41 protein-coding genes, 1 tRNA gene and 2 pseudogenes are annotated in these 41,968 nt (G+C 44.3%); 26 read left to right on the top strand and 18 right to left on the bottom strand.

What is annotated here, in order from left to right; translation table 11 throughout:
- Positions 1–304: 304 nt before the first annotated feature.
- The 3 genes from ACOCD9_RS02580 to ACOCD9_RS02590 form a co-directional block, all read right to left on the bottom strand.
- Complete coding sequence (locus ACOCD9_RS02580) at positions 305–979, bottom strand: response regulator transcription factor (protein WP_419546299.1); 675 nt, start codon at positions 977–979, stop codon at positions 305–307.
- Between the two features lie 98 nt (positions 980–1,077).
- Positions 1,078–1,533 (bottom strand): (2Fe-2S) ferredoxin domain-containing protein, encoded by a 456-nt coding sequence (locus ACOCD9_RS02585; protein ID WP_419546300.1) that lies wholly within the window; start codon positions 1,531–1,533, stop codon positions 1,078–1,080.
- 55 nt (positions 1,534–1,588) lie between these two features.
- Positions 1,589–1,891 (bottom strand): hypothetical protein, encoded by a 303-nt coding sequence (locus tag ACOCD9_RS02590; protein WP_079205566.1) that lies wholly within the window; start codon positions 1,889–1,891, stop codon positions 1,589–1,591.
- Between the two features lie 115 nt (positions 1,892–2,006).
- Between ACOCD9_RS02590 and ACOCD9_RS02595 the strand changes: the two genes are divergently transcribed.
- The 3 genes from ACOCD9_RS02595 to ACOCD9_RS02605 all read left to right on the top strand — a co-directional run bounded on the left by ACOCD9_RS02595 (position 2,007) and on the right by ACOCD9_RS02605 (position 4,318).
- Positions 2,007–2,408, top strand: a complete 402-nt coding sequence (locus tag ACOCD9_RS02595) for an Npun_F0494 family protein (protein ID WP_419546301.1) — start codon at positions 2,007–2,009, stop codon at positions 2,406–2,408.
- Positions 2,409–2,593: 185 nt separating this feature from the next.
- Positions 2,594–4,069: a cobyric acid synthase CobQ gene (cobQ, locus tag ACOCD9_RS02600; RefSeq protein ID WP_287701690.1), complete on the top strand. Its 1,476-nt coding sequence runs from the start codon at positions 2,594–2,596 to the stop codon at positions 4,067–4,069.
- 9 nt (positions 4,070–4,078) lie between these two features.
- Positions 4,079–4,318 carry a 2Fe-2S iron-sulfur cluster-binding protein gene (locus ACOCD9_RS02605; RefSeq protein ID WP_002775208.1) on the top strand — a complete coding sequence of 80 codons (240 nt, stop codon included), beginning with the start codon at positions 4,079–4,081 and terminating at the stop codon, positions 4,316–4,318.
- A gap of 14 nt (positions 4,319–4,332) precedes the next feature.
- Here the strand turns inward: ACOCD9_RS02605 and ACOCD9_RS02610 are convergent, their stop codons facing one another.
- On the bottom strand, positions 4,333–5,037 hold the full coding sequence (locus tag ACOCD9_RS02610) for a cytochrome b/b6 domain-containing protein (RefSeq protein WP_419546302.1): 705 nt from the start codon (positions 5,035–5,037) through the stop codon (positions 4,333–4,335).
- 44 nt (positions 5,038–5,081) lie between these two features.
- Here ACOCD9_RS02610 and ACOCD9_RS02615 point away from each other — a divergent pair, with 44 nt between their 5' ends.
- Entirely contained in the window at positions 5,082–5,822 is a 741-nt protein-coding gene (locus tag ACOCD9_RS02615) for a TIGR00297 family protein (RefSeq protein WP_287701686.1), read from the top strand.
- 24 nt (positions 5,823–5,846) lie between these two features.
- Positions 5,847–6,902 (top strand): amino acid ABC transporter substrate-binding protein, encoded by a 1,056-nt coding sequence (locus ACOCD9_RS02620; protein ID WP_287701684.1) that lies wholly within the window; start codon positions 5,847–5,849, stop codon positions 6,900–6,902.
- Between the two features lie 2 nt (positions 6,903–6,904).
- Here the strand turns inward: ACOCD9_RS02620 and ACOCD9_RS02625 are convergent, their stop codons facing one another.
- From ACOCD9_RS02625 to ACOCD9_RS02640, 4 genes are all read right to left on the bottom strand, one after another.
- Positions 6,905–7,792, bottom strand: coding sequence for a lipid kinase (locus ACOCD9_RS02625; RefSeq protein ID WP_287701682.1), 888 nt, complete (start codon positions 7,790–7,792; stop codon positions 6,905–6,907).
- Positions 7,793–8,128: 336 nt separating this feature from the next.
- A tRNA-Thr gene (locus tag ACOCD9_RS02630) sits at positions 8,129–8,200 on the bottom strand.
- A 149-nt stretch (positions 8,201–8,349) separates the two neighbouring features.
- Complete coding sequence (locus ACOCD9_RS02635; protein ID WP_419546303.1) at positions 8,350–10,248, bottom strand: NAD(P)H-quinone oxidoreductase subunit F; 1,899 nt, start codon at positions 10,246–10,248, stop codon at positions 8,350–8,352.
- A gap of 208 nt (positions 10,249–10,456) precedes the next feature.
- Complete coding sequence (locus ACOCD9_RS02640) at positions 10,457–11,140, bottom strand: PHP domain-containing protein (protein WP_419546304.1); 684 nt, start codon at positions 11,138–11,140, stop codon at positions 10,457–10,459.
- 463 nt (positions 11,141–11,603) lie between these two features.
- On the opposite strand from ACOCD9_RS02640, the gene queD reads away from it, so the two are divergent.
- The 5 genes from queD (at position 11,604) to ACOCD9_RS02665 (ending at position 18,669) form a co-directional block, all read left to right on the top strand.
- Entirely contained in the window at positions 11,604–11,978 is a 375-nt protein-coding gene (gene queD, locus ACOCD9_RS02645) for a 6-carboxytetrahydropterin synthase QueD (RefSeq protein ID WP_287701694.1), read from the top strand.
- A 411-nt stretch (positions 11,979–12,389) separates the two neighbouring features.
- Positions 12,390–12,884 (top strand): tetratricopeptide repeat protein, encoded by a 495-nt coding sequence (locus ACOCD9_RS02650; protein ID WP_419546305.1) that lies wholly within the window; start codon positions 12,390–12,392, stop codon positions 12,882–12,884.
- Between the two features lie 143 nt (positions 12,885–13,027).
- Entirely contained in the window at positions 13,028–14,128 is a 1,101-nt protein-coding gene (locus ACOCD9_RS02655; protein WP_419546306.1) for a S1C family serine protease, read from the top strand.
- 59 nt (positions 14,129–14,187) lie between these two features.
- A complete protein-coding gene (locus ACOCD9_RS02660) occupies positions 14,188–14,796 on the top strand; it encodes a COP23 domain-containing protein (protein ID WP_041803654.1) in 609 nt (202 codons plus the stop codon).
- Positions 14,797–14,835: 39 nt separating this feature from the next.
- The gene (locus tag ACOCD9_RS02665) at positions 14,836–18,669 is read left to right on the top strand and encodes a tetratricopeptide repeat protein (protein WP_419546307.1); all 3,834 of its coding nucleotides are present in this window, start codon (positions 14,836–14,838) and stop codon (positions 18,667–18,669) included.
- Between the two features lie 124 nt (positions 18,670–18,793).
- On the opposite strand, the gene ACOCD9_RS02670 is transcribed toward ACOCD9_RS02665, so the two are convergent.
- Together ACOCD9_RS02670 and ACOCD9_RS02675 are read right to left on the bottom strand one after the other, a co-directional pair.
- Positions 18,794–19,165: a hypothetical protein gene (locus ACOCD9_RS02670; protein ID WP_419546308.1), complete on the bottom strand. Its 372-nt coding sequence runs from the start codon at positions 19,163–19,165 to the stop codon at positions 18,794–18,796.
- 43 nt (positions 19,166–19,208) lie between these two features.
- Positions 19,209–21,536, bottom strand: a complete 2,328-nt coding sequence (locus ACOCD9_RS02675) for a tetratricopeptide repeat protein (RefSeq protein ID WP_419546309.1) — start codon at positions 21,534–21,536, stop codon at positions 19,209–19,211.
- Between the two features lie 492 nt (positions 21,537–22,028).
- On the opposite strand from ACOCD9_RS02675, the gene ACOCD9_RS02680 reads away from it, so the two are divergent.
- Entirely contained in the window at positions 22,029–23,090 is a 1,062-nt protein-coding gene (locus ACOCD9_RS02680) for a CIA30 family protein (protein ID WP_419546310.1), read from the top strand.
- An 86-nt stretch (positions 23,091–23,176) separates the two neighbouring features.
- Complete coding sequence (locus ACOCD9_RS02685) at positions 23,177–23,797, top strand: CPP1-like family protein (protein WP_287726763.1); 621 nt, start codon at positions 23,177–23,179, stop codon at positions 23,795–23,797.
- Here ACOCD9_RS02685 and ACOCD9_RS02690 read toward each other — a convergent pair.
- A complete protein-coding gene (locus tag ACOCD9_RS02690) occupies positions 23,794–24,489 on the bottom strand; it encodes an HAD family hydrolase (RefSeq protein WP_190380565.1) in 696 nt (231 codons plus the stop codon). The genes ACOCD9_RS02685 and ACOCD9_RS02690 overlap by 4 nt on opposite strands.
- 285 nt (positions 24,490–24,774) lie before the next feature.
- On the opposite strand from ACOCD9_RS02690, the gene sds reads away from it, so the two are divergent.
- Positions 24,775–25,746: a solanesyl diphosphate synthase gene (sds, locus tag ACOCD9_RS02695; RefSeq protein ID WP_419546311.1), complete on the top strand. Its 972-nt coding sequence runs from the start codon at positions 24,775–24,777 to the stop codon at positions 25,744–25,746.
- On the opposite strand, the gene ACOCD9_RS02700 is transcribed toward sds, so the two are convergent.
- Together ACOCD9_RS02700 and ACOCD9_RS02705 are read right to left on the bottom strand one after the other, a co-directional pair.
- Positions 25,743–26,288 carry a hypothetical protein gene (locus ACOCD9_RS02700; protein ID WP_419546312.1) on the bottom strand — a complete coding sequence of 182 codons (546 nt, stop codon included), beginning with the start codon at positions 26,286–26,288 and terminating at the stop codon, positions 25,743–25,745. The genes sds and ACOCD9_RS02700 overlap by 4 nt on opposite strands.
- A 139-nt stretch (positions 26,289–26,427) precedes the next feature.
- Positions 26,428–26,760, bottom strand: coding sequence for a 2Fe-2S iron-sulfur cluster-binding protein (locus ACOCD9_RS02705; RefSeq protein ID WP_287701664.1), 333 nt, complete (start codon positions 26,758–26,760; stop codon positions 26,428–26,430).
- Positions 26,761–26,822: 62 nt separating this feature from the next.
- Between ACOCD9_RS02705 and cimA the strand changes: the two genes are divergently transcribed.
- Positions 26,823–28,463 (top strand): citramalate synthase, encoded by a 1,641-nt coding sequence (gene cimA / locus ACOCD9_RS02710; RefSeq protein WP_287701663.1) that lies wholly within the window; start codon positions 26,823–26,825, stop codon positions 28,461–28,463.
- A gap of 137 nt (positions 28,464–28,600) precedes the next feature.
- Here cimA and ACOCD9_RS02715 read toward each other — a convergent pair whose 3' ends face one another.
- From ACOCD9_RS02715 to pilM, 4 genes are all read right to left on the bottom strand, one after another.
- Complete coding sequence (locus ACOCD9_RS02715; RefSeq protein ID WP_287701661.1) at positions 28,601–29,095, bottom strand: hypothetical protein; 495 nt, start codon at positions 29,093–29,095, stop codon at positions 28,601–28,603.
- 64 nt (positions 29,096–29,159) lie between these two features.
- Complete coding sequence (locus ACOCD9_RS02720; protein WP_287701659.1) at positions 29,160–29,624, bottom strand: hypothetical protein; 465 nt, start codon at positions 29,622–29,624, stop codon at positions 29,160–29,162.
- 52 nt (positions 29,625–29,676) lie between these two features.
- Positions 29,677–30,456 carry an ABC transporter permease gene (locus tag ACOCD9_RS02725; RefSeq protein WP_287701657.1) on the bottom strand — a complete coding sequence of 260 codons (780 nt, stop codon included), beginning with the start codon at positions 30,454–30,456 and terminating at the stop codon, positions 29,677–29,679.
- Between the two features lie 502 nt (positions 30,457–30,958).
- Positions 30,959–32,086, bottom strand: a complete 1,128-nt coding sequence (pilM, locus tag ACOCD9_RS02730; RefSeq protein WP_287701655.1) for a type IV pilus assembly protein PilM — start codon at positions 32,084–32,086, stop codon at positions 30,959–30,961.
- A 141-nt stretch (positions 32,087–32,227) separates the two neighbouring features.
- Between pilM and ACOCD9_RS02735 the strand changes: the two genes are divergently transcribed.
- Together ACOCD9_RS02735 and ilvC are read left to right on the top strand one after the other, a co-directional pair.
- Positions 32,228–32,440 (top strand): hypothetical protein, encoded by a 213-nt coding sequence (locus ACOCD9_RS02735; RefSeq protein WP_287701653.1) that lies wholly within the window; start codon positions 32,228–32,230, stop codon positions 32,438–32,440.
- 156 nt (positions 32,441–32,596) lie between these two features.
- Positions 32,597–33,589 (top strand): ketol-acid reductoisomerase, encoded by a 993-nt coding sequence (gene ilvC, locus ACOCD9_RS02740; protein WP_045361115.1) that lies wholly within the window; start codon positions 32,597–32,599, stop codon positions 33,587–33,589.
- A 96-nt stretch (positions 33,590–33,685) separates the two neighbouring features.
- On the opposite strand, the gene ACOCD9_RS02745 is transcribed toward ilvC, so the two are convergent.
- Complete coding sequence (locus ACOCD9_RS02745) at positions 33,686–34,474, bottom strand: ECF transporter S component (RefSeq protein WP_419546313.1); 789 nt, start codon at positions 34,472–34,474, stop codon at positions 33,686–33,688.
- A gap of 303 nt (positions 34,475–34,777) precedes the next feature.
- On the opposite strand from ACOCD9_RS02745, the gene ACOCD9_RS02750 reads away from it, so the two are divergent.
- The 10 genes and pseudogenes from ACOCD9_RS02750 to ACOCD9_RS02795 form a co-directional block, all read left to right on the top strand.
- A complete protein-coding gene (locus ACOCD9_RS02750; protein ID WP_287657470.1) occupies positions 34,778–35,062 on the top strand; it encodes a hypothetical protein in 285 nt (94 codons plus the stop codon).
- Positions 35,063–35,125: 63 nt separating this feature from the next.
- On the top strand, positions 35,126–35,902 hold the full coding sequence (locus tag ACOCD9_RS02755) for a M48 family metallopeptidase (RefSeq protein WP_287657471.1): 777 nt from the start codon (positions 35,126–35,128) through the stop codon (positions 35,900–35,902).
- 379 nt (positions 35,903–36,281) lie between these two features.
- A pseudogene (locus ACOCD9_RS02760) lies at positions 36,282–36,614 on the top strand (hypothetical protein); the annotation flags it as partial.
- 173 nt (positions 36,615–36,787) lie between these two features.
- A complete protein-coding gene (locus ACOCD9_RS02765; protein WP_419546314.1) occupies positions 36,788–38,899 on the top strand; it encodes a TIGR00300 family protein in 2,112 nt (703 codons plus the stop codon).
- Between the two features lie 147 nt (positions 38,900–39,046).
- A complete protein-coding gene (locus ACOCD9_RS02770) occupies positions 39,047–39,433 on the top strand; it encodes a Pepco domain-containing protein (RefSeq protein WP_419546315.1) in 387 nt (128 codons plus the stop codon).
- Entirely contained in the window at positions 39,433–40,923 is a 1,491-nt protein-coding gene (locus ACOCD9_RS02775) for a GUN4 domain-containing protein (RefSeq protein ID WP_419546316.1), read from the top strand. Before ACOCD9_RS02770 ends, ACOCD9_RS02775 begins: the two co-directional genes overlap by 1 nt.
- Positions 40,924–40,981: 58 nt before the next feature.
- Positions 40,982–41,194 (top strand): hypothetical protein, encoded by a 213-nt coding sequence (locus ACOCD9_RS02780; RefSeq protein WP_159293156.1) that lies wholly within the window; start codon positions 40,982–40,984, stop codon positions 41,192–41,194.
- A gap of 34 nt (positions 41,195–41,228) precedes the next feature.
- Positions 41,229–41,453 (top strand): type II toxin-antitoxin system RelE family toxin, encoded by a 225-nt coding sequence (locus tag ACOCD9_RS02785; RefSeq protein ID WP_190722195.1) that lies wholly within the window; start codon positions 41,229–41,231, stop codon positions 41,451–41,453.
- An 81-nt stretch (positions 41,454–41,534) separates the two neighbouring features.
- Complete coding sequence (locus ACOCD9_RS02790) at positions 41,535–41,744, top strand: DUF6887 family protein (RefSeq protein WP_419546317.1); 210 nt, start codon at positions 41,535–41,537, stop codon at positions 41,742–41,744.
- A gap of 5 nt (positions 41,745–41,749) precedes the next feature.
- Positions 41,750–41,830, top strand: a pseudogene (locus ACOCD9_RS02795) (type II toxin-antitoxin system HicB family antitoxin); the annotation flags it as partial.
- Positions 41,831–41,968: the final 138 nt, after the last annotated feature.

The following is a 41,968-nucleotide window of genomic DNA, read 5'->3' on the forward strand; positions in this document are numbered from 1 at the left end:
CGCTTTGATAATGTACCTTTTGGGCGAACGCAGTTCGCCCCTACATTGTGGACAAAATCCGTTACTGTAGGGGCGCAAAGCTTGCGCCCTCCGATCGATCAGGTTTGCTGATCACCCTAAGTAGGGCGAGAGCCTTCGAGAGCCCCGGCAGCTAAGGGACTTGCGCTTTGATAATGTGCCATCCGGCTGGTCTGATTCTTCTACAGAGCGATTTTCTGGCTGGGATATTATTCCCACGCAAGTCCCTAACCCCTGATAAGCTGTTGACTATTGAGGGTATGCTAAAAAACTTTTTCAGCAAGTTCTAGATAGTCAACAGCTTATTACTTTTGATCGCCCATTGGGTCAATTCCGTGCGATTATGAAGACCGGTTTTATGGAGCATATTCGACACATGACTTTCGATTGTCCGTTGACTAACATTGAGTTTTGCGGCGATTTCCCGATTAGCCAGTCCTTGTGCGACCAATTGTACTACTTTTAACTCCGTTGGGGTTAATTCCACATTACCCGGGACTTGAACAGGGGTGACATCCGGGGAATGGATGCGGGTGCTGCGTTTCGGCAATCGGCCCGCTTGTGTGAGGGAAGACTCCACCAGGGCCACTAATTCTTCCGGTTCAAAGGGTTTGACCATATAGACATCGGCGGTTACACCTGTTACCTTGTCCTGACTTTGATCCTTAGGGGAGAGAAAAATCACGGGAAGACCACTAAAACGACTGTCCTGACGAATTGTTTCGAGGAAGGCATAACCATCCATTTCCGGCATGATCAGATCACAGATAATTATATCGGGCATTTCCGCTGCTTTGGCCGCATTTGCCCCGCGTTCGAGGATTTCTAGGGCTTCCCGACCGTTTTCTGCGGTTGTCACCCTATAACCACGAAACTCTAGATAATCCTTCACCAAAAGTATTAAATTTGGGTCATCGTCGATTAATAAAAGTTGTTTATTGTCTTTGTTGGTCTCTTTCATCGCTATTTTCTGGGCTACAGGGTTGGGGGAATGGAGACGGACAAAGGATCGACAGGCAAGAGGCAACAGGTAGTTAGATATGTGTAGTTAATTGTGTTTCAGCTAGTTTTAACCCTGTTTTCCTCTATTGTTTCGGGTTCTTCTTCTGGACAGTTCAGGGAAATTGCCGGTAAATCGTGGCAAAGGAAAGCATATTCGGTGACGATTTGATTACCGATTAGGTGTTCTTGGATAATTCTTTCGATCGCTTCCTTGTTTACCCTTCCATACCAGACTCCTTCCGGGTACACTAATAAAATCGGACCTTGGCTGCAAACCCGCAAACAGTTGGCTTTAGTGCGAAAAATACAGCCAGGACGGTCGGCGCTGGGGCGATCGAGTTGTAATTCACTTAACCGCTTCTTTAAATAATCCCACACTTCTAACCCTTCTTCCTTGTCACAGCATTTTGGCTTAGTCTGATCGCAGCAGAGAAATAGATGACGCTGGATCTGGGCCAATCCCAACTTAGCCACATTTTCCCCCAAGATATCTCTAGTGTCCGCTTCTTCCATAAATTTTTTTTATCAACTAAACTCTTGACATTGAACAGAAAATGTGCGTAGCTGACTAAAATTTCGGTTTGAGGATGTAACGATAGATGAGATAAACGATAGCGGCGAGGATTAAAGCGCTTAAAACTGCGCTAACTAGCCGTAAAATCGCCGTTAAAATCGAAAGAGCCACAAAAACCCCCGCCACTGCCACGACTACCTGTGCCGGTGTGGACAGGCTGCCGTACCAAGTTTTCACTTTTTCGAGGGTGGCAGCGAAACTAACCGGGGTATCAAGGGGGGGAAAATCGTCGGTTTCGATTTCCACTTCCACTTCTTCTGGGGTATATTTAGTATCGAACGGTTCGGGAGACTGCATAAACACTCAAGCTACTTAACACTTCATCCCTATTTTATCGATGATTGGGGTTAACAGGGGTTGAGACAGAATTAATGTAACAATGAGTTTATCAATAGCTAAACGACTGGAATCTATGAGCCTATCGACTCCCACCGTTACCGCCATCAATTATCCTGATGCTACCATCACTAGGGCCGAACGCGCCCTCTGTTGTTCTCCTTTCCGTGTCACCCTATTCGCCGCTATGCTGGAGCAAGGTGTATCACTTTTAAGCATTCCGGGTGCTGGGGGTTTAGAGAAAGGTTATACTTCCAGACTGCTGACGGAAGCAGCAGTGGAAAGCTATCTTCTCTGGTTGATTAAAGTGGGAATTTTGCGACGCGAAGTAGATGGACAGGGGATAACCGATAGTTTTCGTCTCACTCCTTTAGGGAGAAAATTAATAGAAAAATGGCAACCCCAAGGGGACTTTTTCCCTAAACCCACTTTCTGGCAAAGATTTTTCAATACTCTGCAACGTTGGTTTTCTTTTTAATGCTGTCGGGTGTCAGTTATCAGTTATCAGTTATCAGTTATCAGTTATCAGATGTGAGTTTTCAGTTATTAGCCTCTTGCATGAGTGCCTGTCCTTATAAGTAGCATATACTCAACGGATTTAGTATCAACTGATTACTGTTTACCGATTACTGTTCACTGAAAATGCTCAATTAAAAAAACTAGATGAAAGCAATTATGGTAGTGGGGACAACATCCCACGCGGGTAAATCTTTTTTAACTGCGGCTTTATGTCGTTTATTCAACCGAAAAGGTTGGCAGGTAACACCCTTTAAAGGTCAGAATATGGCCCTTAATGCCTATGTTACCGCCGGAGGGGGAGAAATGGGTCACGCCCAGGCGGTGCAAGCATGGGCCGCGGGGACAATTCCCCGGGTAGAAATGAACCCAATTTTATTAAAACCCCAGGGAAATATGACCTCTCAGGTGATTATTAAAGGCAAGGCTGTGGGTATCACCACGGCAGTGGATTATTATCAGAATTATTTTGAGCAAGGTTGGCAAGCAATTAAAGAATCTTTAGCTAAATTATCAACAGAATTTGATCTAGTTGTCTGTGAAGGTGCGGGAAGTCCGGCGGAAATAAATCTCAAACATCGCGATTTAACTAATATGCGGGTGGCTAAATATCTCGATGCCGCTACTATTTTAGTGGTGGATATTGATCGCGGGGGGGCTTTTGCTCACGTCGTCGGTACGTTAGAATTATTAGAACCGGAGGAAAGAGCTTTAATTAAAGGTATTGTGATCAATAAATTTCGCGGACAAAAATCTCTCTTAGATTCAGGTATTACTTGGCTAGAAGATTATACAAAAATTCCCGTGTTGGGAGTTCTTCCCTATAGTGATATCTTTTTAAGTGCCGAGGATTCTCTCAGTTTACTCGATCGCCCCGCCCAAAAACCCAAAGCTGAACTAAATATCAGTGTCATTCGTCTGCCTCATATCGCTAATTTTACGGATTTTGACCCTCTCTGTGGTGAAGCAACGGTTAATGTCCGTTATCTAGAATTACAGGAATCTTTAGGTGATCCCGATGGGGTAATTATCCCCGGCTCTAAAACCACTGTTGCTGATTTAATTGCTCTTAATCAAAGTGGTATGGCTAATCAATTACAAGCCTATCACCAAAGGGGAGGTATTATCTTTGGCATCTGTGGTGGTTTGCAAATGTTAGGGCGATTAATCCTGGATCCTGACCATCGAGAAGGTCACGATAGTGAGGCAGCTGGCTTAAATTTACTGCCCTTAAAAACGGTAATTACTGCCGAAAAAATTACCCGTCAACGACAAGTTTTATCTAATTATCCCCAAGCGGGTTTACCGGTAATGGGATACGAAATTCACCAGGGAATAAGCGAATGGGAAAGTGAATCAGGTTATCAAAAAATGTTCGAGGAAGATGCTAGTCTAGGAATTGTCAATGATTCTCTGTCAATTTGGGGCTGTTATTTACATGGTATCTTTGATAATGGTTCTTGGCGAAGAACTTGGCTAAATCATCTACGTCAGCGTCGCGGTTTATTATCTTTGCCGACGGGAATTGCTAACTATAGTGAACAAAGAGAAATAACCCTCGATAAGATGGCTAATTTACTGGAAGAACATTTAAATCTTAAACCTATTTTTGCTCATTTGTAAGGAGAAATTATGACTATTGCAGTGCGTTTTTTACCCGATGATATCATCATAGAAGCGGAAACTGGAGAACTATTATTAGATGTGGCCAAAAAAGCAGGAATTGACATTCCTACCGGCTGTTTAATGGGTTCCTGTCACGCCTGTGAAGTAGAATTAGATGATGGTACTCAAATTTGTAGTTGTATTACTGGTATCCCCGGCGATCGAGATTCTTTAACCGTTCATTTATATTCCGATCCGCTCTGGTAGTTGCTCCCTTAGATCTAGTCAAACTTGGGAACAATCCAAGCCGCTATAATAGCCAATAAAACAACAATTTCTAAGACTTTATATAAGTTAAGAGATTGTAGCCACTGCAAATTATTAGCTAGACGCAAACTTAACCCCCATTGACGTAATTGAGATAACCATAATTTCGGGCTATCTTGTTCACGAAAACGCCATTTAAGGATAGATAATAACAGGGGAACCCCTCCCACTTTAGCAGTCATGAGTAGGTGCAGGATCAGACATACTGCCATAATTAACCAACTGAGCAAATGGGCATAATACCAAAAGTGATTTAATTCCCCTTCCGGTAGCCATTCGGAATCCATCATCCGGCCACTATACAAAGCAAAAGTTAGCGCAAAAAGAATCAAAGTATTGACTAAACGATGGAGACTGTACCACCAAATCGGCTTACCAAATTGGGTTAATTTGTTAAGAGAATCACTTTGAATTAATCTTTTGTTGCCGCGACGAAAAGCATAGATAGCAAAAACGGGAAAGATAATCAGAGTATAGAGGCCAAAAGTGCCGTGAATACTTTCAATTTCTCGATATTCTGGTAAAGGCAGTTTTAACCAACGACCGTCAAAAGTATCATAGGTCCAATAGGCCGTAACCATGGCGGCAATGAGGGCAATTCCCGTTAATCCGTGCAGAATTCGCAGTAAAAGAGGTTGATAGGGTTGATTAGTTTTCATGAACTCGATCGATACAATAGGGTATGTAAACTTGCCCAGATACTATGTTAACTAATCCTTGGCTCGTCGCTGTTCTTCTCAATACCGTCCTCCTCGGAATCGCTGCAATTGCGCCAAAAAAGCTCTTAACTCCGATGGGTTATCTCCATGCTTGGGTTTTAGGGGTAATTGTCTGGGGAAGCTTGGGATGGCGCGGTTATCTAATTGTTTTATTCTATTTTCTCGTCGGTTCTACTGTCACCCGCATCGGTTTAGCGCGCAAGGAAGCGGAGGGAATTGCCGAAAAAAGAGCGGGGGTACGCGGTCCGGAAAATGTCTGGGGTTCCGCTTTAGCGGGGGCAATTTGCGCTATCCTCAGTCTTTTTGCCGCTTCTCCCTGGGATTACCTCTTAATACTCGCTTATGTGGCTAGTTTTAGCACTAAATTAGCCGATACTACTGCCAGTGAGGTGGGCAAAGCTTACGGTAAAACTACTTATCTAATCACTAATTTTAAATCCGTCCCCCGGGGAACGGAAGGGGCTGTTAGCTTAGAGGGAACGATCGCCGGTTTGCTCGCAGCCACGGCGATTTCCCTGTTAGCATGGGGTATCGGTGCGATCGATCTTCTTGGTGTGTTATGGTGTGTAATTGCGGCATTTATCGCTACCAATATCGAAAGTCTCATCGGTGCTACTCTACAGACTCGCTTTCTGTGGTTAACTAATGAATTGGTCAATGTGATCAATACGGTTATCGGTGCGATCGTGGCTATCCTGTTAAGCTTGCTCTGGTCTTTCAGCTAAAATTAAGTGACTAAAGAAATATCTATGCTAAAGTGGCGTTTTTGTGCATTGTCCCTGCTGTTACTGCTAATTACTGCCTGTGGGACAGAAAATCAACCCAATTCTGGTTCTACCACTGCCAATAGTCCCGATGCGGGCCGCTTGCAAACGGTGAAAAATCGCGGTAAGTTAATTTGTGGCATTAACGGAGAAGTGCCGGGGTTTAGCTTTGTTAATGAAAAAGGCGAATATTCGGGCTTAGATGTGCAAATTTGCCGAGCTATTGCGGCTGCTCTCTTTGATGATCCCTCCAAAGTCGAATATCGTAAACTTAGCCCCCAAGAGAGATTTACTGCCGTACAGACGGGAGAAGTGGATATCCTCAGTCGCAACACCACCTGGACGATTAACCGGGATACCGCCCTGGGGATGGAGTTTATCACCCCGGTTTTCTATGATGGTCAAGGAATTATGGCCACGAAAGCCAGTAATGTTAAGAAATTAGAAGATTTGAGCGGAAAGTCCATTTGTGTGCTATCGGGAACCACCACAGAACAAAATCTGGCCGATGCCATGGCAAAAGCGGCAGTGCAAGGTTATAAACCGATCGTTTCCGATGATGTGGAGGCTTTATATACAGCTTATCAGGCGGGGCGTTGTCAGGCTGTCACTTCCGATCGCTCCCAATTGGTGGCCCGGCGCTCGGTTTTTCCCCGACCACAGGATCATCAATTATTAGAAGTGGTAATATCTAAGGAACCCTTGGCCCCGGCCGTGGCCGATGGTGATCCCGCTTGGTCGAATGCCGTCCGCTCGATCGTTTTTAGTTTAATTCAAGGGGAAGAATTCGGGATTAACTCCCAAAATATTGCCACTTTTGCCGATAGCAAAGACCCCAGTATTCGGCGCTTTTTGGGTATCGATGAGAAGTTAGGCGAAGATATGGGTTTACCCAATGATTTTGCCCAAAGAGTCTTAAAACAGGTGGGTAATTACGGTGAAATTTATGATCGTGAAATTGGTAAACCCCTGCAACTCGATCGAGGTTTAAATAATCTTTGGACAAAGGGGGGTTTATTGTATTCTCCTCCTTTTCGTTAGTTTTAAGATTGTGTTTCCTGACGGGGAATATAGACCCCTATGGCCGCTGGAATAACTCGAAACATGGCGGGAGTAGTGCTAGTAATTTCGCCATCGGTGTTAATACTATGGGGTTTACGAGTCTGAATTTGAATTTCTTTCCCCTTAAGAGTTCTCACCCAAGATAATAAACCCTGTTGTCCTCGTGGTAATGTCCATAAAAGCGGGAAAATTTGCCACCAGTGTTCAATTTCTAGGCTATATAAATCTAATCTTTGATCGTCGATTTGGGCATCGTGAGCGATCGGCATTCCTCCCCCATAATAACGACCATTTCCGATCGCTATTTGTAGGGTTTTAACTTTGATATTTTGGCCATCAATACCGATCATAGCGGTAAAAGGACGGGTTTTACTTAATAACTGTAGGGCTGTCCAAGCGTAGGCCAAAATCCCCAAACGTCGCTTTAAACCCTTGTTCAGTTTTTGGGTAATTTTCACACTTAATCCTAAACTAGCCACGTTGAAAAAGTATTTATTATTTACCCAACCTAGATCGATATATTTTAAATTACCTTCGGCAATAATTCGACAGGCTTCGGCAATAGAATTCGGTATCCCTAAAGTCCGGGCTAAATCATTAGCCGTTCCCAGAGGTATAATGCCCAGGGGCAGTTGAGTTTCTACCAACACATCCACCATAGCATTAAGAGTCCCATCGCCACCACCGACGATAACTAAATCAATATTAGAGCGATATTTTTCCATCAAAAAAGGTATATCTTCTACCTTTTTCAAAGGGACGCTGATAATTTCAAAATCCCAATGATTAAGCAGCTCGACAGTTTGAGCAAAGTTTTCTTTACCCTTGCGCGAGTGACGATTAATTAGTAGTAAAGCTCTTTTAGTCATAGGTAAGTTTCTCAGTAGCATCAATATCTGAAGATAAACCAACACCAGCTTTTTGAGAGATTGTATATAGGGTCTGCTGAAAAAGTTTTTCCTAGGGGCAGGGTGTAGGGTGTGGGGTTTTACCGGTTTTGAGGAGGTCAATTACCTAATTTTCAGGGAAAAAGTCCCTGAATTTTCCCCTGATCACTCCCATATCTGGTACTTTTGGATTTAAAAAAAGTCTAAAAGTCTTATCCAGCAAGGTTTTTAGATTTATTCAGCAACCCCTATATAGACTTTGCCGCAACCAGAGCCACCAAAGCCTTGTAGGGACTGAAAACAGTTGGTTTTCCCACAAGCTGGTGATGGGATTTGAACCCGCGACCGGCTGATTACAAATCAGCTGCTCTACCACTGAGCTACACCAGCATTTTTAACCAACCCATTATAACACAAATAGACCAAGTGGTCACTGAGCCTTGTCGAAGTGTGGAGATTTTTTCTTGTCGAGCATATTCAACCCGCCGCTTTCCTTCCCCAGTCAGCTGCCCGGAGACTAGGGACCGATACACAGACATTCAATGAGTCAACAGGGATGACCAATAATTAGTTATCAGTGACCATTGACCGTTTAATAAGAGCCAGATTAATCCCCCTATTCCGAATAGAATAGTCAAGACATAAAACTGTGATTGACCGGAAACATTATACTTTAAGGCACTGCCGCTAAAAATCGTCGCTAAACTGACTAAATTAACCAGACCATCAATAATATAACGATCAAGCCAAGCGGTAATTTTTGACAGGCTGCCCACCGCTAAAACCACGGTAAACTGATAGATGCGATCAAGATAGAAGTCATAAGCGAACAAATCTTGCAGGAATCGCAGGATTAACCCGGTTGGTCTCGCCCAAGCTCGTCTTAACTCTACCATTAACCCGATAACTAGGCCAATTACTCCAGAGGCCATCAGTAAGGGAAAACCCCAGACAATGGTGAAACTCTGGTTATTAACGAGAGGATTGGTGAAAGATAGCCAAAAATCCCAACGTAGGGGAATAATCGGGGCCAATAAAACGATTAAAATCAACGATACCATGGGCAAAGCCATCGGCCAAGCCACTTCCGGGGTGCGATGGGTCTTACTTTGGGTTTGTCCCAAAAAGACTAAACGAAAGACCCGAGTAAGATTGATAATGCTAAGACAATTAACAAAGATTAAAACCGCTAATAACCACCAAGGAATCCCCCATTCGCCACTTAACCACCGTTTTAACGTCCAAAACATCCCTAGGGGCATTAAAACCGTCATCCCCGCGGAACCTCCTAAAAAAGCCGTGGTCGTGGCGGGCATTCTTGCCCAAATTCCCCCCATTTCCGTGATATTTTGGTTACTGGTGGTGAGAATTAAGGCTCCTGCGCTCATAAACAATAAGGCTTTTGCCACCGCATGGGAGAATAAAATTAGTAAGGCGATATCCACATGACCTAATCCCACCGCAATAAAGACCAAACCGAGATAGGCGCTGGTGGAGTGGCATAAAACCCGTTTAATATCAATTTGGGACAAGGCCATCAGAGAAGTCCCAATTGCCGTCATTGTCCCCAAAACTATTAAAACATTGGCAGCGATCGGAGATAGGGTAAACACCGGCTGCAGCTTAATTAAAACATAGGCCCCCGCCGAAACCACGATCGAATTCCGCATGATTCCGGCTGGATTTGGTCCCTCCATCGCCTCATCTAACCACAAATTCAGGGGAAATTGGGCGCATTTACCCGTTGGACCAGCAATAAGGGCTAATCCTAACAAAGTCGCCGTCAGAGGCGGTACAGGGTTATTTACTGCCCAATTTTCTAACTGAGAAAAACTCAATCCTTCTCCGTAACTGGACAGAGCCACCAAACCCATCAATAAAATAATATCGCCGACGCGCTTGGTTAAAAAGGCATCTCGGGCCGCGGTTACTACCAAAGGTTGGGCATACCAAAAACCGACGAGGAGATAGGTAGAGACTGTTAACATCTCTAGGAAAGCGTAACTGAATAGTAGGGAGTCACTCAGGGCAATTCCCCCCAAAGCTGCCTCAAAAAAGCCCATTAAGCCATAAAATCTCGCCAAGGACCAATCCTTTTCCATGTAGCCAAGGGCATAGATTTGGGCCAAGAGACTGATGAGGGTAATTAGTTCCAGCGTCCCCAAACTGACGGGAGAAAGTTCGATCGAAAGGGATAAACTAAGATCGGCCACTTTTACCCATTCAAAAGCCAGTTTAATCGTCTCTCGATGCCAAATTTGATTAAAAGCGATCGTTCCGTGTATTAACCCTAAGACGGTCATCAATAGGTTAATATAAGCTGCCGGCCGCGGACCGGTGCGACTAATAATGCCTAAAGACCAAGGTAGGGTTAAAATCGAACCAATTAAGCCATAAATGGGAATTAACCAGCAAGTGTAAAGGAATAAATCTTTCATTCAGGGGGTTATTCAGTTATCAGTTATCAGTGATCAGGTTTAAGTTTTAAGTTATCAGGTTTAGGTTTTCAATTTTCAACAAATTTAGGCTCTTTCACTGGTTACTGATTACTGATCACTGATCAACGGCCATAAAAAACCAATACTCGATCGAGAAAGGATCGAGTTTAGTCAATTTAAGTATTTTACAGTTAATCCCGCGATCAGGCTAAATGCGCTGTAATAAAGATTTACCGTGGGAATCGGTGCTACAGGTGGCGAATAATTGATATTGACGACTAAGAGCGAGAGCTTGTTCGGTTTCCCGTTGACTCGGCAGCCAGGGTTTGGGATTGCCGTAGGCATAAAAAGCCTCAATACCATCAATACCCAATTCTACCGCCGCCGCCACTAAATCGGCTGCGGGACGATGGTAACGAAAGGGATGGGCGAGAACCACTAAGGCCCCCGCTTGCTGTAAACTTGTAATGACTCTAGAGGCTAAAGCCAGATCTCCTTCCGGTTTGGCTCTTTGCAGATAGGGAGTCAAAACGGCATGAGCGGGATCGAAACCATAGCCAAGAATATGCACTTCTGTCTCTAACAAATTCGCCGTAATTTCTACCCCTGTCCAGAGATGGGGTAGAGAACTCTTTAAATGCTGATTTTCCAGCCAAATTTGGGCTTGTCGATAACCTTCGATCGAGTGATGATCGGTAATTGCTAATCCTTTTAGTCCGATGTCTAACGCTTGTCTCATCAAGTCGTGGGGACTCATTTGACCATCGGAGCAATGGGTGTGAAGATGGAAATTGTAATGGTGGGGACAACTATCATAGCCAATATTTGCCCACACCGCTTTCAGGGCGAGGGTATCTTGAGCTAGGGGTGGAATTGTAGCAGAAACGACCATGCAGTATTAAGGAAATTTCCCAAAGATTACAAATTGTTAACAATCAGCATAGCAAATACCAAAAAAAATTGGGTAGCTGCTGTTACCGCTAACACCTTTAGAGACTGTTCGTCAATGAATATTAAGCGGCAATCGGAGCCTTCTTCAGTCTCCGCGCTGATTATCGGTTATCGCTGCCCCTACAGGACTCAAAATCTTCCACCTGTTTCGCGAAACAAGACCCTAAAACCCTTACCTCGTCTATATTTGAGATTTATTCAGCCAGCCCTATGTACCAAGCTTTTTACTACAAACGTTTTGGCTCCCTCTCTCCGCTCCCTTCTCATAGACAGTCTTGACGAGTAACTTAGATACGCTAACAGCTTACTATGGACTAAGAATACTAAGCTTTTGACTAGAATGGATGATTATCGGTGGCCAAATAAATAAACCAGATGTAACCGATAGTATCGACCAATTAACCATGGCAGAATGGATTATTTACAAAGAATTTCGCTTTGAAGCAGCCCATCATTTACCCCATTATGAAGGTAAATGTCGCCGTCTCCACGGTCATAGTTGGCTAGGACGCATCTATGTGAAAAGTAATCATTTACAGTCCCAAGGCTCACAACAGGGAATGGTGATGGATTTTGTCGAAATTAAACAATATTTACAGCCGCTACTCGATAATTTTCTCGACCATCATTATCTCAATGAAACCACTGGTTTAGAAAATCCCACCAGTGAAGAATTATCGCGCTGGATCTATGAAAAATTGGCAAAAGCTGGTTTACCCAACCTTTATGCCGTCGAAATCCGCGAAACCTGCACCTCTGGATGTACCTATTATCCCTAATCAGCAAGCTATCATTAGCTAGGTTTGTCAATTGTTTTCGATCTAGAGCGAACTAATCAATTAAATCTCTTGCCAGATAAGAATTTAGTCGATTTATGCCACCCTATGGAACCATACCAAGTAACGAAGAACCTATTTTCTCTTGTCTTGTTTGTGTCTGCCTGGAGGCAAAACTTCAAAAAAAAGACTTTTTGTTGAGAGCTTGTTTTTTTTTGCTACTTTTTCCTTCATTTTTTCAGACTTTACCTCTTTGTCTTAGCTGTATTTTTTTTGTACTACACTTTGAAGTGCGGAATGTGGGTTGTAGTTCCTCTGTCACCCCTTGAATTGATCGCGCTATCCTGCATATTTCCAAAAAAGCAACCGATGAATTAGGTAGAAGCTCAAATCACCCTCACCGAGGAACTACCCATGAAATCCTTCGCCCTTCTCACCACCGTCAGCCTAATCGGCCTCTCCACCCTCGCCACTGTTCGCCCCGTTATGGCCCTAGAAAGCCGACAACCAGCCGAAACCCGGATCGCTCAAGCGAACTACAAAGAAGCGATCGCCCACTTTAACCAGGGAATTAACTACATCCAACAGGAAAAATATGATCTCGCCGTCGCTCAATTCACCAGAGCGATCGAACTCGATCCAGACTATACCGAAGCTTACCTCGGTCGGGGCATGATTTACACGATTCGCGAACAATGGCGGCCGGCGTTTCAAGACCTGAACACCGCGATCCGACTAAACCCCCGCGCTGCCTACGCTTACCATTTCCGCGGATACGTCCATCTCGCATTTAACCAGAGACAAAATGCGATCGGCGATCTAACAACGGCCGCCGAATTATTTCGCCAGCAGGGAAGCACAGAAATGTACAACAGCGCCATAGAAGCACTACGGCAGATAGGTGCGTAAGTTGCAAGGGAGAGCGATCGCTCTCCCCCTCTAAACTTTTGTGAAAAAAGCAACCTGAGGACTTAAAACTTGATCGCATAATTGGAAAAAAACCAACGATAACATCCTTGCAAGTATCCCCCGACTAAAGAGGAGCCAACCCGATGAAACCAATTACTTTCACCCTATCGGTGCTACTGGCCACCACTGGCCTACTCGTTCAACCAGGAGGCTTCCTGATGGAAAACATTCCACCCATCCTCGCCCAGGAGCAGACCGCTTCTAGAGTCTATCAGAAAGCCAGCCCCGCCGTCGTCACCGTCAAAAATGGCAGCGGCCACGGTAGCGGCTTTCTCGTCAGTCCCGACGGTATCATCATTACCAACGCCCACGTTGTTGCGGACGGCCCCCGGGTGGTGACGGTGAAATTTTCCAACGGACAGCAGGCCTCGGCAGACGTGATCGGCTTCGCTAAAAATGGCGTGGATTTAGCCGTCCTGCGGATTTATAACCGCCAAAACCTGCCCTATCTTCCCCTCGCCCGTCCGAACTCCGCCAAAGTCGGCGAAAGCGTTTTCGTCATCGGCACACCCTTAAACGAGGACTATCAAAACACCCTCACCCAGGGCATTATCAGCCGTCTCGACCCCGAAAAAGGCATTGTGCAACACAACGCTAATATCAACAAAGGCAATTCCGGCGGGCCGCTTTTGAATTCACGGGGGGAAGTGGTGGGGGTTAACGTCGCAGGCGATATCGGGAGTTACGTTTACGACGGTGCGGGAAACCCGATCGGCCTTACCCAGAGCGGCATTAATTTCGCCGTTTCCCTCGATCGCCTGCAAGCTTTTCTCACCGCACTTAAAACAGGCGATGTCTCCACCGTCTCAACATTAGGACAGGACGATCGGATACAGTTACTCGCCCTCCCTCTTAACGGTCAGACCGTTCAAGGCAACTTGACCAAAGACCAAAACGAGCAATATTACGGGTTCGAGGGTCGTGCCGGACAGAAAATCGTTCTGGATATGAACAGCAACGAGATCGCTCCCTATCTTGTCCTCTATCGCGTTCTCCAATCTTCCGAGGGGACAAAATACCCACAGGTCGCCCGTAGTGACCAGCGTGTTGATCGCGCCCCCGGGGATTTTAACGCTCGACTTGTAACCGAATTACCCGCCGATGGAGTTTATATCCTAGTGGCCACCTCTCGCGAAGGGGGTGAATCGGGTCGCTACACCCTCAACGCCGCCGCTAACCCTTAAATAATCCCATTTTGACCCTAATCACGATTCTAATCCCTATTTTCTGAGGAACTATCCCTATGAACTCTAGACATATTTCCCACCGTCTCGCTTGCGTCGGCCTCCTCGCCACTGTCCTCCTCGGTGGTATCGCCCCCGGTTTCAGCCAATCGACCACCCCGAATGGCGTCACCTTCTTCTGTAAAGAGGTGTTCGATCGCGCATCGGGAGGGAAAATCCCCGCCACCCTCGCTTGGATTCCCCAAAGGAGCGGCAATGTGCGGATTATCGGCTGGAAATCGGAATATTTCTCCAAACGTTCCCCGGTTCGTTGCGAGGAAGTCACGAAAAAATTCCAGGAAGCATATAATCAAGGGCGTTTTAACTATCTCACCACCGGCCGGGCGAAGGGATACCCGATCATCTGCAGCGTTTCACGATCCGGCGATCCCTGCGATGGTAATAGCCAACTTTTTACCCTTAAACCCCACGACAATCCAGATTTAGTCTTGCAACAACTCATGGACATCCTAGAGGGGAAAAGCTCGGATATGCTCCTCCAGAATTCCGGAGATAAAACCTATATCTCGATGACGGAGTTTTTCGCCAAAGCACCACTCGCCGATCGCGACGCACCCTGTGGTACGAGATCTGCTGGCCCGCAAAATAATTGCGTTCCCACCCGCTAGAATTTTCGCTGTTTTACCCCAAATTTCCCCATAATAACCATGTTGAAACCCTTTCCCCTACTCCTAAGCCTCCTACTTCTGCCCGTCGTACCGGTTAAAGCGCTATCCCCTTTCTCTGCTCCGGCGATCGTGGCGGAAGACAGCCCAAACGCGCAGATCGAGCGATCGATCCGTCAAGTCACCGTTAAGATTACTAGCGAGATAAATCGGGGATCGGGAATCATTATCGGGAAAAAAGGCAGTATATACCTCGTTTTGACCAACGCTCACGTTACCCGCGGCGCGACCACCCTACAGATCCAAACCCACGACGGCCAAACCCGCACAGCCTCGATCGCGCCGAATTCCCTTTTGGAAGATAAGGATCTGGCCCTGGTGGAGTTTAGCGATACCAGGGATTATCCGATCGCCACCATCGCGGAGTTTACCCCCAATCAAGACAGGATCGGTTTAGAAGTGGTGGCCGCGGGATATGTTGCCGAAACGGGACAGTATCGGGTGACGACAGGAAAGATCGAACAGGTGAGCGATCGACCCCTCCGGGAAGGCTACAGCGTCGGTTATAGTGGCGATATCGTGCAGGGAATGAGCGGCGGCGGCATTTTTGTCGAGGGGGAGTTAATCGGCATTAACGGGCGATCGGCCCATCCGATTCTCTCTAACTACATCTACGAGGACGGCACAAAACCCACAGACGCAGAAATCCAACAGATGAGAGCGGTTAACTGGGGCATTTCTATCAATACCCTATTAACCTACATCCGGCCCGAAATCCTGACCGCGTACCAATTACCCTTACCGAAAAGCTCACCGGGCATCGAAAACCCCACCTATACTGGCTATATCGCCCAATTAGAAACAAAAGCCAAGGGTTTCACCGTCCGGATCGATAGTAGCAGTCAGGCCAACGGTAGCGGCGCAATTATCGCCCGCGAAGGAAAAACCTACACCGTATTAACCGCCGATCATGTCCTCTGTGAGAAAATCTCCGAGGAGAAAACCTGTGCCGATTACACCTATACCCTCACCACCAGCGACGGCAAAACCCTTCCCCTCGACCGAAAAACCATTATTCGACAGGAAGGGGTCGATCTGGCCATTTTTACCTTCGAGAGTAACGAGAATTATCCGGTCGCAGAAATCGCCAACTATAGCCCCAATCGGGAGAGTCCCGTTTTTGTAGCGGGATTTCCCAAAATCGGCGATAAACGAGCGGGATGGCTCTTTAGCGGCGGTGCTGTGAAAAGTCAGGAGGAAGGACTTCTCGCCACGCGACAGAGTGATTTTACGATTACCCAAAGTGGGGCATCGATCAGAGTTAGTTCCCTGAGCGGCGGTTACGATATGGTCTATACCAGTATTACCTTCGGCGGTATGAGCGGCGGTCCAGTCTTAAACGCTGCAGGACAGGTGATCGGTATTCACGGACGCTCCGAGGGGGTTAAGGGTAAAATTCAGCTAGGTTTTAGCTTAGGGATTCCCATTAATAGTTTTATCGGTTTACAGGAAAGATTTCGAGTTAAATTATCTTCTTTCGTTACCGCTCAACCCCAGTTAACAGCACAACAACAGCAGCAGATCGATCGCACTCTTGTCAGTGTAGAAGTACCGGAAACCAACGCCTCCGCAGACATCTGGATCGAGCGGGGAAATCAACTCTGGCGCTTGAAAAAAGACGATCGAGCATTGCAAGCTTTTGATCGGGCGATACAATTAAACGATCCCGAATATACCTATTTAGCTTGGTACGGTAAGGCAATGGTTTACGGGCGCAAATACAAAGCTCGAGAAGCACTCGAAGCCCTCGATCAAGCCCTCGCTACTCTACCCGCTCGCGAGAAAGGTTCGGAATTTCATGGGGAAATTTTAAATTATCAGGGTGTATTTTATGAGCAGATGAATCAATCCGAAAAAGCGATCGATAGTTTTGAACAAGCGATCAAAATCTCTCCCCAGAATCCCAACTATTACAATAGTCTATCGTCGGCACTACAAAACGTAAAACGGTACGATCGAGCCTTAGCAGCGATTAACCGCGCCATAGAAATCGCTCCTCGCTCCAGTTGGTATAGCAATCGCGGGAATACATACAAGGACATAAAAAAATGGGATCTCGCTTTAGCCGATTATAATCAAGCTCTGACGTTGAATCCGAATAACTCTAGGGCTTATATAGCTCGCGCCGATGTGTACGAAGAGCGGAAAGAATGGGATTTAGCCCTGGCTGATTATAACCGAGCCATCGAGATCGATGCTAATTTCGCGGCAGCCTACATAAGCCGGGGAAGTTTTTACACGGATCGAAAACAATGGGATTTAGCTCTAGCGGATTTTAACAAAGCAATTACCATCGATCCTAATGATCCTAAATCTTATGGAATGAGAGGTATTTTTTATATTTTTCAAAGTGAAGAGGAGTTAGCGATCGCCGATCTCACAAAAGCGATCGAAATTAATCCCTATTCCGTTCTCGCCTATCTCGCCTATTCAACGCGGGGTCGAGTTTACGAATCACTAAAAAAATGGGATTTAGCTTTAGCGGACTTGAATAAAGCGATCGAACTTAATCCGAATTCACCTATGCCGTACATTCATCGGGGGGGTTCATACAGGTTTCGAGGCGAATGGGACTTAGCTCTGGCGGATTGTCAGAAAGCGATCGAACTGGATCCGAATTTCCCTCTAGCTTACGAGTGCCGAGGGCATCTTTACACTAACCAGAAAAAGTGGCATCTCGCACTCGCTGATTTTAACAAGGCGATCGAACTCGGTCATTTTAGTAGTTATGCCAATCGAGGAAATGTTTATTTTCAACAACAAAAGTTGGCTCTGGCCCTCGCTGATTTTAATAAGGCGATCGAACTCTCGCCAAACCCCGAATTCGCTTACGGAGTTAGAGCAATTTTATACTGGGATCGAAAAGAATGGGATCTGGCCCTCACCGATTTAAGCCAAGCGATCCGAATTAATCCTTATTTCGAGTTAGCCTATCGCTATCGGGGAGATATTTATCGCAATCAAAATCAACTCGATCTCGCCCTCGCCGATTATAACAAGGCGATCGAGCTTAATGGTAACGATGCGGTTCTGTATTACAACCGCGGGGAAATTTACCGACAACAGCAAAAATCGGATATCGCCTTAGCTGATTACAGTCGGGCGATCGAACTCGATCCGAAGTATGCGCTCGCTTACGCACAACGTTTTCGTATTTATTCTCAACAAAAGAAATGGGATTTAGCGATTGCGGATATAACAAAATTTATCGATATCGCTGGAAAGTCAGAAGGCTATTTTCTACGCGGAATCGCTTACGCAGAATGGCAAAAATGGGATTTAGCTCTAGCGGATTTTAATCGGGCGATCGAGCTTAAGCCGGATGATGCTTCATTTTACTCTATGCGAGGAATCCTTTACTATCAAACTCAAAAATGGGATTTAGCTCTAGCGGATTTTAATCGGGCGATCGATCTCGATCCTAAGCTCAAGGAGTCTTATAATTTCCGGGGAGAAATTTACAAAAGACAAAAACGCTATAGCGAGGCATTACAAGACTATCAAAAAGTTCTCGAACTGGACGAAAAAAATCTGATTGCGATTACCAATATTGGCTTAATTCATTACGAACAAGGCGATCTAAATTTGGCCAGTAGCCAATTTCAAAAAAGTCTTGAAATTAACCCCCAATCTGCCGAAAATCAACTGGCTCTCGCTGTTACCCTCTACCGTCAAGGCAATACGGAGAAAGCGATCAAACTTGCTAAAAGTGCGCTTAAAATCGACCCTGAATTTGCCAAGGTTGAAACCCTGCAAAAAAATCTCTGGGGTGATAAAATCATCGCCGATGCTCGAAAACTGTTCTCGCAACTGTAGTAGTTTCTTAGGTTGGGTTGAGCGAATAAATATGTTAAAGAAAACCTCTCAATTCCCAGGAAAAGCGCAACCCAACACCCAACACCTAAATCCGTCTGAATCTTTTTGTTGGGTTTCCTTGGGTCTAGAAATAACAGAACTTAATCTTATTACCACACCCAGGAGGCCCCCAGAAAAGAAGTTTAGTCTTTGGTAAGTATCCATACTTAGCTAATTTTTGTCGTTGACGATGTTCATCTAAGACTCTCTCTATTTTAGCTTGAGTTTCTTGATTAAAGACAATTTGAGTTGAATCTATAGAGCTTTCTTCAAGTATAACTAAATCCTCGCCACTGTGACGATATCTAGGAAGTAATCTTAATCCATTCTCTGGAATCTGTTTCAACCGTTGCTTTCCTAAAACTTGCTGTAGCTGTTGAGCAAGAGCATGATGATTAGCGGCTAATTGATCGGCAATAAGAGACTCCCCCGCTCTTTGAAGGCTTGAAATAGCCAAGTCTTGAAGTCTTTGTCAAAAATTAGCTTATTTTTTCGAGAAATTACTGCATTTTTAACATCCATTCTACCGCCCGTTCATACAGTTCTAAATTACCAGTTTTTATCAAAGCATTAGCGGCTTTTTGCAAATAGTTAAGGCTCACTACTCGACTACTAGGATTTTTATCATCGTAGGTGGCAAGTGCCAAATTATAATAAGCTTCGCCATAATTTGGCTGATGAGTAATTGCTAATTGATAATCGGTGATCGCTGCCCTTTTATCGCCTATTTTTTCCTTAACTAAACCTCGATTATAGTAAGCTTCAGCATAGTTAGACTGGAGAGCAATAGCGATATTTAAATCCTCCAAAGCACCGGCATTATCTCCCAAATCAAAGCGAATCACTCCCCGGTTATTATAGGCGATCGGATTATTGGAATTCAATCTAATTGCCCTATCTAAATCCTCTAAAGCACCCTCCTTATCTCCAGTTTGTCGTCGAATAATACCACGATTATTATAGGCGATCGGATTGGCCGATATTCTCGGTGTTACTTGTACATTATCGGGAATAGTAGCGGTATCAGTGCGTGCATTTCCCCGATTGCTATACGCTGTCACATCGATAGGATTAATGCTCAAAGATTGCAGATAATCTGTAATCGCTCCTTGGTCATCTCCCACGTCAGCGCTACTATTCCCACGACTATAGAAAATTCTCCCATCACGGACTTTTTCTAGGAATACATTATAATCCTCGATCGCTCCCTGTTTATCCCCTTTTTCAAAACGCGCATTGGCCCGTTTATGATACCCTTCTGGATCGTTAGGATAGGCAACTATATAAGTAGTATAATCTCTTTCGGCCGCAGCAAAATTTTTCAGAGCAAAATAAGCATCTCCCCGGGCCAGAGCATGACAAGAGACGTTATAATTAGGAAGAAAATCGGTTTCTCTGGAGTTATAAAAATAGTTTTTGTCGGCAGATTCTTGGATATTTTCGCTACAGACAGAGCGAGAAGTAAAACTAGGTGTATTGATCCGATCATCTTGGTCTAAGGCAATATTATAATTATCTACTGCCTCCTGATAACGCCCCAATTTATACAGCACTAACCCCCGATGATAGTTAGCGGCTGCATCATGACGATTTCGTGCTACTGCCGCAGTAAAATCCTCTAAAGCTCCCGCGTATTCTTGATATTTATTCGCTCGCATTAACCCCCGATATACATAGGCTTTTGCGTCTTGGGGTTGCAGATAAATTGCTTGGTTATAATCTTGAATTGCCCCTTGATTATTGTTGAGTCTTAGGTGAGCATAACCCCGTTTAATAAATGCTCTAGAATGGGGAATTTTATCGTAGTTGGGATTAACACGGATGACAAGTGCTAAGTCTTTGATGGCTCCATTATAATACTCGATCGCTGTTTGATATCCTTCTGGGGAATTATTCGATAAATTGGCTAATTCTACTTCCTCGTCAGCCATTTCAATTTGTACTCTGGCACGGTTTTGATAACTGCTAGGAGCATTCTTGGCTAAAAATAAGTTAGGTGAGCATTTTAAAACGATTTTATAATCCTTAAAAGCCTCTCGTTTTCCCCCTATCTTTTCTAAAGCTATAGCCCGATTATAATATCCTTCAATTAGATCGGGTTTGTATAAAATAGCCAGATCATAATCTTTGATAGCCGCCGCATAATTTCCCCACTGAGAGTATAGCTGTCCTCGATGATAATAGCCGCGATAATCTTCAGTTTCATAACCGATGAAACGCCGGTAATAATCTAAAGCCAAGGATTGATGATTGAGCAAAGATGCAATAATTGCTAGGTTAAAGTAAACTTCGCTTTTATTGGGATTATATTTAAAGGCTTGCTGAAAATCTGAGCGGGCAGCTTCTAATAATTTTGGCTGACGCTGCTCCTTGGCCATGGCTAACTTTAACACACCTCTTTGATAATAGGCTTGGGCTAGTAACTGTCGATCTTTGAAGGCGGGAGCATTATAATTACTATACCAAATGTATTGACTGAAATCATCGATCGCACCGTTTCGATCGTTGATTTTTTCTCGCGCCATTCCCCGTTGAAAATAAAGTTTAATCGTACCCAGATCGCTAGGATAGACTCGCAGAGTGGCCGAATAATTAGCAATTTCTCTTTGGAGAGCATTTGTATCAACTTCTTCCTTAGAAATGACAGGACATTGTAGATTTTCTACTGCTTTAACCGAGCTAACTGCTAAACCAAATAATTCCCAAAACAACAGGGGAGACAATAAACATATTTTTCTAAAAAGCTTGACATTTAAACTATTTTGTGCTAGGGGATTGGGGAGGGCTTGATCTGTCGGGGTTTTAGGGATTAAGGATTGTTGTGGCATGATGATTAAAAAAATTTGCAGTAAACTCAAATCTGAATTGCATCACTATCCGATCGTATTTGATAAAATACCTCAAAGGGGGTTGGATAGTCAAGACATTTTCGGGGATGATTGTTAATTAACTCCAGAACTTTTGCAGCTTCCTCCCGTTGGCTCTCTAGACTGGTTATGGCAAATTAGTAGTTTTAATGAGCTTAAAAACTTAGATAGTATGGAATCGAATAAAGCCAAAATATTTTTTGTTAGAATTAATATCCTGTCAAAGTAAGTTCTCGAGCCGCTATCGGGTCAAAATATCTAAAAGCACAGATAAATTTGACATCATCTTCGGTTTTATGGGTAGGATAGTTGTCTCTTGTCTTTTTTCTCCTCCTGTCTCGGAGTTTCCTCACCTAACGGAAGATTTTTGAGGTTTACAGGAGAGCTTTTGATCTCAAACAGCCAAATTAACTCGATAAAATAAAAATTAACGGCAGTAAGGAGATAAAATTTATGGCTGAATCAAAAAACTGGGATTTTCAGAGATTTTGGCAAACTCTGGACTATTTTGATAGTATTCCCCTCTGGAGTTGTCTGCAAAAACTGCTCGGTTTCGGGGAAGATAAAAAAATTCAGCTAACAAATGAGCAAGCAATGAAGACTATTTTAGTCATTGGTGGTGAAAATGCGATCGGTAGAAAGGTAATCGCTCAACTACAGCAGCAAAACTATCAAATTCGCGCTTTAGTCGATAATATCGAGTCTGCACGTCAATTATTTGCTGAAAATGTCGATTTATTCGCTCTGGAAACCCCACAATTATTCACGGGTATTGATGAGATTATCTACTGTCAAGGGGAGAATAACCGCCATAGTTTAGCCAATTTACTCGATTTACTGAAAAATGCTGGTATAAGCGCCGAAAAAACCCTCTTTAACTTTAGCAATCCCAGCAGTGATATAAAAGAAATCTGGGGTGCGGTGGATGATGTGGTAATGGGAGGAGTGAGTGAGAGTCAGATAACCCTAACCGGAGGACGCGCTCTCTTTTCTGGTATCGTTAGAACCGAAAATAACGGCGGTTTTGCCTCAGTTCGTACCAGAAACCTGAATCCTCCCCTAAATTTATCTAACTACGAGGGAATAGAATTACAGGTACAAGGGGACGGAAAACGCTATAAATTAATTCTGCGCTGTGAAGGACGTTGGGACGGCATCGGTTACTGTTATTCTTTTGATACACTTGATCGCACCCTGCAAAAGATTTCTATTCCCTTTCGCGATTTAATCCCAGTGCTGCGGGCCAAAACCCTGCGGGAGGCAGCACCCTTTGATAGCAGTAGCGTCTATGCTTTGCAGTTAATGCAGAGTAAATTCGAGTACGATGGGGCCTTAAATCCCCGTTTCTCCCCCGGGTTATTTGCTTTAGAAATTGTCACAATTAAGGCCTACGGTGGCAAAAACCGCTTAATTATCGTTAAAGAAGGAGAAATCGCCGAAAAAAGCCTTTTAGATGCCAGTGGTTATCCCTACGAAGCGATCGATTCTGCCCAGATTTTCGCTAAACTTAATTAATTTAAATAAGCTTGGATCTCAAGTTAAACTACAGAACATCGGGTTAAGATCATGACTATCGGGAGCATAATTAAGGAGGTATGTTCATGAGTGAACAGAATCCCTACGAACAACTTGGGGTTACTGAAGAATCCTCTTTTGAAGAAATTCAAGAGGCCAAACAAAGACTGGTGCAACAGTATCAAAATGATAGCAAAATTGTCGAATTGATCGAGGCGGCCTACGATTCCGTCCTCATGGATCGACTGCGGATGCGACAGGAGGGTAGAATTAAAGTACCCGATCGCATTCGTTTTCCCGAACGTCTGGCAATTCCGGTGGAAAGTAAACCAGTTACTAGCAGCAAATCTCCTCACTGGTGGCAAAGCTCAATCGATACACCTTCTGCACAGGATATCGGCGTACCAGCAGTGATTTACGCTTGTTTAGGAGCAATAACGCTGTTAGTTCCCGATCCCAGTGGCTCCCTCTTACCGCTGCTCTTAGCTTTTGGCGTTTTCGTTAATATCTATTTTTTCAACCGCAAAGAAAAACGTTTTGGCCGCGCCTTACTATTCACTCTCGCTGGTTTAGTGCTAGGAGTCGCTCTGGGAGCGGGATTAGCCAGTTTAGCGGCCAAGGCTGATTTGAATATTTTCGGCGATCGCCAAATTTATGCGCTCGTCACTTTTCTGATCTTTTGGGTGATTAGTAGTTTTTTCCGTTAACCAATCGCTCGTAGGGATCCTAAGATCACGTCCACTGCTTCCCCAAGGTTATTGACGATATAATCAGGCTCGTAGCTCTCTAAACGGGAACGGCTGCGAATCCCCGATAATACGCCAATAACCTTAATATTTTGGCTCTTAGCGGCGGCAATATCCGCTTCCGTATCCCCCACCATCCAAGTATCGGCAGCCGCCGGCAGTTCCTTTGCGGCCTTAGCCATAAGCAGGGTTTTGTCGCGCACGTCGTTGGTTTTGGTGTAATTGTTATTTAGACAATAACGACGATTAGCGGCGAAAAACCGACCGATATCGTGGCGATTAAAGGCATGATCTAGCTCGGATACCCGCCGCATCGTCATCACGACTAAATCGATCTTTAACTCTTGGATTTTCTGGAGAGTTTCCAAAGAACCAACCACCGGGCGATCGTGGACAAGATAGGGTAAAGTATGGACAGTTTGACGACGAAGATGGGCAAATTTCCGGGCCTGATCTTCATCTAATCCTGACATTTCCCCGATACGCTTCTCAGAAACCTGATCCCGTTTTAACTGCCAGAATTCCGCTTTCGATAATTCCCCGATAATTTGACCTTTATAGGCGGTTTTCTGTAAACAGTATTGATAAACTTGGTAATATCGCTCCGATACGTCCATTATCGGGCCGTCAAAGTCGCTAATTAGTCTCAACATCGTTCTAATACTTCTCGCTTTATTAATTTTTATATACAAGTTACCCTAGAGTCTTGACAATGACAAGGGTTTTGTCGGGAAAAAGATTAGGGACCAGGGAAGTGGGGTGTGGGGTGTGGGGTGTGGGGTGTGGGGAAATGGGAAAATTTCAACTAATACCCCAACCTCTAACCCCTCACTGATTACTGATCACTGATGCTTCCCCTTCCCTAGTCTGGACGGTTAGCTTAAAATAAATGTAAGGATATGTAAACTTTCGTAACTATCTCGCCAATTGGCTAACCAATGATCCCAACAACTTCTTTATTCGCACCCGTTGACGATGATCTCCGTCTTTTGACCGATAACTTAAAAAATCTCGTCGGCGCTCGTCATCCCATTTTAGCGGCGGCAGCAGAACATTTGTTCGAGGCCGGTGGTAAACGCGTTCGACCGGCGATCGTGTTGCTGGTATCTCGCGCTACCATGTTAGACCGGGATATCACTCCCCGTCATCGTCGATTAGCGGAAATCACGGAGATGATTCACACTGCCAGTCTCGTCCATGATGATGTGGTAGATGAGGCAGAATTGCGGCGCGGTGTTCCCACCGTTAACAGTTTATTTGACAATCGCGTGGCGGTTTTAGCGGGGGATTTTCTTTTCGCTCAATCCTCTTGGTATCTAGCTAATTTAGATAATTTAGAAGTGGTAAAATTGCTCTCGGAAGTGATCCGCGATTTTGCTGAAGGGGAAATTCAACAGGGAATTAATCGCTTTGATACCAGTATCTCCTTAGAAGCTTATCTAGAAAAAAGTTACTACAAAACTGCTTCTTTAATTGCCAATAGTGCCAAAGCGGCCGGGGTATTAAGCGATCAATCGGCCGAAGTTAATCATCATTTATATAATTATGGCCGCAATTTAGGATTAGCTTTTCAGATCGTCGATGATATTCTCGATTTTACCTCCCCCACGGAAGTATTAGGAAAACCCTCTGGCTCCGATTTGATCAGTGGTAATATCACTGCTCCCGCTCTCTTTGCTATGGAGGAAAATCCCTATATAGAAGTGTTAATCGAACGGGAATTTAGTCAGGAAGGAGACATCGAAAAAGCTCTTGATTTTATTCACTCTAGCCAAGGTATTCCTCGCTCAAAAGAATTAGCAGCTCAATATGGACAAAGTGCCTTAAAACACCTTGACTGTTTAGCTTCTTCTCCCTCAAAAGACGTGTTAATCGAGCTAGTAGATTACGTTTTGAGCCGAATTTATTAGGGAATAATAGTTCTCGCCGTAGCAATAGTCCAAGCATCGACTAATAATAAAAATAGGGTGAGAATAAAAAGAATTCCATACATCCAAGGCTGAGAAAGGGGGCGAATATCGGTCATATCCAAGTTAGTTTTTTCCTCGATTATTTTGACCATGCGATTAAATCCCACTACTCGCATCGGCAATAAATAGGCTTTTTCCGCGGAGCGATCAAGGAAATAATAAACTAAACCACCCTGTCCTGTACTGCGACATTTAAGTTCTTTTATATCTGTCCAATTTAACCACCAACCAGAGCGAAGAAAAGCAGGAAACCATTGGGGATAGGTAACTTGTATCCCTGTTTCTGATAAAATGACTCTTTCACTTAAAGCTCCGTATAAAGCGATTAATCCTAAGCTAATTCCTACCCAAAGAAAATTGGGATTAACGGGGGAATTAGTGACTTTTGCTAAAAAGGGTAAAGGGATGGTTAACGCTATGTATAAACTTAATAAAGTTACCCGAATTATTGGTGATATCCGAAAAGTTGTTGTCTCGTTCATTTGATAACCTTAATCAGTAAACAGTAAACAGTAAACAGTAAACAGTGAAAAGAAGGCTCCGAACTTGCCACTTAATACTTTAACACTTTAATACTGCTCACTGATAACTCAAAACTGATAACTGATCACTGATAACTGATCACTGATAACTGATCACTGCGTCTCCCTGTCCCCAAAAACCATCGTATTTAGTCACTTCAATATCCCCAAAAACTTTGACTTGACAAGCAAGACGACGGTTATTATTGGGGTTATGGGGAGGTAAAGAAAGACGCGCTTTTTCCTGCCAATTGATAGCAGAAACTTCGCCAACAATTGCCACCGCACAGGTTCCACAGCTGCCGATGCCGCGACAATTGATCAACTTGGAACCGCCGTTATACAAAGAAATGTCATGTTTTAATAATATACGACGGAGATTTTCACCTCGATCGCGGGTGATTGTTTGATCGTAAACTGTTATTCTAGGCATTAGGGACGTGATTTTAACTTGCTACAGTTATTAATTAATATTAACACCTATTGACTATTTCTATGAACAATGGTAAGCGCATTTGGGTCTATGACACTACTCTCCGGGATGGGGCCCAGCGAGAAGGTATTTCCCTCTCCCTGGAAGATAAAATTAAAATCGCCAGGGAATTAGATAGAATGGGCATTCCTTTTATCGAAGGCGGTTGGCCCGGCGCAAACCCTAGAGACGGTCAATTTTTCTGGAAACTGCACGAAGAACCCCTAAAACAAGCCGAATTAGTCGCTTTTTGTTCCACGCGTCGCCCCCATGTCGAGGCCCGGGAAGATCCGATGTTAACCGCCATTCTCGCCGCTAGAACTCGTTGGGTGACAATTTTCGGCAAATCTTGGGATCTGCACGTCACAGAGGGCTTAAAAACCAGTCTGGAGGAGAATTTAGCCATGATAGGAGATACGATCGAGTATCTACGCTGTCAGGGAAGACGAGTCATTTATGATGCCGAACATTGGTTTGATGGTTACAAAAATAACCCCGAATACGCCCTTTTAACCCTCAAAACCGCCAGAGATGCCGGGGCCGAATGGTTAGTTTTCTGTGATACCAACGGTGGCACTTTACCCCAAGAAATCGCCCCGATTGTGGAGAAAGTGCGGGAGCAATTGGGCATCGATCCTGATAACGAAAATGGGACTAAATTAGGCATCCATGCCCATAATGACGCGGGAACCGCCGTAGCCAACTCCTTAGCGGCAGTTAACGAGGGCGCACGCATGATTCAAGGCACAATTAACGGTTATGGGGAACGCTGCGGCAATGCCAATTTATGTACTTTAATTCCCAATCTTCAGTTAAAAATGGGCTTTTCTTGCCTAGAAGAAAATCAATTAGGTCGATTGACGGGAACTAGCCGGAAAATCAGCGAAATGGTCAATTTAGCCCCAGATGATCACGCTCCCTTCGTCGGACGTTCCGCTTTTGCCCATAAAGGCGGTATTCACGTTTCTGCGGTGGCGAAAAATCCCCTCACCTACGAACATATTAACCCGGAAGCGATCGGGAATCAGCGCCGCATCGTCATTTCTGACCAATCGGGATTAAGTAATGTGTTAGCGAAAGCGCGTAGTTTTGGCATCGATTTAAATAAAGATGATCCCACCTGTAGGCAAATTTTGGAACGTTTAAAAATCTTAGAAAGTCAGGGTTATCAGTTTGAAGCAGCCGAAGCTAGTTTTGAGTTATTAATGCGGGAAGCTTTGGGACAAAGAAGCCACCTTTTTGAATTAAAAGGATTCCAAGTGTATTGTGATATGCTGCGGGATAGTGGTAATGCAATTGCAACAATTAAAGTACGGGTAAAAGAGGAAGATTTATTAGAAGTGGCCGAGGGTAACGGGCCTGTGGCTGCTTTAGATCGGGCTTTAAGAAAGGCTTTAGTCAAATTCTATCCCGAAATTGCTAACTTTCACCTGACCGATTATAAAGTAAGAATCCTCGATAGTGGTTCGGGGACGGCAGCGAAAACTAGGGTTTTAATCGAGTCGAGTAACGGTCAACAAAGATGGACTACTGTGGGAGTGTCTAGTAATATTTTAGAAGCTTCCTATCAGGCAGTAGTAGAAGGAATTGAATACGGTTTATATCTGCTGCAAAACAATAAACTAGAATTATCGGGTCAATTTTGTCCTTTGGGGATAATTTAGAGAACAGTAATCAGTTATCAGTAATCAGGAGTCAGTAATCAGGAGTCAGTATTCAGGAGATTATTTTTATTTATTCTTCCCATTCCCCCACACCTCACACCCCACTTCCTGCTCCCCTTTCTGGGATTGAATGTTTACTAGGATAATAATCTAGTGACGACCGAATTTTGCCAACGACGAGCTAGGGCCCGCAGATACATATTAACGGGAAACTGATAATATTCGATAATTAACCAGAGTAAACAAATACCATGGCAAATAAAGGTTAAAATCGACCAAAATAGAGGCACCCATGACAAAGGACTCCCCTCGACTGGAGGGAAAAGATAGGCCCCTGTCGCCACAATTGCTGTGGGAAAAATCACAAATCCTAAACCGATAATTAAGTAAAAACCTGCTATCTCCATTCCTTCTCTCGGTAAACCCTGCCAATACTTACCATTCCAATACCAAGTTAAGGGTAATTGACTATCGGCCATTTTTAAAACCTGTTGTTCTAAATTAGCAGTAAAAATGTGTTGACAAAAGTTACAAGCATAGGCTTCCATTAGGGGTAAAGTGGCGATTTTACCATGGCGACAGACGGGACAAGAATAGGTATCATGATAGTTTAATCGGGTTGGCTCGGTCATGGTAATGTGAGTGAGAGTAAAAAAGGCAATTGCAGATAATTAACTTTTCCCTATTGATAACTAATTAAGCAAGATTGGGAGGAATTGCCCCTAGTTTTTGCAGTTGTTTTTCAATATTAGCCTTTAATTGGGTCCGGGAGATTTCTTTTCCTGTTTGAGCGGTGTGTGCATTTTCCAGAAAAATAATACTATCTACTTTTTCTACGGCAAATAATTGGAATAAAAGATGGGTTACGGGAATCAGGAGCGTTGATAGGGGTGAATTAGCAGTATTTTGGGCAGATATGGCCATTTTTTCCGTGGCAAAGGCATAGATCACCCTTTTCTCTCGTTGCGGCTGCTGCCGATGGGCTAAGGTGGTTAGTAACCAATCACCCTGGCTATTCTCAACCACATAGTATTGTAAATGTTTTAACTGTCTAGCAAAAGCTGCAAGGACGGGATTAACCGCTTCTTCCATGACCACGGTTGCCAGTCCGTAATTGACCGCTTCTCGACTTAAAATATGCAGTTGTGCCTTTAATTTCATGGCTAATCATGTCTATAAACTAATCGATGGCGATGACATTCGGCAAGGCCATTTAAAATTGTCGTCGTGAAAAGATGAGGATGGAGATACCCAATAATAGACCAGTATAAACGAGACTGTAGAGGGCATTACCGATTAAGACATCAGCACTAGGCAGCAAACCATAAACGGCCTCATTTCTAAAATTCAATCTCTCCAAATCTGGGAGAATTAGATAAATATTTTTGGTGATAGCAAGGATATTGGCATTTTTGCTGATTATACCCAATTGGATCAGATCTTTGCTGATGTGACCCATTAGATAGACCCCAAAAGTCATTAACGTGGCTAAAATCGAACTGGTAAATACCCCAAAAGCGATCGCCACGGCTGCGATGAGAATTAATTCCAAACCGAGATAGAAAACCGAGACAATCAGGGGTAAAGGTTGAAAAGATACTTTCATCCCCAGCAACATCAGCAAGTAAATCACCAACATTACCCCCAACATCACCACTAAAACCCCAGACAAACCCAAGTGTTTACCGAGGATAAATTCGGCCCGACTCAGGGGTTTGGGAATCAAAACTAAAATAGTTCTCTTGTCAATTTCCTGATTAATTAGCCCTGTACCCACAAAAACGGCGACAATTACCCCTAATAACCCGATAGCGGCTAATCCCAAGTCAAGAAAGATTTTCTCATGGGTTCCCACCGCAATTTCCGGTAATAAACGCCAAGCGAAGGCCATCAATAGGGCAAAAAACCCGATAAAGTAAAGAATGCGATCGCGAATAACCTCGCGAAAACTATTGGCTGCGATCGCCAAGATTCTCAGGATGCTGATACCCATAGCCTTTCATCAAAAGAACTCTTGCCAATTAATTATATGTTATGGTCGTGGGTTAACTAATTTTCCCCAAAAAATTAGTTAGTTCATTTGTTATGAATAAAAACCTGAAGTTTAACTTTTAACCCAAAACTCTTTAGATATGCTTTAATTTGGTTGTCAAAACCTCTTTATTTAGGGTTTGCTGAAAAAGTTTGTTGGTGGGGTTAGGCTTCGGCCGTGAGCTCGCCGAACGTCCGAAGTCTCACGCCGAGGTCCGAACGGAGTGAGTAGCCGGTCGTCAGGAGTCGGGAGTCGGGAGTTTCAGGCTTTGTTGCCCTGCTTCTTTGTACCAGTTTCTGTACTAAAAAAAGAATAAGGCCAGGTTTTTGAATGTCCCAATCCGATTTTCGCAGCATGAACATCGGATTTTAACAGGTCAAAAGCCTTATTTTAAAAGGGTTTTACTATTATTCAGCCAACCCTAATTAGTAGCGTATGTAAACGTATGTTGACAAAACCTTGGCTAATGGTCAACCTCCCGCAATCCTAAACCCAGAACTGTTCCTAAACCAGGTCTTTCGGCATTAGGAATCTCTTGAGTTGTATCTAAGTTCAGTGATGCGATTGGATCGATTGCCATGGTGGGGACGCTGAGACGTTGAGTAAAATATTCGTCTAGTTGCGCTAAACCGCCCCCGGGACCGGCTAAAAGTAACTGGACAATTTCCATTTCCAGTTCATCACTTTGGTTAAGATAGAAATTAATCGATCGCCGCAATTCATCGGTTAATTCCCCTAAAACCCGCATCAGTGCCGCCATCCCGGCGGTAGTAAAGGTTCTGGAAAGACCGGTATTGGTGCCAAGACTATCAAAGGCAGTGGTCGGGATTGTCATCCCCAAAAGAATCTCAGGACTGCGGGAGGTGGGCAAATTCATCGCCCTGGAAATGGCATTTTGTAGCTGGAAAGTGCCGATGGGGACAGTGCGGGAAAATTGGGGAACGCCGTCCACCACGATGGCAATTTCCGTGTTATCAAATTCTATATCGACAATAACGGTAGCTTCATTGGAACTAAACTGTCGCAACTGATCGCGAATCGTCCGAATTAGGGCAAAACTATTAATTTCTAGCACATCTACCTGTAATCCTGCCCGTTGCAGGGTTTCCATATAGGCATCGGTGATCTCCCGACGAGTAGCTACCAGCAAAACCTGCACCTTTTCGATCCCGTCTTCATCCTGAAAGTAGCCCAGTTTTTGGTAGTCGATATCCACTTCCTCCCGCGGATAGGGAAGGTATAAATTAGCTTGATGATTTAAGACCAGATCGCGCAATTCCTCCTCGTCCAATTCCGAGGGAATAGGGATAATCCGGATAATTGACTCGCGCATGGGGACAGCAGTAGCGACTCGTTTGCTGTTAATTTTATTTTCCTTGAGGACTTCTTGGATTAATTCCGCTAAAGCGACGGAATCGACGATTTTTCCCTCCTCAAAGATGCCTTCTGGGATATCCGACGAACAACATTTAACTAATTTATAATTTTGTTTCTGTTTGGCCATCTGAACCACGTTAATGCGCTCTGGGGTAATCTCTAACCCAATACCTTGAGTTTTTTTTGTCAATAGCTTCTTAAAAAAACTTACCATAGATTTTCTGGGGCAGCTCTAAGGGAATTGGTGATCAACAAAGCCAATAATCTTGATCTTTTCACCTGATTTTATCTAGTATCGCTCAAGGCAGTAAATCAGTCTATAAACGATCCTAACTGGGTAAATTACCCAGAACCGGTGAAAATCGAAGGAGAGAGAAGCTATTTCTGCACTAATATTAACCTGATTATCTGTGTTCAGACCGAGGTTAATCCTAACTGGATAGGAGGAGAGGAAGTGCTTAATGATAGTGATATTGTAATCAATTTTGCTGAAAGAACCAAGTCCAAGCTAAAAATTGGCCATTATCCCCCCCCTTCTGCTCAACTAGATCAAGTCAGCTTTCCCTAGTTAGATTACCCAAATATCTCAAGAAAATTTCAATTTTTCTAGGCACTATTTTTTCTTGACTCCTAGAAATAGGCGATCGAATGCTTCTGACAGGCGTGATTTTCGCGTATAATTAGGAGTTTGCATAGTGACAAAAGAAGTTAAGGAGCGAGTTCGATGGCACGAATGTACTATGATGAGGATGCCAATTTAGATTTATTAGCGGGAAAAACGATCGCTATTATTGGTTATGGTTCCCAGGGTCATGCCCACGCATTAAATCTCAAGGATAGTGGCGTTAATGTGATTGTTGGTCTATATCCCGGCAGTAAATCGGCAATCAAAGCCAAAGAAGCTGGTATTCCGGTTTATGATGTGGCCGAAGCCGCTAAAATTGCCGACTGGATCATGATCCTCTTACCAGATGAAGTGCAGAAAACGATTTATATCAACGAAATTGCCCCGAATTTAAGCGCAGGCAAGGTGTTATCTTTTGCCCACGGCTTTAATATTCATTTTGGTCAAGTGGTTCCCCCAGATAATGTCGATGTGGTGATGGTCGCCCCCAAAGGACCGGGCCATCTCGTCCGTCGCACCTACGAACAAGGTCAAGGGGTCCCCTGTTTATTCGCCGTCTATCAAGATGCTACCGGCCAAGCACGCGATCGGGCAATGGCCTACGCTAAAGGTATCGGTGGCACTCGGGCTGGGGTTTTGGAAACCACTTTCCGCGAGGAAACAGAAACCGACCTTTTTGGCGAACAGGCAGTATTATGCGGCGGTTTAAGTGCTTTAATTAAAGCTGGCTTTGAAACCCTCGTGGAAGCTGGTTATCAACCCGAATTAGCCTATTTTGAGTGTTTACACGAGGTAAAACTGATCGTCGATCTGATCGTCGAGGGCGGTTTAGCCAAAATGCGCGATAGTATTTCCAATACAGCCGAGTACGGTGACTATACTCGCGGTCCGCGGGTGGTGACGGAAGCGACTAAGGCCGAAATGCGGAAAATCCTCCGGGAAATTCAATCGGGACAATTTGCCAGAGAGTTTGTCCTCGAAAATCAAGCAGGTAAACCGGGGTTCACCGCTATGCGTCGTCAAGAGGCAGAACATTCGATCGAAGAAGTCGGTCAGGATCTGCGGGCGATGATGAGTTGGCTAAAACGCTAGTTCGCTTTTTTTTCGCTGTCGGGTTGGACGCAACGCAGGAATTCTTCCCGTTGAGTCCGCCCCTACTCCCCACTCCCCAAAAGGAAAACTTCCATTTTAGTAGATCGCCTCTCGTGATTTGACCAAACCGATCGCCCGTAAACCGGCAATGACACCACAACCGATCACCATACCGACGAGGGAACGAATCAGATTTTCTATGGGAACGATCCCAATTAAAGCGATCCAGACTTCTTCTGGCCAGTTAAAAATCGAGTAGGTAATGGCGACGGCCCCCAAATGGGAGAGGCCGCTGGCGGTCCAAGTACCGCCAAAAATTCCCGCCGCTACTAGGACAAAATTACTACCTTTGATCCAATGGGTAAACAGAGTCCGGGTTGGTAGGATAAATAATACCAAAGCCGACCAATCGACGAAAGCCCCGGCAATAAAGACTCGTGGCGAAATACCGTTCAGTCCGATCGCCCGGTTAGCGTAGATAAACAGGGGAATCAGAAAAATTAACGTCAATCCTAACCACCAATAACGGCGTTTTTTGCCTAAAACCATCGTTCCCGCCACAAAACTAGACAAAATCGCCCCAAAGACCGAAATAGCGGGAATTCCTGCCGTGTAGGGGGCAAGGAAAGCCCCAATTAAGGACCCAATGCCACTAGCGATCGCCCCAGCGATCGGGCCGAGTAACCAACCCAAGAGGGGAAAAACCGCTTGACTGAGGGGCATACTACCGCCGGAAGCGAGGACAATGGAGAAGGGAATAAAAGAAAGGGTAGTGACAATGGCGGCTAAGACGACAATATAGGCGATCGGCGCCCCATCAATAGCGGCACTACTGACAGCTTCTACTTTGCGTTCTTCCCCTTCGGGGATAATATCTAGGGTCATAGATGAAAGGGTAATTCTAACTTTTCTATCATCCTCTGGTTTTATCCGCTTCGGGCAGTTAATGGTCAACGTTATAGCAGAGGATTTGAGCAAGCGGAAAGGAGGCAGTCGCTGCATCCCCACCGGTGTACGCTCCTGTGGGGACTTCCTCTGCTATATTTTTCTTAACCAAGAATCTTAATGATATTTTAAGATTTTTTAAAAAACCGTCCCTATCGGAGATGAACGTATATCCTAGAGGGGAGCGAGTATAAATTCTTATTCCCGTTCGATCGCCCCCCAATTCTCTGGAGATCAGCACCCATGCTTACTTTGCTCCGTTCTCTGCTATTTTCCACCCTATTAAGTTTTGTTGCCCCCGTCCTCCTGGTGGGTTCGATTTTAACTGCTTTATTGGCCACCAGTCACGTCCCCGGCTTTACTTGGGTTTCTCAGACTGTTTTTAGCCAAATTCTGCAATTTTTAACCATTTTCGGTGGCGGTTATCCCCTACAAGGAATGTTAACCATCGCTGTTACTTTTGCTTTTGTTGGCAGTTTATTCGATTTATTTAACTTTTACGTCTATCAAACCAATCGGGGACAGTAACAGACAAAGGGTGATAGGGACTGTCTAGAATGGGAATGAGGTTTTTATGGGATCGAATCGTCTATGCGCCCTATTTTCTACCGTTTTTGGCTATTAACAATCATTTCTCTGCTGCTGAGCCTGAGTATCGGGATTATCAATCCCCAAACCAGTTTCGCGCTCTCGTGGATGGATTTACTTTTTCGGGGTGTGCAAGTTATTCAACTCTCCACTATTTCTCCTCAGCAGGAAGTCGCCATCGGTAGGCAGATTAATCAAGGTTTATTAGAATCAGGTAAGGTGAAACTGTCCAAAGATGCCAGAATTAACCAATATGTCCAAGAAATCGGGCAGCGATTAGCCACAACTAGCGATCGCCCTGACCTTCCCTACACTTTTCAAGTGGTGCGCGACAATAGCATTAACGCCTTCGCAACTATGGGCGGATTTGTCTATTTACACACGGGATTGATTAAAACTACTGATAATGAGGCAGAATTAGCCAGCGTCATTGCCCATGAAATCGGCCATATCGTCGGTCGTCATTCTATCACCCAATTACGCAATACTGCCCTCGCTCAAGGACTTCTCAGTGCGGCGGGATTAGAGACAAAAACTTGGGTACAATTGGGGGTTAATCTCGCCTACAGTTTGCCAAACAGTCGCAAGGATGAATTAGAAGCGGACCGACTGGGTTTAAAAAATTTGGCCAGGGCTGGTTATGAACCCACGGCGATGATCTCCTTTATGCGAAAATTAGCACAACAGGGGGGTTCTACCCCGACAATTCTCAGCACCCATCCAGCTACAAGCGATCGCATTGTGGCACTGCAAAAACAGCTTAATTCGGTTAATAACTGAACTTCCCCCAGACATTATTCTTCTCCCGAATGGCGATCGCTATTCCCCTGCTCTCATGACTTTTTGTTGGGTTTCCTTGGGTCAACCCAACCGGTTTAGCGGTGGACGTTCCACAGAGGCTAAAATCGATATATTTCTCCACGAAAATTTAGTTAGGACTTGCTGAATAAATCTAAAAACCTTGTTGGGTAAAACTTTTAGACTTTTTGTCAATCAAAAAGTACCAAATATGGGAGTGATCGGGGGGAAAATTCAGGGACTTTTTCCCTGAAAATTAGGTAATTGACCAGATGAAAATCGGTAAAACCCTACACCCCACACCCCACACCCGTTCGGCTGAGCTCACGGCCGAAGCCCACACCCTACCCCCACGAAAAACTTTTTGCCGCAAACCCTAGTTAGAGATGCAATTAAAGTCGTTTCTAATAATTCCTATGTGCAGTCTCACCTAATTTGGCGGATAATGGATGCGGCTGCTACCGTCGATCCTAACTGGGTGATCGATCATGTACGTCCTGCTGCGGAAAAGATACTGGACGAAAAAAAGGCTGATCGCTACGAAGAAGCGATTAAATGGCTAAAAAAAGCTCGTAATGCCTTTTATATGTCAGGAAGACGGGAAGAATGGCAAACTTATCGGGAAAATTTAATTAAGGAACACGGACGCAAATCGAAATTTATGGGGTTATTTAAACATCAGGATTTACAATGATTTAAGCTTCTAGCCGTCAGTTATCGGCTAAAACTGGGCTGTTTTTAGCTTGTAGAGCGGTAATTGTCCTAATCTTAGGTTTAGTGACATTTCGGGGCAAAGTAGAGTATAATGGAAGATTGGTCTAAACTTATCTCCAGACTACTTATACTGAATATTCATTGTCAAAAAATATGACTGAAACCATTCGCTTTTTGATGTGTTCTCCCGATCATTACGATGTGGATTATGTGATTAATCCTTGGATGGAGGGCAACATTCACAAATCTTCCCAGGAAAAAGCTAGGCAACAATGGCAGCAGCTTTATCATATTCTCAAAGATCGGGCGCTTGTGGATTTAGTCCCACCAGAAAAAGGCTGGCCCGACATGGTTTTTACCGCTAATGCAGGTTTAGTTCTGGAAAAAACTGTAGTTCTCAGTCGCTTTTTACACAAAGAAAGACAGGGAGAAGAACCCTATTTTAAACAGTGGTTTGAAGATAACGGTTTTACGGTTCACGAACTGCCAAAAGATTTACCCTTTGAAGGTGCAGGAGACGCATTATTAGATCGGGAAGGACGTTGGTTATGGGCAGGATATGGCTTCAGAACTGAGTTAGATTCCCACCCTTTAATCGCTAAATGGCTCGATATTGAGGTTTTATCTTTACGTTTAATCGATGAACGTTTCTATCACCTTGATACCTGTTTTTGTCCCCTTAGTGGCGGTTATCTACTCTACTATCCCGATGCTTTTGATGCCTATTCTAATCGGTTAATTGAGTTAAAAATTCCCGAAGAAAAACGCATTATCGTTGAAGAAGCCGATGCGGTTAACTTTGCTTGTAATGCAGTAAATATCGGTCAAGTAATCGTCATGAATAAAATTAGTGACGATTTACAACATAACTTAGCTGCAAAAGGGTTTGAAGTGGTACAAACTCCCCTAACGGAGTTTTTAAAAGCAGGAGGAGCCGCTAAATGTTTAACCCTGCGTACCACCGAACCCTTAATTCCAGACCATCACGCTAATGTCACCATTGAAAGTCGCATTCTCCAGTTAGAAGGTCATCTGCTCGACGCGGGAATTATGAATAAAGCTCTCGATGTTGTGGTGGGAAATGGCGGCAGCTTCAAGGTTTTAAACTTCACCTTAGGGATTGAGCGCCAAAGTACCTCCTCGGCCGAAGTGCGGGTTTCTGCACCCTCTCACGAGGTAATGGAGGAGATCATGGTACAATTGATCGACCTCGGTGCGGCCGCTCGTCCCCAAGAAATCTGTGATGTCAATACCGCAGTGGTGGCACAAGATGGGGTCGCTCCCGATGATTTTTATGTCAGCACCATCTATCCCACGGAAGTGCGGGTTAACTGTGAATGGGTGCGGGTGGAAAATCAACGCATGGATGCAGCCATCGTCGTCACTGAAGGTCCGGAAGGCAAAACAGCGAAATGTACTCTGCTGCGGGATTTAAAAGCTGGCGATCGCGTTATGGTGGGAGTTGAGGGCATCCGTACTATCCGACAGGCGGAATCCAGGGAACAACGCAACAGCACCCAGGAATTTACCTTTATGGGTGCGGGGGTTTCCAGCGAGCGCCGAGTCGAGTTAACCGTGGAGCAGATTGCCTGGGAAATGCGTAAAATTCGCGACCAGGGCGGTAAAGTGGTAGTAACGGCAGGTCCGGTGGTCATTCACACTGGAGGAGCGCAACATCTCTCCCGTTTAATCCGCGATGGTTACGTTCACGCTTTACTGGGGGGAAATGCGATCGCAGTTCACGACATGGAACAGGCGATCATGGGTACTTCTTTAGGGGTAGATATGCAGAAAGGCATCCCGGTGCGCGGTGGCCATCGTCATCACCTCAAGATTATCAACCTCATCCGTCGCCACGGCAGCATCGCCAAAGCTGTATCGGCCGGGGTATTGACAAAAGGCGTAATGTATGAATGCGTCAAGAATAATGTCCCCTTCAGTTTGGCCGGTTCAATTCGCGATGATGGTCCGCTTCCGGATACGGAGATGGATTTAATTAAATCACAGGAAGAATATTCCCGCTTAATTCAAGGTGCAGACATGATTCTCATGCTCTCTAGTATGCTCCATTCCATCGGTGTGGGCAATATGACACCGGCGGGGGTAAAAATGGTCTGTGTTGATATTAACCCGGCCGTGGTGACAAAATTAAGCGATCGAGGTTCCGTAGAATCCGTGGGTATTGTCACCGATGTGGGTTTATTCCTGAGTCTGTTAACCCAACAGTTGGATAAGTTAACCCGTCCCTTGGTAGAAACGGTTTAAAACCAATACTCTAAAACATAAAACTTATGAGCTTTGGGGGTATTTAAACCCCCTTTTTTGGGACTATTAACCCCTATCTCTATAGGTGAGTTAGCAATGGGTAACTAGAATAATAAAGGAGAACCATTGCCGAAAAACGAGAGCGCTATGCCAGAAGAAACTATTTGGATTATCACCGCAGAAGATACCCCCGTCACCCCCGATAAAGATGCGAAAGGAAACGACACCTATGACAATCCCTGGGACACGAGGAAAACTATCACCGAAGCTGAGACTCGTGGCGTAAAAGTGAGCATAGAGAAGCTAGAGACAGAACTTTCCCATTTTCTCCAGCTTATCGGCAAAGTCTTCAATCAAGCACAGAAACAGGTCAACCAACAAACCGGTTTTAAACTCGATGAAGTAGAGCTTTGCGTAGAGATTACCGGAGAAGGTGAAGTAAAATTATTAGGGACGGGGATTAAGACCGGCACCAAAGGCGGATTAACCCTAAAATTCAAGCGAGACGAGAAAAACACACCGACCGCAGACTAATGGCGAATCATGGGTTAATTATCGGGATAAATCAATACAAACGCTTGAAACCGCTCAAATGTGCCAAGCAGGACGCGGTAGAGATGGCGCGTTATTGTCGTGACGAAATTAATTTTGACGAAGTTTTCCTGTTTACCGATGAGTCTGACCCAATAACCGCGCCGAATGGTTCCCAACAGGAGACGAAACCGACGTACACAAATCTAATGGCTTTCCTGCACGACTTTTTCGAGTCGCAACGCTTGGAAACCGGCGATAACTTCTGGTTTTTCTTCAGTGGCCACGGATTACGCCATCAGGGACAGGATTACCTCGTTCCCAGCGAGGGACACCCAACCTTAATCGAACAGACGACCATTCCCCTCAATTACGTTACCCAACGTTTACGGAGATGCGGTGCAGATAATATCATTCTCTTTCTCGATACCTGTCGCAACGAGAACGACTTTAGCAATAAATCCGTAGGCTGGCAAAAGCAACAGGGAGTGATAACCATCGCTTCCTGTAGTCCGACGGAGGAATCCTACGAAATTCCCGAACTACAACAGGGTTCCTTTACCTATTCACTTCTAGAGGCTTTACGAATCCAAGGGGAAAATAACTGCGCCACGGTAGAAAGACTCTGTAATCGTCTCCGCGAAAGGATTCCAGAAATCAACCGACAACACAACAAACCCCCGCAAACTCTCCATTCTATTGTCGAACCGCATTATAAAAATCATCTGATTCTGTTACCGAAACAGGCAAAGACTCCCGATATAGAGTTATTGCGAGTGGAAGCTTTAGAGTTGGAAGTGGAGGGAAAGCTAGAGGAAGCGCGACAGTTGATGAGACGAGTTCTGGCTTTGGATACAACCAGACCTAAATACTGGCAAGATTACGACAGAATTAATCGAAAATTAGCACAACAACCCGTCCTACCGTCCCCTAAAACGGAACCGATAAATGGCGAGTCGGCGAAAACGATAACAGAAACCCCGAAACCCGCAGCACCGCCAGAAATCGAACTTAAAAGCGAGAAAGGAATCGATTACAGGAAGCTACGGGATTTACTGGAACAACAGCAATGGAAAGAAGCGGACGAGGAAACAAGAGTCGTGATGCTACAGGCTGCCAACCGAACAAAAGAGGGATGGTTACGGGAAGAGGATATCGATAATTTTCCCTGCGAGGATTTGCGAACCATTGACCAATTATGGGTTAAATATAGTGGCGGTCGCTTTGGTTTTTCCGTGCAGGCGAAAATCTACCGCGAACTCTACCGCGAACTCGGTGGGACGCGGGAGTATAATAGAAGAGTTTGGGACGCTTTCGGAGATAGAGTAGGCTGGCGAGTGAATAATAGCTGGATATACAGGGGAAGGGATGTTACTTTTGACCTAAAAGCACCCCTAGGACACCTCCCTTGGGGGAGTAAAAGCACCCCTAGGACACCTCCTTTTCGTCATTGGACAAAGTTAGGAACTCTTCTCTCGCGTCGAGACTTGTAAAATGTAACATATAAAGGTTACAGCCAATTTTTAAGAATTGTATCGGAGGGAAAACCAAATGCTAGAAATTAACAAAAGCTATGTATTAGACAAGGATCAAAAGCCGATTGCCGTTCAGATTTCCATTGCTGAATTTGAAAAAATCGAAGAAATCCTAGAGGATTACGGACTAGGAAAACTCATCGAAGAAGTTGAAAATGATCAAATCCTAGACAAAGAAAAAGCCTTACAATATTTAGAATTGCTTAAAAATAAAAATGTAGAAGGTTGAATACAACAAGAGATTTTTAAAAGAATTAACCTCTTTGCCAAAAGACATACAATCTCGTATTGAGTTGATCGTATTTTCCGAGTTAGAAACCGATAATCCTTTTGAATTAGGCTATCTCGATAAAATGAAAGGACATAAAGATAAATATAAAATTAGAGTTGCAGATTATAGGATTGGACTGACTATTGATAAACCCAATCAAACCATCATCTGTCAACGAGTCGCACATCGTAGAGAAATTTACAAAACTTTTCCTTGATAGAAAAATACCGCTATCTTTATCTGTCAATTGCTTTCTAATCATTTTAATCGATGAACAGGGGAATTGGAACTTTGAATTATGAAAAAATCACCTTCGGAAATGACTAACGCAGAACTCCGTCAGTATCTTTCGGAACATCGAAACGAAGAAGCTATTTTTAGTGAAGCACTAGGAGTATTATTAAGCCGAAAAAAAGACGGGTTTAAATATCCCGCACCTCAAACGATGTCCTATAAAGAAATAGAAACGATTTTCAAGGAAAAATTAAATCAAATAATTGAGGAATAGAAATCGTGCGTTATGCGATTATTATCGAAAAAGCTGAAAATAATTATTCTGCTTATGTTCCTGACTTACCCGGTTGTGTTACTACCCTGACAGGGGGACAAGCAAGCTGAAAAGCTTATGTAGCATGGAATACAGATACAGACTCCAAAAAAAGATAAGTCATATTTACCATATATGACCTAAATAACGAAAATGATAAGTGAACTATACCAGAAAGTGTTAGA

It is taken from the genome of Microcystis sp. (assembly GCF_048564745.1).
In the GTDB taxonomy this organism is placed as follows: Bacteria; Cyanobacteriota; Cyanobacteriia; order Cyanobacteriales; family Microcystaceae; genus Microcystis; species Microcystis ichthyoblabe_A.

What these genes read in the sequence shown, in the direction of transcription:
- ACOCD9_RS02680 (WP_419546310.1), top strand. Translation starts at nt 22,029, where the DNA reads ATGGCTGAATCAAAAAACTGGGATTTTCAGAGATTTTGGCAAACTCTG.
- ACOCD9_RS02770 (WP_419546315.1), top strand. Translation starts at nt 39,047, where the DNA reads ATGCCAGAAGAAACTATTTGGATTATCACCGCAGAAGATACCCCCGTC.
- ACOCD9_RS02650 (WP_419546305.1), top strand. Translation starts at nt 12,390, where the DNA reads ATGAAATCCTTCGCCCTTCTCACCACCGTCAGCCTAATCGGCCTCTCC.
- cimA (WP_287701663.1), top strand. Translation starts at nt 26,823, where the DNA reads ATGAACAATGGTAAGCGCATTTGGGTCTATGACACTACTCTCCGGGAT.
- ACOCD9_RS02755 (WP_287657471.1), top strand. Translation starts at nt 35,126, where the DNA reads ATGCGCCCTATTTTCTACCGTTTTTGGCTATTAACAATCATTTCTCTG.
- ACOCD9_RS02780 (WP_159293156.1), top strand. Translation starts at nt 40,982, where the DNA reads ATGCTAGAAATTAACAAAAGCTATGTATTAGACAAGGATCAAAAGCCG.
- ACOCD9_RS02625 (WP_287701682.1), bottom strand. Translation starts at nt 7,792, where the DNA reads ATGACTAAAAGAGCTTTACTACTAATTAATCGTCACTCGCGCAAGGGT.
- ACOCD9_RS02665 (WP_419546307.1), top strand. Translation starts at nt 14,836, where the DNA reads ATGTTGAAACCCTTTCCCCTACTCCTAAGCCTCCTACTTCTGCCCGTC.
- ACOCD9_RS02750 (WP_287657470.1), top strand. Translation starts at nt 34,778, where the DNA reads ATGCTTACTTTGCTCCGTTCTCTGCTATTTTCCACCCTATTAAGTTTT.
- ACOCD9_RS02640 (WP_419546304.1), bottom strand. Translation starts at nt 11,140, where the DNA reads ATGGTCGTTTCTGCTACAATTCCACCCCTAGCTCAAGATACCCTCGCC.
- ACOCD9_RS02720 (WP_287701659.1), bottom strand. Translation starts at nt 29,624, where the DNA reads ATGAAATTAAAGGCACAACTGCATATTTTAAGTCGAGAAGCGGTCAAT.
- ACOCD9_RS02615 (WP_287701686.1), top strand. Translation starts at nt 5,082, where the DNA reads ATGTTAACTAATCCTTGGCTCGTCGCTGTTCTTCTCAATACCGTCCTC.
- ACOCD9_RS02690 (WP_190380565.1), bottom strand. Translation starts at nt 24,489, where the DNA reads ATGTTGAGACTAATTAGCGACTTTGACGGCCCGATAATGGACGTATCG.
- ACOCD9_RS02595 (WP_419546301.1), top strand. Translation starts at nt 2,007, where the DNA reads ATGAGCCTATCGACTCCCACCGTTACCGCCATCAATTATCCTGATGCT.
- ACOCD9_RS02620 (WP_287701684.1), top strand. Translation starts at nt 5,847, where the DNA reads ATGCTAAAGTGGCGTTTTTGTGCATTGTCCCTGCTGTTACTGCTAATT.
- ACOCD9_RS02580 (WP_419546299.1), bottom strand. Translation starts at nt 979, where the DNA reads ATGAAAGAGACCAACAAAGACAATAAACAACTTTTATTAATCGACGAT.
- ilvC (WP_045361115.1), top strand. Translation starts at nt 32,597, where the DNA reads ATGGCACGAATGTACTATGATGAGGATGCCAATTTAGATTTATTAGCG.
- pilM (WP_287701655.1), bottom strand. Translation starts at nt 32,086, where the DNA reads ATGGTAAGTTTTTTTAAGAAGCTATTGACAAAAAAAACTCAAGGTATT.
- ACOCD9_RS02585 (WP_419546300.1), bottom strand. Translation starts at nt 1,533, where the DNA reads ATGGAAGAAGCGGACACTAGAGATATCTTGGGGGAAAATGTGGCTAAG.
- cobQ (WP_287701690.1), top strand. Translation starts at nt 2,594, where the DNA reads ATGAAAGCAATTATGGTAGTGGGGACAACATCCCACGCGGGTAAATCT.
- queD (WP_287701694.1), top strand. Translation starts at nt 11,604, where the DNA reads ATGGCAGAATGGATTATTTACAAAGAATTTCGCTTTGAAGCAGCCCAT.
- ACOCD9_RS02725 (WP_287701657.1), bottom strand. Translation starts at nt 30,456, where the DNA reads ATGGGTATCAGCATCCTGAGAATCTTGGCGATCGCAGCCAATAGTTTT.
- ACOCD9_RS02590 (WP_079205566.1), bottom strand. Translation starts at nt 1,891, where the DNA reads ATGCAGTCTCCCGAACCGTTCGATACTAAATATACCCCAGAAGAAGTG.
- ACOCD9_RS02685 (WP_287726763.1), top strand. Translation starts at nt 23,177, where the DNA reads ATGAGTGAACAGAATCCCTACGAACAACTTGGGGTTACTGAAGAATCC.
- ACOCD9_RS02605 (WP_002775208.1), top strand. Translation starts at nt 4,079, where the DNA reads ATGACTATTGCAGTGCGTTTTTTACCCGATGATATCATCATAGAAGCG.
- ACOCD9_RS02700 (WP_419546312.1), bottom strand. Translation starts at nt 26,288, where the DNA reads ATGAACGAGACAACAACTTTTCGGATATCACCAATAATTCGGGTAACT.
- ACOCD9_RS02635 (WP_419546303.1), bottom strand. Translation starts at nt 10,248, where the DNA reads ATGAAAGATTTATTCCTTTACACTTGCTGGTTAATTCCCATTTATGGC.
- ACOCD9_RS02610 (WP_419546302.1), bottom strand. Translation starts at nt 5,037, where the DNA reads ATGAAAACTAATCAACCCTATCAACCTCTTTTACTGCGAATTCTGCAC.
- ACOCD9_RS02765 (WP_419546314.1), top strand. Translation starts at nt 36,788, where the DNA reads ATGACTGAAACCATTCGCTTTTTGATGTGTTCTCCCGATCATTACGAT.
- ACOCD9_RS02705 (WP_287701664.1), bottom strand. Translation starts at nt 26,760, where the DNA reads ATGCCTAGAATAACAGTTTACGATCAAACAATCACCCGCGATCGAGGT.
- ACOCD9_RS02715 (WP_287701661.1), bottom strand. Translation starts at nt 29,095, where the DNA reads ATGACCGAGCCAACCCGATTAAACTATCATGATACCTATTCTTGTCCC.
- ACOCD9_RS02655 (WP_419546306.1), top strand. Translation starts at nt 13,028, where the DNA reads ATGAAACCAATTACTTTCACCCTATCGGTGCTACTGGCCACCACTGGC.
- ACOCD9_RS02790 (WP_419546317.1), top strand. Translation starts at nt 41,535, where the DNA reads ATGAAAAAATCACCTTCGGAAATGACTAACGCAGAACTCCGTCAGTAT.
- ACOCD9_RS02660 (WP_041803654.1), top strand. Translation starts at nt 14,188, where the DNA reads ATGAACTCTAGACATATTTCCCACCGTCTCGCTTGCGTCGGCCTCCTC.
- sds (WP_419546311.1), top strand. Translation starts at nt 24,775, where the DNA reads ATGATCCCAACAACTTCTTTATTCGCACCCGTTGACGATGATCTCCGT.
- ACOCD9_RS02775 (WP_419546316.1), top strand. Translation starts at nt 39,433, where the DNA reads ATGGCGAATCATGGGTTAATTATCGGGATAAATCAATACAAACGCTTG.
- ACOCD9_RS02745 (WP_419546313.1), bottom strand. Translation starts at nt 34,474, where the DNA reads ATGACCCTAGATATTATCCCCGAAGGGGAAGAACGCAAAGTAGAAGCT.
- ACOCD9_RS02675 (WP_419546309.1), bottom strand. Translation starts at nt 21,536, where the DNA reads ATGCCACAACAATCCTTAATCCCTAAAACCCCGACAGATCAAGCCCTC.